General features: G+C 70.6%; 78 protein-coding genes and 1 pseudogene (1 of these 79 running past the window's edge). 70 read left to right on the top strand and 9 right to left on the bottom strand.

All coding sequences use genetic code 11. The features are described from left to right. The 14 genes and pseudogenes from ACZ6IM_RS08375 to ACZ6IM_RS08310 form a co-directional block, all read left to right on the top strand. Positions 1-349, top strand: the 3' portion of a protein-coding gene (locus tag ACZ6IM_RS08375) for a hypothetical protein (protein ID WP_469555142.1). It extends 134 nt beyond the left edge of the window; 349 of the gene's 483 nt are visible here — the last part of the coding sequence; its start codon lies beyond the left edge, outside the window; it ends in the stop codon at positions 347-349. Next, the gene (locus ACZ6IM_RS08370) at positions 346-537 is read left to right on the top strand and encodes a hypothetical protein (RefSeq protein ID WP_469555139.1); all 192 of its coding nucleotides are present in this window, start codon (positions 346-348) and stop codon (positions 535-537) included. Before ACZ6IM_RS08375 ends, ACZ6IM_RS08370 begins: the two co-directional genes overlap by 4 nt. After that, on the top strand, positions 534-1,379 hold the full coding sequence (locus ACZ6IM_RS08365) for a hypothetical protein (protein WP_469555136.1): 846 nt from the start codon (positions 534-536) through the stop codon (positions 1,377-1,379). The genes ACZ6IM_RS08370 and ACZ6IM_RS08365 overlap by 4 nt, the downstream gene beginning before the upstream one ends. Before the next feature lie 3 nt (positions 1,380-1,382). Next, positions 1,383-2,360 carry a recombination directionality factor gene (locus ACZ6IM_RS08360; RefSeq protein WP_469555133.1) on the top strand — a complete coding sequence of 326 codons (978 nt, stop codon included), beginning with the start codon at positions 1,383-1,385 and terminating at the stop codon, positions 2,358-2,360. A gap of 190 nt (positions 2,361-2,550) precedes the next feature. Next, entirely contained in the window at positions 2,551-2,919 is a 369-nt protein-coding gene (locus ACZ6IM_RS08355) for an HNH endonuclease signature motif containing protein (protein ID WP_469555130.1), read from the top strand. Then, positions 2,916-3,674 (top strand): exonuclease domain-containing protein, encoded by a 759-nt coding sequence (locus ACZ6IM_RS08350; RefSeq protein ID WP_469555126.1) that lies wholly within the window; start codon positions 2,916-2,918, stop codon positions 3,672-3,674. Before ACZ6IM_RS08355 ends, ACZ6IM_RS08350 begins: the two co-directional genes overlap by 4 nt. Then, complete coding sequence (locus tag ACZ6IM_RS08345) at positions 3,674-4,024, top strand: hypothetical protein (RefSeq protein ID WP_469555123.1); 351 nt, start codon at positions 3,674-3,676, stop codon at positions 4,022-4,024. The genes ACZ6IM_RS08350 and ACZ6IM_RS08345 overlap by 1 nt, the downstream gene beginning before the upstream one ends. After that, positions 4,021-4,236, top strand: coding sequence for a hypothetical protein (locus tag ACZ6IM_RS08340; RefSeq protein WP_469555120.1), 216 nt, complete (start codon positions 4,021-4,023; stop codon positions 4,234-4,236). The genes ACZ6IM_RS08345 and ACZ6IM_RS08340 overlap by 4 nt, the downstream gene beginning before the upstream one ends. Next, positions 4,233-4,613 carry a hypothetical protein gene (locus ACZ6IM_RS08335; protein WP_469555117.1) on the top strand — a complete coding sequence of 127 codons (381 nt, stop codon included), beginning with the start codon at positions 4,233-4,235 and terminating at the stop codon, positions 4,611-4,613. The genes ACZ6IM_RS08340 and ACZ6IM_RS08335 overlap by 4 nt, the downstream gene beginning before the upstream one ends. A 5-nt stretch (positions 4,614-4,618) precedes the next feature. Further along, a complete protein-coding gene (locus ACZ6IM_RS08330) occupies positions 4,619-6,076 on the top strand; it encodes a DNA cytosine methyltransferase (RefSeq protein ID WP_469555272.1) in 1,458 nt (485 codons plus the stop codon). Continuing rightward, complete coding sequence (locus ACZ6IM_RS08325; protein WP_469555115.1) at positions 6,073-6,960, top strand: hypothetical protein; 888 nt, start codon at positions 6,073-6,075, stop codon at positions 6,958-6,960. The genes ACZ6IM_RS08330 and ACZ6IM_RS08325 overlap by 4 nt, the downstream gene beginning before the upstream one ends. Next, positions 6,957-7,220, top strand: a pseudogene (locus tag ACZ6IM_RS08320) (WhiB family transcriptional regulator); the annotation flags it as partial. The gene ACZ6IM_RS08325 and the pseudogene ACZ6IM_RS08320, both read left to right, overlap by 4 nt. 517 nt (positions 7,221-7,737) lie before the next feature. Beyond that, positions 7,738-7,944: a hypothetical protein gene (locus tag ACZ6IM_RS08315; RefSeq protein WP_469555112.1), complete on the top strand. Its 207-nt coding sequence runs from the start codon at positions 7,738-7,740 to the stop codon at positions 7,942-7,944. Next, on the top strand, positions 7,941-8,129 hold the full coding sequence (locus tag ACZ6IM_RS08310; RefSeq protein ID WP_469555109.1) for a hypothetical protein: 189 nt from the start codon (positions 7,941-7,943) through the stop codon (positions 8,127-8,129). The genes ACZ6IM_RS08315 and ACZ6IM_RS08310 overlap by 4 nt, the downstream gene beginning before the upstream one ends. Positions 8,130-8,193: 64 nt before the next feature. On the opposite strand, the gene ACZ6IM_RS08305 is transcribed toward ACZ6IM_RS08310, so the two are convergent. Continuing rightward, a complete protein-coding gene (locus tag ACZ6IM_RS08305; protein ID WP_469555107.1) occupies positions 8,194-8,406 on the bottom strand; it encodes a hypothetical protein in 213 nt (70 codons plus the stop codon). 185 nt (positions 8,407-8,591) lie between these two features. Between ACZ6IM_RS08305 and ACZ6IM_RS08300 the strand changes: the two genes are divergently transcribed. The 19 genes from ACZ6IM_RS08300 (at position 8,592) to ACZ6IM_RS08210 (ending at position 16,539) form a co-directional block, all read left to right on the top strand. Further along, a complete protein-coding gene (locus ACZ6IM_RS08300) occupies positions 8,592-9,398 on the top strand; it encodes a helix-turn-helix domain-containing protein (RefSeq protein ID WP_469555104.1) in 807 nt (268 codons plus the stop codon). Next, the gene (locus tag ACZ6IM_RS08295) at positions 9,395-10,141 is read left to right on the top strand and encodes a zinc finger domain-containing protein (RefSeq protein WP_469555101.1); all 747 of its coding nucleotides are present in this window, start codon (positions 9,395-9,397) and stop codon (positions 10,139-10,141) included. The genes ACZ6IM_RS08300 and ACZ6IM_RS08295 overlap by 4 nt, the downstream gene beginning before the upstream one ends. Further along, complete coding sequence (locus tag ACZ6IM_RS08290) at positions 10,138-10,995, top strand: DNA adenine methylase (protein WP_469555098.1); 858 nt, start codon at positions 10,138-10,140, stop codon at positions 10,993-10,995. The genes ACZ6IM_RS08295 and ACZ6IM_RS08290 overlap by 4 nt, the downstream gene beginning before the upstream one ends. Next, the gene (locus ACZ6IM_RS08285) at positions 10,992-11,369 is read left to right on the top strand and encodes a hypothetical protein (protein WP_469555097.1); all 378 of its coding nucleotides are present in this window, start codon (positions 10,992-10,994) and stop codon (positions 11,367-11,369) included. The genes ACZ6IM_RS08290 and ACZ6IM_RS08285 overlap by 4 nt, the downstream gene beginning before the upstream one ends. Next, on the top strand, positions 11,366-11,659 hold the full coding sequence (locus ACZ6IM_RS08280) for a hypothetical protein (RefSeq protein WP_469555095.1): 294 nt from the start codon (positions 11,366-11,368) through the stop codon (positions 11,657-11,659). Before ACZ6IM_RS08285 ends, ACZ6IM_RS08280 begins: the two co-directional genes overlap by 4 nt. After that, positions 11,656-12,168: an HNH endonuclease signature motif containing protein gene (locus ACZ6IM_RS08275; protein ID WP_469555093.1), complete on the top strand. Its 513-nt coding sequence runs from the start codon at positions 11,656-11,658 to the stop codon at positions 12,166-12,168. The genes ACZ6IM_RS08280 and ACZ6IM_RS08275 overlap by 4 nt, the downstream gene beginning before the upstream one ends. Then, positions 12,165-12,488: a hypothetical protein gene (locus ACZ6IM_RS08270; protein ID WP_469555091.1), complete on the top strand. Its 324-nt coding sequence runs from the start codon at positions 12,165-12,167 to the stop codon at positions 12,486-12,488. The genes ACZ6IM_RS08275 and ACZ6IM_RS08270 overlap by 4 nt, the downstream gene beginning before the upstream one ends. Continuing rightward, positions 12,485-12,832 carry a zinc finger domain-containing protein gene (locus tag ACZ6IM_RS08265; protein WP_469555089.1) on the top strand — a complete coding sequence of 116 codons (348 nt, stop codon included), beginning with the start codon at positions 12,485-12,487 and terminating at the stop codon, positions 12,830-12,832. The genes ACZ6IM_RS08270 and ACZ6IM_RS08265 overlap by 4 nt, the downstream gene beginning before the upstream one ends. Then, positions 12,829-13,290, top strand: a complete 462-nt coding sequence (locus ACZ6IM_RS08260; protein WP_469555088.1) for a DUF4326 domain-containing protein — start codon at positions 12,829-12,831, stop codon at positions 13,288-13,290. The genes ACZ6IM_RS08265 and ACZ6IM_RS08260 overlap by 4 nt, the downstream gene beginning before the upstream one ends. Further along, complete coding sequence (locus ACZ6IM_RS08255; RefSeq protein ID WP_469555085.1) at positions 13,287-13,502, top strand: hypothetical protein; 216 nt, start codon at positions 13,287-13,289, stop codon at positions 13,500-13,502. Before ACZ6IM_RS08260 ends, ACZ6IM_RS08255 begins: the two co-directional genes overlap by 4 nt. A 73-nt stretch (positions 13,503-13,575) precedes the next feature. Then, positions 13,576-14,328, top strand: a complete 753-nt coding sequence (locus ACZ6IM_RS08250) for a hypothetical protein (RefSeq protein ID WP_469555082.1) — start codon at positions 13,576-13,578, stop codon at positions 14,326-14,328. Further along, positions 14,321-14,569, top strand: coding sequence for a hypothetical protein (locus ACZ6IM_RS08245; protein ID WP_469555080.1), 249 nt, complete (start codon positions 14,321-14,323; stop codon positions 14,567-14,569). The genes ACZ6IM_RS08250 and ACZ6IM_RS08245 overlap by 8 nt, the downstream gene beginning before the upstream one ends. Further along, entirely contained in the window at positions 14,566-14,787 is a 222-nt protein-coding gene (locus ACZ6IM_RS08240; protein ID WP_469555078.1) for a hypothetical protein, read from the top strand. The genes ACZ6IM_RS08245 and ACZ6IM_RS08240 overlap by 4 nt, the downstream gene beginning before the upstream one ends. Then, positions 14,784-15,011: a hypothetical protein gene (locus tag ACZ6IM_RS08235; RefSeq protein WP_469555076.1), complete on the top strand. Its 228-nt coding sequence runs from the start codon at positions 14,784-14,786 to the stop codon at positions 15,009-15,011. The genes ACZ6IM_RS08240 and ACZ6IM_RS08235 overlap by 4 nt, the downstream gene beginning before the upstream one ends. Beyond that, positions 15,008-15,490, top strand: a complete 483-nt coding sequence (locus ACZ6IM_RS08230; RefSeq protein ID WP_469555073.1) for a hypothetical protein — start codon at positions 15,008-15,010, stop codon at positions 15,488-15,490. The genes ACZ6IM_RS08235 and ACZ6IM_RS08230 overlap by 4 nt, the downstream gene beginning before the upstream one ends. Further along, positions 15,487-15,702, top strand: coding sequence for a hypothetical protein (locus tag ACZ6IM_RS08225; protein WP_469555071.1), 216 nt, complete (start codon positions 15,487-15,489; stop codon positions 15,700-15,702). Before ACZ6IM_RS08230 ends, ACZ6IM_RS08225 begins: the two co-directional genes overlap by 4 nt. Beyond that, the gene (locus ACZ6IM_RS08220; RefSeq protein ID WP_469555070.1) at positions 15,699-15,869 is read left to right on the top strand and encodes a hypothetical protein; all 171 of its coding nucleotides are present in this window, start codon (positions 15,699-15,701) and stop codon (positions 15,867-15,869) included. The genes ACZ6IM_RS08225 and ACZ6IM_RS08220 overlap by 4 nt, the downstream gene beginning before the upstream one ends. Next, positions 15,866-16,354 (top strand): hypothetical protein, encoded by a 489-nt coding sequence (locus tag ACZ6IM_RS08215; protein ID WP_469555067.1) that lies wholly within the window; start codon positions 15,866-15,868, stop codon positions 16,352-16,354. The genes ACZ6IM_RS08220 and ACZ6IM_RS08215 overlap by 4 nt, the downstream gene beginning before the upstream one ends. Then, positions 16,351-16,539 carry a hypothetical protein gene (locus tag ACZ6IM_RS08210; protein WP_469555064.1) on the top strand — a complete coding sequence of 63 codons (189 nt, stop codon included), beginning with the start codon at positions 16,351-16,353 and terminating at the stop codon, positions 16,537-16,539. Before ACZ6IM_RS08215 ends, ACZ6IM_RS08210 begins: the two co-directional genes overlap by 4 nt. Before the next feature lie 246 nt (positions 16,540-16,785). On the opposite strand, the gene ACZ6IM_RS08205 is transcribed toward ACZ6IM_RS08210, so the two are convergent. The 3 genes from ACZ6IM_RS08205 to ACZ6IM_RS08195 form a co-directional block, all read right to left on the bottom strand. Next, positions 16,786-17,001, bottom strand: a complete 216-nt coding sequence (locus ACZ6IM_RS08205) for a hypothetical protein (protein WP_469555062.1) — start codon at positions 16,999-17,001, stop codon at positions 16,786-16,788. A gap of 175 nt (positions 17,002-17,176) precedes the next feature. Further along, entirely contained in the window at positions 17,177-17,626 is a 450-nt protein-coding gene (locus ACZ6IM_RS08200) for a hypothetical protein (protein ID WP_469555060.1), read from the bottom strand. A gap of 10 nt (positions 17,627-17,636) precedes the next feature. Further along, positions 17,637-17,954, bottom strand: a complete 318-nt coding sequence (locus ACZ6IM_RS08195) for a hypothetical protein (protein ID WP_469555058.1) — start codon at positions 17,952-17,954, stop codon at positions 17,637-17,639. A 358-nt stretch (positions 17,955-18,312) separates the two neighbouring features. On the opposite strand from ACZ6IM_RS08195, the gene ACZ6IM_RS08190 reads away from it, so the two are divergent. The 5 genes from ACZ6IM_RS08190 (at position 18,313) to ACZ6IM_RS08170 (ending at position 23,594) form a co-directional block, all read left to right on the top strand. Then, positions 18,313-18,516 (top strand): hypothetical protein, encoded by a 204-nt coding sequence (locus tag ACZ6IM_RS08190; RefSeq protein ID WP_469555056.1) that lies wholly within the window; start codon positions 18,313-18,315, stop codon positions 18,514-18,516. Between the two features lie 20 nt (positions 18,517-18,536). Next, entirely contained in the window at positions 18,537-19,514 is a 978-nt protein-coding gene (locus ACZ6IM_RS08185; protein WP_469555054.1) for a hypothetical protein, read from the top strand. A gap of 122 nt (positions 19,515-19,636) precedes the next feature. Beyond that, positions 19,637-21,043 carry a hypothetical protein gene (locus tag ACZ6IM_RS08180; RefSeq protein WP_469555052.1) on the top strand — a complete coding sequence of 469 codons (1,407 nt, stop codon included), beginning with the start codon at positions 19,637-19,639 and terminating at the stop codon, positions 21,041-21,043. Positions 21,044-21,063: 20 nt separating this feature from the next. After that, the gene (locus ACZ6IM_RS08175; protein ID WP_469555051.1) at positions 21,064-23,148 is read left to right on the top strand and encodes a hypothetical protein; all 2,085 of its coding nucleotides are present in this window, start codon (positions 21,064-21,066) and stop codon (positions 23,146-23,148) included. A gap of 2 nt (positions 23,149-23,150) precedes the next feature. Continuing rightward, the gene (locus ACZ6IM_RS08170) at positions 23,151-23,594 is read left to right on the top strand and encodes a hypothetical protein (protein WP_469555049.1); all 444 of its coding nucleotides are present in this window, start codon (positions 23,151-23,153) and stop codon (positions 23,592-23,594) included. Between the two features lie 90 nt (positions 23,595-23,684). Here the strand turns inward: ACZ6IM_RS08170 and ACZ6IM_RS08165 are convergent, their stop codons facing one another. Beyond that, positions 23,685-23,918 (bottom strand): hypothetical protein, encoded by a 234-nt coding sequence (locus tag ACZ6IM_RS08165; protein ID WP_469555047.1) that lies wholly within the window; start codon positions 23,916-23,918, stop codon positions 23,685-23,687. A gap of 81 nt (positions 23,919-23,999) precedes the next feature. Between ACZ6IM_RS08165 and ACZ6IM_RS08160 the strand changes: the two genes are divergently transcribed. Beyond that, a complete protein-coding gene (locus tag ACZ6IM_RS08160; RefSeq protein WP_469555044.1) occupies positions 24,000-24,683 on the top strand; it encodes a hypothetical protein in 684 nt (227 codons plus the stop codon). Between the two features lie 155 nt (positions 24,684-24,838). On the opposite strand, the gene ACZ6IM_RS08155 is transcribed toward ACZ6IM_RS08160, so the two are convergent. The 3 genes from ACZ6IM_RS08155 to ACZ6IM_RS08145 are packed head-to-tail and all read right to left on the bottom strand — an operon-like array spanning position 24,839 to position 25,382. Beyond that, entirely contained in the window at positions 24,839-25,015 is a 177-nt protein-coding gene (locus ACZ6IM_RS08155; RefSeq protein WP_469555042.1) for a hypothetical protein, read from the bottom strand. Continuing rightward, positions 25,012-25,188, bottom strand: a complete 177-nt coding sequence (locus ACZ6IM_RS08150; RefSeq protein ID WP_469555039.1) for a hypothetical protein — start codon at positions 25,186-25,188, stop codon at positions 25,012-25,014. Before ACZ6IM_RS08150 ends, ACZ6IM_RS08155 begins: the two co-directional genes overlap by 4 nt. Next, positions 25,185-25,382 (bottom strand): hypothetical protein, encoded by a 198-nt coding sequence (locus tag ACZ6IM_RS08145; RefSeq protein WP_469555037.1) that lies wholly within the window; start codon positions 25,380-25,382, stop codon positions 25,185-25,187. The genes ACZ6IM_RS08150 and ACZ6IM_RS08145 overlap by 4 nt, the downstream gene beginning before the upstream one ends. A gap of 107 nt (positions 25,383-25,489) precedes the next feature. Here ACZ6IM_RS08145 and ACZ6IM_RS08140 point away from each other — a divergent pair, with 107 nt between their 5' ends. The 30 genes from ACZ6IM_RS08140 to ACZ6IM_RS07995 all read left to right on the top strand — a co-directional run bounded on the left by ACZ6IM_RS08140 (position 25,490) and on the right by ACZ6IM_RS07995 (position 49,411). Beyond that, positions 25,490-25,828, top strand: a complete 339-nt coding sequence (locus ACZ6IM_RS08140; RefSeq protein WP_469555034.1) for a hypothetical protein — start codon at positions 25,490-25,492, stop codon at positions 25,826-25,828. A 72-nt stretch (positions 25,829-25,900) separates the two neighbouring features. Further along, a complete protein-coding gene (locus ACZ6IM_RS08135) occupies positions 25,901-26,311 on the top strand; it encodes an HNH endonuclease (RefSeq protein WP_469555031.1) in 411 nt (136 codons plus the stop codon). Then, positions 26,260-26,397, top strand: coding sequence for a hypothetical protein (locus tag ACZ6IM_RS08130; protein WP_469555280.1), 138 nt, complete (start codon positions 26,260-26,262; stop codon positions 26,395-26,397). Before ACZ6IM_RS08135 ends, ACZ6IM_RS08130 begins: the two co-directional genes overlap by 52 nt. Before the next feature lie 18 nt (positions 26,398-26,415). Continuing rightward, on the top strand, positions 26,416-26,592 hold the full coding sequence (locus ACZ6IM_RS08125; protein WP_469555028.1) for a hypothetical protein: 177 nt from the start codon (positions 26,416-26,418) through the stop codon (positions 26,590-26,592). A 44-nt stretch (positions 26,593-26,636) separates the two neighbouring features. Next, a complete protein-coding gene (locus ACZ6IM_RS08120) occupies positions 26,637-26,858 on the top strand; it encodes a hypothetical protein (RefSeq protein ID WP_469555026.1) in 222 nt (73 codons plus the stop codon). Between the two features lie 146 nt (positions 26,859-27,004). Next, a complete protein-coding gene (locus tag ACZ6IM_RS08115) occupies positions 27,005-27,529 on the top strand; it encodes an endonuclease VII domain-containing protein (RefSeq protein ID WP_469555023.1) in 525 nt (174 codons plus the stop codon). Between the two features lie 149 nt (positions 27,530-27,678). Beyond that, positions 27,679-28,203, top strand: coding sequence for a hypothetical protein (locus tag ACZ6IM_RS08110; protein WP_469555020.1), 525 nt, complete (start codon positions 27,679-27,681; stop codon positions 28,201-28,203). After that, the gene (locus tag ACZ6IM_RS08105; RefSeq protein ID WP_469555018.1) at positions 28,200-29,510 is read left to right on the top strand and encodes a phage terminase large subunit; all 1,311 of its coding nucleotides are present in this window, start codon (positions 28,200-28,202) and stop codon (positions 29,508-29,510) included. Before ACZ6IM_RS08110 ends, ACZ6IM_RS08105 begins: the two co-directional genes overlap by 4 nt. A gap of 262 nt (positions 29,511-29,772) precedes the next feature. Continuing rightward, the gene (locus ACZ6IM_RS08100; protein WP_469555015.1) at positions 29,773-31,242 is read left to right on the top strand and encodes a phage portal protein; all 1,470 of its coding nucleotides are present in this window, start codon (positions 29,773-29,775) and stop codon (positions 31,240-31,242) included. Continuing rightward, entirely contained in the window at positions 31,242-32,207 is a 966-nt protein-coding gene (locus tag ACZ6IM_RS08095) for a head maturation protease, ClpP-related (RefSeq protein WP_469555012.1), read from the top strand. The genes ACZ6IM_RS08100 and ACZ6IM_RS08095 overlap by 1 nt, the downstream gene beginning before the upstream one ends. Positions 32,208-32,218: 11 nt before the next feature. Next, positions 32,219-33,580, top strand: a complete 1,362-nt coding sequence (locus ACZ6IM_RS08090) for a phage major capsid protein (RefSeq protein WP_469555010.1) — start codon at positions 32,219-32,221, stop codon at positions 33,578-33,580. A gap of 45 nt (positions 33,581-33,625) precedes the next feature. Next, entirely contained in the window at positions 33,626-34,141 is a 516-nt protein-coding gene (locus ACZ6IM_RS08085) for a hypothetical protein (protein WP_469555008.1), read from the top strand. A 140-nt stretch (positions 34,142-34,281) separates the two neighbouring features. Next, the gene (locus ACZ6IM_RS08080) at positions 34,282-34,554 is read left to right on the top strand and encodes a hypothetical protein (RefSeq protein ID WP_469555006.1); all 273 of its coding nucleotides are present in this window, start codon (positions 34,282-34,284) and stop codon (positions 34,552-34,554) included. A gap of 36 nt (positions 34,555-34,590) precedes the next feature. Continuing rightward, complete coding sequence (locus tag ACZ6IM_RS08075) at positions 34,591-35,646, top strand: hypothetical protein (protein ID WP_469555003.1); 1,056 nt, start codon at positions 34,591-34,593, stop codon at positions 35,644-35,646. After that, positions 35,646-36,047, top strand: a complete 402-nt coding sequence (locus ACZ6IM_RS08070; RefSeq protein WP_469555000.1) for a hypothetical protein — start codon at positions 35,646-35,648, stop codon at positions 36,045-36,047. The genes ACZ6IM_RS08075 and ACZ6IM_RS08070 overlap by 1 nt, the downstream gene beginning before the upstream one ends. Position 36,048: 1 nt before the next feature. Further along, on the top strand, positions 36,049-36,507 hold the full coding sequence (locus tag ACZ6IM_RS08065; RefSeq protein ID WP_469554999.1) for a hypothetical protein: 459 nt from the start codon (positions 36,049-36,051) through the stop codon (positions 36,505-36,507). Positions 36,508-36,509: 2 nt separating this feature from the next. Continuing rightward, positions 36,510-37,259, top strand: a complete 750-nt coding sequence (locus ACZ6IM_RS08060) for a hypothetical protein (RefSeq protein WP_469554996.1) — start codon at positions 36,510-36,512, stop codon at positions 37,257-37,259. Next, positions 37,259-37,693 carry a hypothetical protein gene (locus tag ACZ6IM_RS08055; RefSeq protein ID WP_469554993.1) on the top strand — a complete coding sequence of 145 codons (435 nt, stop codon included), beginning with the start codon at positions 37,259-37,261 and terminating at the stop codon, positions 37,691-37,693. The genes ACZ6IM_RS08060 and ACZ6IM_RS08055 overlap by 1 nt, the downstream gene beginning before the upstream one ends. Before the next feature lie 79 nt (positions 37,694-37,772). Further along, positions 37,773-38,435: an endonuclease VII domain-containing protein gene (locus ACZ6IM_RS08050; RefSeq protein ID WP_469554990.1), complete on the top strand. Its 663-nt coding sequence runs from the start codon at positions 37,773-37,775 to the stop codon at positions 38,433-38,435. Positions 38,436-38,480: 45 nt separating this feature from the next. Continuing rightward, complete coding sequence (locus tag ACZ6IM_RS08045; protein WP_469554987.1) at positions 38,481-38,894, top strand: hypothetical protein; 414 nt, start codon at positions 38,481-38,483, stop codon at positions 38,892-38,894. A 9-nt stretch (positions 38,895-38,903) separates the two neighbouring features. Continuing rightward, a complete protein-coding gene (locus tag ACZ6IM_RS08040) occupies positions 38,904-39,302 on the top strand; it encodes a hypothetical protein (protein ID WP_469554984.1) in 399 nt (132 codons plus the stop codon). Next, complete coding sequence (locus ACZ6IM_RS08035) at positions 39,299-39,427, top strand: hypothetical protein (RefSeq protein ID WP_469554982.1); 129 nt, start codon at positions 39,299-39,301, stop codon at positions 39,425-39,427. Before ACZ6IM_RS08040 ends, ACZ6IM_RS08035 begins: the two co-directional genes overlap by 4 nt. Beyond that, entirely contained in the window at positions 39,420-42,644 is a 3,225-nt protein-coding gene (locus ACZ6IM_RS08030) for a hypothetical protein (RefSeq protein WP_469554979.1), read from the top strand. Before ACZ6IM_RS08035 ends, ACZ6IM_RS08030 begins: the two co-directional genes overlap by 8 nt. Next, positions 42,644-46,537 carry a hypothetical protein gene (locus ACZ6IM_RS08025; RefSeq protein ID WP_469554977.1) on the top strand — a complete coding sequence of 1,298 codons (3,894 nt, stop codon included), beginning with the start codon at positions 42,644-42,646 and terminating at the stop codon, positions 46,535-46,537. The genes ACZ6IM_RS08030 and ACZ6IM_RS08025 overlap by 1 nt, the downstream gene beginning before the upstream one ends. Before the next feature lie 9 nt (positions 46,538-46,546). Continuing rightward, positions 46,547-47,059, top strand: a complete 513-nt coding sequence (locus ACZ6IM_RS08020; protein ID WP_469554974.1) for a hypothetical protein — start codon at positions 46,547-46,549, stop codon at positions 47,057-47,059. 10 nt (positions 47,060-47,069) lie between these two features. Further along, the gene (locus tag ACZ6IM_RS08015; protein WP_469554971.1) at positions 47,070-47,315 is read left to right on the top strand and encodes a hypothetical protein; all 246 of its coding nucleotides are present in this window, start codon (positions 47,070-47,072) and stop codon (positions 47,313-47,315) included. A gap of 3 nt (positions 47,316-47,318) precedes the next feature. After that, a complete protein-coding gene (locus tag ACZ6IM_RS08010) occupies positions 47,319-48,152 on the top strand; it encodes an N-acetylmuramoyl-L-alanine amidase (RefSeq protein ID WP_469554969.1) in 834 nt (277 codons plus the stop codon). A 3-nt stretch (positions 48,153-48,155) separates the two neighbouring features. Next, positions 48,156-48,422: a hypothetical protein gene (locus ACZ6IM_RS08005; RefSeq protein WP_469554967.1), complete on the top strand. Its 267-nt coding sequence runs from the start codon at positions 48,156-48,158 to the stop codon at positions 48,420-48,422. 12 nt (positions 48,423-48,434) lie between these two features. Next, the gene (locus ACZ6IM_RS08000) at positions 48,435-48,731 is read left to right on the top strand and encodes a hypothetical protein (protein WP_469554964.1); all 297 of its coding nucleotides are present in this window, start codon (positions 48,435-48,437) and stop codon (positions 48,729-48,731) included. Next, positions 48,728-49,411, top strand: a complete 684-nt coding sequence (locus ACZ6IM_RS07995) for a collagen-like protein (protein WP_469554961.1) — start codon at positions 48,728-48,730, stop codon at positions 49,409-49,411. Before ACZ6IM_RS08000 ends, ACZ6IM_RS07995 begins: the two co-directional genes overlap by 4 nt. Positions 49,412-49,417: 6 nt before the next feature. On the opposite strand, the gene ACZ6IM_RS07990 is transcribed toward ACZ6IM_RS07995, so the two are convergent. Continuing rightward, positions 49,418-50,218, bottom strand: a complete 801-nt coding sequence (locus tag ACZ6IM_RS07990; protein ID WP_469554958.1) for a GntR family transcriptional regulator — start codon at positions 50,216-50,218, stop codon at positions 49,418-49,420. 99 nt (positions 50,219-50,317) lie between these two features. Here ACZ6IM_RS07990 and ACZ6IM_RS07985 point away from each other — a divergent pair, with 99 nt between their 5' ends. Next, positions 50,318-50,659, top strand: a complete 342-nt coding sequence (locus tag ACZ6IM_RS07985; RefSeq protein WP_469554956.1) for a hypothetical protein — start codon at positions 50,318-50,320, stop codon at positions 50,657-50,659. The last annotated feature ends 187 nt before the right edge of the window (positions 50,660-50,846 follow it).

Below are 50,846 nucleotides of genomic sequence, written 5' to 3'. Positions count from 1 at the left end.
GCAGTTCGTGGCGTGGCTGCTGAAGAAGGCCCGCGACTACCCGACCGACCCGGCTCGCCAGGAGAACGCGGCGGACGCGATCGCCAGCCTCGCGTCGAAGGTCCAGCGGGGCGCGGTCCGCCCCAACAACCTCCGCACCGACTTCTTCCAGCCCGGCCACACCTACGCCCGCGAGCACCACGCGGCCACCATCCGGTTCCTCGTCAAGCTTGTCGACCAGTCCCCGGACGGCACCTACACGGTCGCGTTCGGCTGGCGCGTCGAGGACGGCGACGTCACCTGGTCCCCGTTCGACTCGGACGACTTCACCGGCTGGGTCGCCGTCACCGAGGGCGGTGAGACGTCGTGACCGCTCTGCAGCCCGAGGTCGCCGCCCTCGTCACCCGACAGCGCAACACGGCCATCGAGGCCCTCCGCCAGTCCCTCCCGTTGCTGGACCCGGACCGGCACGCCCTCGACCTCGACGCCGACCAGGCGTTCGCCCGCCTCGCCGCCGACCACCCCGAGCACTGCCAAGCCCAGGACGGAGCCCAGTGACCAACCCCAAGCACGCCCACGACACCGCGCGGGGACGCTACTACAGCGACCCCGCCGGGGGCCCCGACCTCGTCTCCGTCACCAACGTCATCGACACCGCCGTCAACAAGACGCAGGCCCTCGTCCCGTGGGGCGTCAAGGTCACCCTGGAGTACGCCCTCGACCGCTGGCCGCTCCTCACCGACCGTGTGGCCGACGACCGGACCGCGCTCACGAAGGAACTCAAGGCCGTCCACCGCGACGTCCGCGAGCAGGCCGCCGACCTCGGCGACCGCGTCCACACCGCCGCCGAAGCCCGCGTCCTCGGCGCCCCCGTCGCCGACGACCCGATCGTCAACCCCTACGTCGCCCAACTCGACACCTGGCTCGCCTCGTGGGGCGTCGACCTCGCCGAGCACATCGAGGCCACCGAGATCACGTGCCTGCACCGCCGACTCGGCTACGCCGGCACCGCCGACCTCATGGTGTGGCTGCCGACCGGGCCCGACGGCCGGCTGGAGCTGTGGCTGATCGACTACAAGTCCTCCGCCACCCGCTCCGCCCGGTCGGTGTACCCGGAGAACACCCTCCAGTTGGCCGCGCTCCGCTACTGCGAGTCGGTCCTCCTTCCCGACGACACCGAGCAGCCGATGCCCCGCATCGAACGCACCGGCGTCCTCAACCTCCGCGCCGCCAGCCACGCCTTGGTCCCGATGCCCGCCGACCGGACCGCGCACCGCGCGTTCCGCGGCGCCCTGGAGACCACCCGCTGGCTGCACGCCGCCCCGTCCACCTACCCCGCGCTGTTCGCCCCGGGCCACGAGCCCGCTCCGCGACGCCGCGCCGCACGAAAGGCCGCCTGAACCATGGGGTCCCGACTCCGGAACATCCAAGCCCGCGCCGCCGAGCACGGCCGGCTCCGTACCGGCTACACGCAGGGCAACCGTCCGATGCGCTCGTCAACGTGGGTGATCACCTCCCACAGCGAGGAGCACGTCGCCACCGCCGCGAAGCTGTGGGGCGGCGAGCCCGAGCAGTGGAACCCGCTCAACTCGACGATCTCCCAGTGGCGGGTCATCACGAAGGCGTCGTCGATCGAGGCACTGATCACCCCCGGCGACCCGCTGAACCAGTACAACGAGATGTGGTCCAAGGGCGGATGCCAGCGCCGATGCGACGGCGAGACCGAACTGCTCTCCCGCCAGTCCTGCCTGTGCGCCCGGCAGTTCGGTGACGACTGGCACCTCCAGCCGAAGGGCCGCGTCTGCTCCACCACTTCCCGCCTGAACGTAATGCTGCCGGACCTGTCCGGGATGGGCATGTGGCGGGCCGAGACCCACTCCTTCTACGCCGCGCAGGAGTGGGGCGGCATGGTCGACATGGTCCTCGCCGGGACCGACGGCCGTGGCTTCGTCCCGGTGAACCTGCGGATCGAACCCCGCCAGCGGGTTGCGGACGGGCAGACGAAGAAGTTCCCCGTCGTCGTAGTCGAGCTGCGCGGGGTGACGCCGCGGCAGGCCCTCGCCGGACCAATGAACGCGGCGACCGCCCTTGACTCGGGCGCCACGGGGCAGGCGCGCGCGGCGATCGAGGCGCCCCGTCCGGACTACCTCGCTGACGCGGAGGCTGCGCTCACGGTCGACGACGTGCAGGACGTGTACCGCGCCGCGCACGCCGCCGGCCACCTCACTGACGACCTGGTTGCCGCGCTGAAGAAGCGCGCGGACGAGGTGAAGGCGGACGCCGGGCGCGACCCGGAGCCCGACGAGGACGGCGTGTACCCGGCCGAGGTCGTCGAGGAGACGGCCCCGGCCTGGCCCGCGGTCGCTCAGCCGCCCGCGTGACACATCCACGACTGACCGGGGAGCGACTGCCCAAATCAGCCGCTCCCCGGGTCCGCGAAGAATCTCACAGGAAGCAAGCCCGATGACAGCAACCCGCGAGGACAGGAACCGAGAGCGGTTCTGGTCAAAGGTCACCAAGACCGAGACGTGTTGGATCTGGACTGCCGGAGTCCATAGGAGTGGGTACGGCGTGTTCAGCGCCAACCTCAAGCAGGTCTACGCCCACCGGTACTCCTACGAACTCCACAAGGGCCCTATTCCGGAGGGACTGGTCCTCGACCACCTGTGCCACGGGTGGGACGACGCGTGTGTGTCTGTGGAGAACTGCCGTCACCGTCGATGCGTTCGGCCCGACCACCTCGAAGCAGTCGCCCAAGGCGAGAACACCCGCCGGGGCAACACGCTCGCCGCGGCGAACATCGCGAAGACGCACTGCCCGGCCGGCCATCGCTATGACCAGCCGAACACCTACGTGACGCCTGAGGGATGGCGGGTATGCCGCGCATGCAGTCGCGCCAAGGGACGGAAGAGGTCCGCGACCAAGGTGGGCGCCCGATGAGCGCCGGGCAGACCAGCCAGCAGGCGCCGCCCTGGTACTTGGGCCGCCTCGCCGGGTTCGACATCGAGAGCACGGGCGTCAGCCCGGAGCGGGACCGGATCGTCACCGCCTGCGTCGTCCAGTGCGGCGCCGGGCAGCCCGTCGCCTCGGCCACGTGGATGGCCGACCCCGGCGTGGAGATCCCGGAGGGCGCCGCCGCGGTCCACGGCATCACCACCGAGCGGGCTCGGAAGGAAGGTCGTCCGGCCGCCGACGTGATCGAGGAGATCGTCACCGCGCTGACCGCGGTGGTCCTGTCCGGAATCCCGGTTGTTGCGATGAACGCGAGCTACGACCTCACGATGCTCGACCGGGAGGCCCGCCGCCACGGCGTGCAGCCCCTCGCCGAGACCGTCGGCCCGGATCTGCGGGTCGTGGACCCGTTCGTCCTGGACAAGCACGTCGACCAGTACCGGCGCGGGAAGCGGACGCTGACCGACCTGTGCCGCCACTACCAGGTCCCGCTCGACGGCGCGCACGACGCCGCCGCGGACGCCCTTGCGGCGTGCCGGGTGGCGTGGCGGATCGCCTCCACCCACGGCGAGGTCGGTACCGCGTCGATCGACGAGCTGCACGCCCTCCAGATCGGGTGGGCGCGCGAGCAGGCGGAGTCCCTCGCGGACTACTTCCGCAACACCCCCGGCAAGGAGCAGTACGCGGACGGCGTCCGCGGCGACTGGCCACTCATCCCGCACCCCCGATCGGAGTCCCGCTGATGTTCGTCCGCCGCTCGAAGCACGACGCTCTGCGCTCCCTCTACCAGCACGAGGCCAAGAAGCGCGCCGAGGCCGAGCAGCTCGCCGCCCAGCGCGAGACCGCCATCCACCGCATGCAGTCCCTCGTCCAGCACCACCGCGACGAGCACCCCGACACCCCGATCCAGTACCAGCCCGCCGCGGGTGACGCCCGACTGCGGCAGCAACTGGCCCTGTCGGAGCGGGCCCGCCGCGCCCTCGACACGGACCGCTCCGAGCTGATCGCCGCCAACGTCCAGCTCACCCGCGAAGCGCAGCAACTCCGCGACCAACTGGCCGCCGCCCGGGCGGTCGAGGGGAGTGCGGCGTGAAGCTCACCTACCGCGCCGTCGTCTCCCACTTCGGCCGCCACCGCGCCCACCGCGCGACCGCCCGCACCAGCTTCCCGCACCCCGAGTTCGGAGCGGTCGTCACCCAAGCCTTCCGACCGTGCCGGCCCTGCGGCGACGACGTCCCCGTCGTCCTCCACGCCGGCGCCCACACCTGCTCGAACGGACACATCACCATCTGGGGGGACCAGTGACCAGCAAGAACAAGGCGAAGGGCTCCGCCTGGGAGCGGGCCATCGTCGAACACCTCCGCGTCGCGGGCTGGCCGTTCGCCGAACGCCGCCTTGCCGGATCCCGGAAGGACCGCGGGGACATCGCCGGTGTCGTCGGCGTCGTCATCGAGGCGAAGAACACCGCGACGCGGCGGCTGCCCGAGTGGATCGCGGAGGCCGAGGTCGAGCGGCAGAACGACGGCGCCTGGCTCGGCGTGGTCTGGCACAAGCGGACCGGGAAGGGCTCGGCCGCCGACGGCTACGTCACCATGACCGGCGCCCAGTTCACCGAGCTGCTGGCCCGGGCCCTCGACATCCAGACCGTCATCCCCGTCGACGACAAGGCGGTGACCCGGTGATCACCATGACCGATCTGTTCTGCGGAGCCGGCGGCTCCTCCACTGGTGCCATCCAGATCCCCGGCGTCGAGGTTCTGATGGCGGCCAATCACTCCCGGCACGCCATCGACACCCACCAGGCCAACCACCCGGACACCCGCCACGACTGCGCCGACATCTCCCAGGTCGTCCCGACCCGCTACCCGAAGACGGACATCCTGTGGGCGTCGCCGGAGTGCACGAATCACTCCAACGCGAAGGGAGTGAAGCGGGACCACGGCGAGTGGAACGACGGCCTGTTCGCCCCGGACGGTACCGACGAGACCGCCATCCGTTCCCGGGCCACCATGTGGGACGTCCCTCGGTTCGCCGAGGCCCACCAGTACCCGATCATCATCGTCGAGAACGTCGTCGAATCCCGCTGGTGGGGCCCCCAGAGCAACCGCGGCGCCGTCTACGACGCCTGGCTGTTCACCATGAAGGCGTGGGGCTACGAGCACCGCGCCGTCTACCTGAACTCCATGCACGCGCAGGCCCTCGGCCGCGGCGCGGCGCAAAACCGGGACCGTAAGTACGACGTGTTCTGGCTCAAGGGCACCCGTGCCCCGGACTTCGACAAGTGGCTCCGCCCCGCCGCGCTCTGCCCAGACCACGGCCTGGTCCGCGCCATCCAGGGCTGGAAGACGACGAAGCTGTGCAACCCGCTGAAGCCGTGGGGGAAGTACGGCGCCCGCAACCAGTACGTGTGGCGCTGCCCGCGCGTCGAATGCCGCAACGCCGTCGTCGAACCGACGGTTCGAGCCGCACACGAGATCGTCGACTGGACGCTGCCCGCGGTCGCCATCCGGGACCGCAAGGAGGCGGGCCTGGACCCGCTGGCCCCAGCGACCATGCGCCGGATCCGTGCCGGGTTCGAGCAGTTCGCCCGCCCCTACCTGGTGCCGGTCGAGGGCCGGGAGGGCAAGAGCCCGCTGTCCATCGACGGACCAATGCGGACGTGCTCGACACGGAACGAGACCGGGCTGGCCGTGCCGCCGTACATGGTGGAACTGCGCGGGGGCTCGTCGTCACACCGCGCGATCACGGAGCCGACGGCGACGGTGTGCGCGGGCGGCAACCACCTGTACCTCGCGGCACCAGACATGGTGCTGCCGTACTACAGCACCTCGATCGCACGGCCGGCGAGTGAGCCGCTGCCGACGGTGACCACAGTCGAAGGCGCTGCGGCGCTGCACGGGGGCCGCGCGGAGTCCGCGGAGGACATGCGGTTCCGGATGCTGGAGCCGCACGAGTACCAGGCCGCCATGGAGTTCCCGCCGGAGTACATCCTGACCCCGCGCGACAAGCGGACCAAGGTCAAGATGCTTGGCAACGCCGTCACGCCGAACGCAGCACGGGACCTGGTCGCGATGGCCGTAGAGGCCCTCACCGGCGAGGACATCGCCCTGCACCCCGGGGCGCCCGCGGTGGAGGTGGCGGCATGACCGGCTACCGGCCCGTCCCGCGTGAGGAGATCGCCGCGCTGCTTCGCTCCGGCGAGCTCACGGAGACGGCCATCGCCGAGCAGACCGGCGTGAGCCGCCCCACCGTCGCCAACATCCGCAAGACGTTGGGGCTGCCCGCGCCGCGGCTCGGCCACGAACCGCGGTACGCCACGGTCGAGGACGCCTTCCGCGACCACGCCGTCCCCGCTGCTGGCGGGCACGTCGAGTGGACCGGGGTCCGTACCGGCTCCGACGCGCCGATGGTCCGCTACCGCCGCGACAGCGTCTCCGCCTACCGCGTGGCCTTCCGGCTGCACCACGGCCGCGACCCGCAGGGCGTCGTCTACCCGACGTGCGGCCAGCCCACCTGTGTCGCCGGAGAACACCTCGCCGACACCCCCATGCGGCAGGCCACCGCGCGTGCCGCCCGGCCGCCGCGGAAGTCGGGCCCGCCGGGAGTACCCCGCTCGGAGATCATCGCCCTACTCCGGGAGGGCCACTCCAACCGATACATCGGCCGCACCCTGCGCACCAACCCGCTGCGCGTCGCCCGCATCCGGGCCGAGTTGGGGCTCCCCGCGATCGTGCAGACCGCCCTCCCGCTGGAAGAAGCCTGGCGGGCCCGCACCCGCCCCGCGGACGGCGGCCACCTGGAGTGGACCGGCACCCGCCGGGAGGGCCTGCCCGTCCTCACGCACGCCGGCGAGGCGTACACCGCCTACCGCGTTGCGTTCGGCCTGGTCCACGACCGGGAGCCCGAAGGCCGGATCCGGCCCGGCTGCGGCTTCCCCCGATGCGTCGCCCCCGCCCACCTGGAAGACCGGGTCATCCGGCAAACCCTCACCACCCAGCTCGAAGCGATCTTCTCAGGAGCAGCAGCATGAACACGTACACCGGCGGGACCGCGCGCGCCGAGGACTGGCGCGACAACTCGGCGTGCCTCACCGAGGACCCCGAGCTGTTCTTCCCGAACGGCAGCGAGGGCGGCGCGAAGCACGTCATCTTCGAGGCGAAGGCCGTCTGCGCCCGCTGCCCCGTCGCCTCCGACTGCCTCACCTTCGCCCTCAACGAGGGCATCAACTACGGCATCTACGGCGGCCTCGACGACCACGAACGCCGCAGGCTCCGCCGCCGCGCCGCCCGCCAGATCACCGCGGCGGACATCGACGAAGTCCGCAAGCCCGCCACCCTGGAAGAGGCCGTCGAACGGCACACGATCATCCACGACGGGCACCTCGAATGGACCGGCCCGAAACAGCTGTACTTCGCGGACGTCTACTACACGCCACGCCGGGCGGCGTTCCTCGTCGGCCACGGCCGGCCCGCGTCGGGGCACATCCACCCGACGTGCGCGGTGGCGGCGTGCGTGGACCCGGCGCACCTGGAGGACGGCCGGATCCGGGACGCCCGGAAGCGCGCGGAACAACGGGCCGTCGAGCAGCGGGAAGCGGCGGCGCGGGCGGCCGGACGCCAGCAGCAGGCCGCGGCATGACCGGCGGCGGGCTCGTCTGCGACATCCCCGCCGAGCATGACGGGCCCGTCCGCCCCTACCCCTGCGGACCCCGCTGCACCACCCACTCGCCGTGGCGGGAGAAGGGCCTCCCCGAACCCGCACCCGGACTCACGCCCGCACCGCGGGCCACACCGAAGGACACCACCTCGTGAAGACCACCAGCACCAAACCCGGCGCCCGGATCGCCGGCCGCGTCATCGCCCTCGGACTCGAACTCCCACCCATCGCCTACGTCGTCGCCTCCGGCACCGTCCCCACCTGGGCCCGGATCTGGATCGGCGGATGGCTGGCCCTCTGGCTGCTGTCCACCGTCGTCTCCGCCGCCAAGCAGCAGACCACCGAGACGCCACGGTGACCGCCCGCTCCTGGCGGCCCGACGGGCCCGGCAGCTTCCAGGCCCCGGCCGGCGTCCGCGCGGTGACCGACCGCACTGGCCGGCGCTGGACGAAGCGCGGCGCCCGCTGGACCGCAACCGGTTCGCACTTCATCCGCTGGCGGGAGCTGATCGCCGACCACGGGCCCGTCACGGAAGCCGACTGACCGCACGACGAAGCCCCGCACCACACGGTGCGGGGCCCGGAGAAGAGAGGAGGAGGGTATGCGATCAGAAGATGTCGCCGTCAGCGGGTTCGTCGCTGAGGTGCTTGAGCCGGCGCTCGATGGCCTGCTTCTTCCGCCACGCGGCGACGCGGGCGTGTGCATGCCGGCGCAGGTCGTCGGCCCGCGACGTGCCCTCCGCCTCGCACAGCTCCCCGTATGCAGCCCAGGTCGCGTCGTCGATACGGACCATGCGGCCGGGGGTTCCCTTCGTCGTCATGTCGACAGGGTAGCTGACCTCTCACCCGCAACACACCCCCACCGGCGATCCTGTATGCCGAATGTATTGCGGGTGACTATACACCCTGGGGTAGAATCGCAGTCAGGTAAGGCGCTCGAACAACCGCCCTGATCAGGGGCGTTACTCGGCATGCCCTGACCAGCACGAACACGAAATGAGATCCCGTGAGCTTCAAGGTCACCAACTGGGTGTGGGCCCGGTCTGAGTCCCGCAACGGGGCACGGCTCGTCATGCTCGCGCTGGCTGACCGCGCCGACGACAACGGCTACTGCTGGCCGTCCATCGATGACCTCTCCGAGCGCACGAAGCTCAGCCCCCGCGCCGTACAGAAGGCCATCGCCGTACTCGCCGAACTCGGGGAGTTGGACGTCGAAAACGGCGGCGGCCGACACCGCTCGAACCGCTACCGCATCGTCCCGAAACCCCGCACATCTGACGGGGTTACTGACCAGGAACCCCGTCAGAACGACGGGGTATCGGCTGAAGAAACCCCGCACTTTGCGCCCGAAACCCCGAACTTTGAAGCAGAAACCCCGAACTTTGAGACCGGAAACCCCGTCCAAAGTTCACCCGAACCTGTCATAGAACCAACAGAGAACCGTCAGGAGAACCTCCCCGCACGCCGCACCAACCGCGGCCCCGCCGACGAACTCCTCGACGAGTGGTGGGAGCAGTACGGCCGACGCACCGCCCAGGCGAAGCGCACCATCCGCCAGGCCATCACCGACGCCCTCACCAACGGCATCGACCCCACCGAGCTGCGCGCCGCCCTAGCCCGCCTCGGTGAAAACAGCAAGCCCGTCACCGGCGGCACCCTCCAGTTCGCCTTCGCCGAACTCCGCAAGCCCCAGCCGACCAACGTCATCGCCCTCCCCGGCCAGCCCGGCGTCCCCCTCACCGGAACCGACGCCAAGGTCGCCGGATGGATGGCCATCTCCCAACAGCTCCGCCAGAAAGGAGACTCCGCGTGAACGCCGAAGAGGCCGCCGAACTCCTCGCGCACTGCTCCGGCTTCGACAACCGGCAGCCCTCCGTCGCAGCCGCCCAATCCTGGGCAGCCGCCCTCAACGACATGCCGTTCGACCAGGACGCCCGCGACGCCGTCGCCGCCTTCTACACAACCCCGCCGCAGAACCCCAACGAGCGGCTGTGGATCCTCCCGCACCACGTCCGCACGCTCCGCACCAAGCTCCGTAACGCCCGCCTGCAGAACTTCCAGTACGAGCCGATGCCCAACGAGACGACCGCTGAGTACCTCGCCCGCTACCGCAGCCAGGTCCGCGCCATCGCCTCCGGCCGCGTCGCCGCCCCGACTGGCCGGCCCGCTCTCGAAGGCGGCCCCAGCAAGCAGTTCATGCGCGAGCTGGAGGCCCGCGGCTGGCAGGGCAACCGCGAGGTGCCCGACGACGAGCCGGTCGCCGAGCTGATCGACACCGTCCGCCGAACCGGACCCCTCGGCATCGCCTGCCCCATGTGCACCGCCGAGATCGGCTTCCCCTGCAAGTCCAGCTACGCCACGAAGAAGCACCCCCTCGGCAAGCCCCTCGCGAAACCCCACACCGCCCGCCTCCGGGCCGCGGCCGGCGAGCCGCAGCAGACCCCCGAACAGCGCGCCGCCGAGGAAGAGCGCGTCCGCGCCGCCTCAGCCCGGTTCCTCGCCCGCCAGGACGAGGACATCCCCGACGCCGACATCATCGAGGAGACCGCGTCGTGAAGAGCCCCGTCCCCTACTTCGGGTCGAAGCAGACCATCGCCCCCTGGATCGCCTCCCTGCTGCCCGACTGCGGCCACTACGTCGAGCCCTACTGCGGCAGCCTCTCCGTCCTCCTCGCCAAGCGGCCTTCCCCGATGGAGACCGTCAACGACCTCGACGGTGAACTGATGCTGTTCTGGCGGATCCTCCGCGACCGCCCCGACGACCTGATCCGCGCCTGTGCCCTCACCCCACACGGCCGCGCCGAGATGCTCGCCGCCCACGAGCCCGCCACTGATGAACTGGAGCAGGCCCGCCGGGTCTGGGTCCGCCTCTCCCAGTCCCTCGGCGGGCAGCTCCGCAAGAACGGCTGGCGGCACTACGTCAACCCCGGCGCCAAGGGCAACTTCGGGATGCCGTCCTACCTGGACGGCTACGTCGACCGCATGGCCGCGGTCGCCGAGCGGCTGCACGCGGTGTCGCTGGAGTCGATGCCCGCGCTGGACCTGATCGCCAAGTACGGGCGGCACACCGAGGTGCTGCTGTACGTCGATCCGCCGTACCTCGGCACGACCCGCGAGGCAACGACCCGGTACCGGCACGAGATGAAGACCGAGGAGCAGCACCGCGAACTAGCGGCCGCGCTCACCGGCTGCCGGGCGACGGTCGTTCTGTCCGGTTACGACAGCCCGCTGTACGCCGAGCTGTTCGAGGGCTGGGACCGGTACGAGCAGGCGTCGATGACGGGCAACGCCAAGGCCGACAAGGCCCGCACCGAAGTCCTCTGGGCCAACCGCCCGATCGGCGACCAACTCGACCTCTTCGCCCTGCCCGCCGGCGCGCCCGCCCGCCACACCCAGGAGACCGCGTCATGACCGTGTCGCTCTGCAAGCACAGCTTCCCCGTCCAGCCCCCACACGGCAGCCTCGCCAACCCCGGCGACTGCGCCCGCTGCGGTACGACGTGGGCCGACGTCCAGCGCGAGCTGGACCGGCAGGAGATCCTCCTCCGCCTCGGCACCGCCCACACCGGCCCCTGCACCTGGTGCCACCAGACCCGCGTCGTCTTCCGCTACGTCCGCGAGGAACAGCCCTGGGAACAGGAGACCCCGCCCGTCCTCTGGCTCTGCGTCCGCGACTGGAGCTACGCCCGCGAACGCGAAGAGACCACCGGCTTCATCGACTTCAACGACCTCTTCGACCGCGGCACCGACGAGCAACTGGAAGCCGGACTGCGGGGTGCCCTGTGACCACCGTCAGCCTCCCGACGCCCATCGTCGTCACCCGCCACCAGTGCCCCTACTGCCGCCGCACATGGTCCAAGAAGACCGCCGCCACAGCCCACATCGGCCGCTGCTGGAAGAACCCCGACACCCGCGCCTGCAAAACCTGCTGGCACCTCGAACCCGCCGAGGACGGTCCCTACCCCGAACACCCCGGCTGGCCACAGGAATGCCTCGCCCGCCACGACATCAGCAACGGGCTCCGCTCCAACTGCCCCAGCTGGCAGAAGCCCACCCCCTTGGAGGCCGGCCAATGACCGTGCAGCCCGCCCTCGACGGCACCGCGTGGGACGACGAGCAGTACCGCGCAGACGTTCGGAAGCGCATCAAGGACAACAGCACCACCGACCCGAACACCGGCTGCTGGCTCTGGGACAGGGCCCTCGATCGCGACGGATACGGCGTCATGCAGGCCACCCGCCGAGACAGCGCCCACCGCGTCGCCTACCTCGCCTACGTCGGCCCCATACCCGACGGACGAGTTCTCGACCACACCTGCCACTCGACCGACCGCACCTGCCCCGGCGGCAACGACTGCCTCCACCGGCGGTGCGTGAACCCCGCCCACCTGGAGCCAGTCACGCCCGGGGAGAACACCCAGCGCGGCACCAGCCCCAGCGCCCTGAACGCCCGCAAGACCCACTGCCACCGCGGCCACGAGTTCACCCCCGAGAACACCTACGTCTGGTCGGGCGGCCGGTCCTGCCGCGCGTGCCAGCGCCTCGCCGTCGCTGCGTACAAGATCCGGAAGAGGAGCCAGGGATGAGCACCACCAACTGGGAAGCCCCCGCCCTCGACGGAATGCCAGCGCCGGAACCGTGTGACGACTTCGAGACGTGGGTCGACCGCGTCCGCCCCGCCTTCGCCGCCGCAGCAGCCTCCGGCCGCGAGTTCGCCTCCTGGCACATCAAGGTCGCCAAGAAACTCCCCGAGCCCCCGAACCCGAAGGCGATGTGGGGCCAGCTGTTGCACCGCCTCCACGACGAGGGCCTGATCGAGCCCGCCTCCTGGACCACCACCCGCGACGGATCCGGAGTCCGAACCTGGCGCGGCACCCGCGCCGCACGACGAGGGAGGGCCGCATGAACACCCCCACCAACAGCAGCCGACCCACCGCCCGCCCGCTGGGTGCCCCGCGCCCCGCCAGCCTCCGCACCACAGCAGCGCACCCCGCCCGGACGGCCCGCTGCCCTCACTGCCACGCACACCCCGGCCAGCCCTGCACCACCCGCACCGGACACCGACTCCCGCAGCCGCACCCCGCCCGACTCAGTGCCCACGCCCAAGCCACGGCCTGCTGCCCCGCCTGCCAAGTCGAACCCGGCACCCCCTGCCACGACCACGGCCGGGCCCGCCCCACCGTCCACGCCCGCCGCTACCAAGAAGCCGAGGACGCGGCCCGACTCAAAGCCCAGGAGGACGTCCGATGAGCACGCCCGTCCGCATCCAGCGCCGCCGAACGGAGGGCTGGACCCTCGCCGGAGCAGCCCACCCACTCCGCGGCGGCATGATCGTCGACCGCAGCAGCCGCTACGGCAACCCCTGCAAAGTCAGCCTCATGCAGGAGATGGGCTACGACGACCCCCACGCCGCCGCAGCCGCCAACTACCGCACCTGGCTCGCCGGGAACCGCTCCGACGCCCCCACCAACGAAGGCGACCAGCAGCGCGAACGCATCCTCGCCGGACTCGAACGGCTCCGCGGCAAAGACCTCGCCTGCCCCTGCCCCCTCGACCGGGCATGCCACGCCGACTACCTGCTGCGCCTCGCCAACATGCCCGCCCCCGACCTCGCCGCCTGGGTCAGCCAGGTCCGCGCCCGTGTCGATCGGCAGCGCGTCCGCGACGGCGAACCGCCCATGTACGCCACCCAGGAGGCCCCGCGGTGACGCCCTACGAGAAGTTGCTCGCCGAGGCCCTGCCGACCGGCACCTTCGGCCACGCCCAACCCACCAGCACGGCGCAGCAGCGCGCACCCCGACCGTGGACCGCCGAGGAGCAGGCGCAGCACCGCGCCGAGCTCGAAGCCGCCCTCACCACCAGCAAGTCGCGCGGGCCCCGCCGGCACCTCACCGCCGTACCCGACCAGACCGCCGCATGAACGCCGCAGCCCGGCGTGCTGCTGACACGCCGGGCCTGGCCCTGATCATCCCACCCCGACCCTTGGAGACCCGATGACCGACCAGACCACCGCTCCGACCGTCACGCCGGACCCTGACCGGGACGGCGTCATCCTGCACTTGCCGGAGATCACCTACCTGGACACGCAGGCGTGGGCCGTCGACGTCGGCCTGACGGCGGAAGGTCTCGCCGCGCTGCGGACGCTGCTGGGTGCCGCCCCGCCTGTGCCGCTGCCGCCCGTCGTTCAGTCTCCGATCCGTGAGCAGCTCCTGAACGCGATCGACTTCTCGTTCTGCCAGTCCCTGGGCTACGGCACGCCGGAGGGGCTGCTGGCCGCCTACGAGGCCAGCCGGACACAGACCGTGGACCAGACCGCGCTCCGCGAGACGCTGCGCCGTGTACTCGCCGAGGCCGACGGCTTCAGCTACGACAGCCTGGAGCCGCACGACTACCAGAGGCACGTGGACGACGTCCTCGCCGCCGTGCTGCCCGCGACCACCAACCACGACACCGACACGAGCGCCGATCGGCTTGAGCGCGTCCGCGAGTGGGTGACGAGCGACGTGGTCACCGCGCGCAACGAGTTCGGCAACGGCTACCGGGAGGCGCAGCGCGACATCCGCGACCTGCTCAACGGAAGTCGTATGGCCGACGAGACGGCAGCCACCGAGGCACAGGCCGCCGCGTGGGGCGTCTGCCAGGACTGTGGCGCTGCTGCCGGACCGGACTGCGACTGTCCGCCGTTCGCCGAACAGCAGGCCGAGCCCGCCGCCGGGGCGCGGCAGGACGGGGCCGACCGTGGCTGACTACACCAGCGAGACCGTCACCCGCACCATCCGCCGCTGGATCGTCCCGGCCGCCGAACCTTGGGGCGCAGCCTCGGACGAGATCGGGAAGGCGTGGACAGCCGCACAGGTCGCCTACCGGGAGGCGCACCAGGTCCCGGTAGGGACCGCACTCCCTGCCGACGTCCTGCGCTTCCACGTCCGCGACGAGGAGATCGTCATCGAGTTCACCACCGAGCGGCAGGACGGGGCGCGACCGTGACCGCCTACGTGATCGGCTACGAGGTCTACTGCGACGGCCCCGACGAGCACACCGACTGCCCCGAGTCCGCCGCCGTCGCCAACAGCTTCGCGTCGCGGACGGCGCGCGCGGTGCGCGCCGATGGGCGGGAGCAGGGCTGGACGGCCCGGCATGGTGGCGGCCGGCTCATCGACCTGTGCCCGAGCTGCACCGCCAAGCGGCAGGGCGGGGCGCAGTGACCGACCTTGCCGCACTCGTGCTCCTGGTGGCCGCGCTGACCGCGTGGATGTGCGGCCACCAGGGCGCCGCCTCCTGGCCCCACCGCAGGGTGCAGGCGCCCGTCTCCCGGCCTCAACCCCCGCCCCGCGACTCTCGCGACGCCACACCCCGAACTCGGCCCGCACGCGCCCGCACAGCCGTTTGGGCCTACACCCAGCCGATCACCTACGAGGAGCAGACGTGAAAGCCACCATCATCCTGCTGATGGGGTCCCGCGCCCTCACTGAGCCCGGCGTCGTCGCCGGAACCCTCGCGGACATCGCGTTCAACATCGCCGACGGCCCCGTCATCGTCCGACATGGCGCCTGCCCCGGCGCCAACTCCGCCGACCAGAACGCCTCCGACTGGATCAACAGCATTGGCAACCGGCACGGCATCCTCGAAGACCCCATGCCCGCCGACTGGGACAACTGCGCACCCAACTGCCCGACCACTCCCGGGCACCGGCGGATCAAACGGCCAGGCGACACAGCCCACCCCGGCCTACTGCCCGACTACTGCCCGGGAGCCGGACCCCGCCGTAACGTCGCCATGGTCGCCAAGCAGCCCCGCCCCGACTACGCGCTCGCCTTCCCTGAGCCCGGCCAGCCCAACTACGGCACCCGCAACTGCATCAGGCTTGCGCGCGCCGCAGGGATCAACATCCGCGAGGTGACCCCGTGATCCCCTGGCTGATCCTCACCGCGATCCTTGCCGCACCCGCCGGCTGGATCGTCGGGCATCGCACCGCCCGCATCCGCATCATCCCCATCGGCGCGATCCTCGCCCAAGACCAGACCGCGCTCGCCGCCGAGGAGGTCGACCGGTTCTGGCAGATCGTCAACCACCTCGACCTCGACCTCGACCAGCCCGACGACCCCAGGAGCAGCACGTGACCGACCCGTCGTCGAGCCCCCGGCCGGAGCGCGCGCCCCGGCCGGGCGTCACCTGGCAGACCGAGCTGGTGCGCGTCGAGCAGCTGGTCGACGACGAGACGCCCGACCCCCGACCGAACCGAGCCACGCGCCGCGCCCTCAAGCGCGCAGCACGGAGGAACCGATGACCGACCTGCCCGCCTCCACCGCCCCGGCCGCCGCCGCTCACCCGCTCGTCAAGGGCCGCTGCCCCGCCTGTCGAGGCGCCAGCCTCTTCCTCGGCTCTGGTGGCTACGTCACCTGCTCCCGCCTCGACTGCCCCAACCCGACGGCCGCCGACGACCTCCTGCACGGGGAGCAGCCCTCGCCCGCCCCGGCAGCGACCCAAGCGACCGGGCCCGGCGAGCACTGCGGCCACCTCATGCCCGCCTGGGTCGCTGGCCCCCGCAGCGAGTGCACCCTCCGCCCCGGCCACCAGGGCAGCCACGCCGACGACCGCGGCGCCCGCTGGTGGTACGACCCCACCGGCGACAGCAGCGGCCCGTGCACCTGCGGTGGCCGGTTCCCCCTCCAGCACCTCCACGCCGACCAGCACCAGCAGACCGGGAACCACACCGGTCCTTCACGCGTCGTTCACACCGCAAGCACCACGCCACCCACGGAGAACCCATGACCAACCTCGCCGAACGCAGCACCAGCAAGTACGACACGCAGAAGGCCGCCGCCAAGGCGCTCCTCGAATCGATTGCCAAGGCCGTTAACGACGTCGAGGCCGCCAACCTCGACTACGACTCGCGGATCTCACGCCTCGCCGAACTGGCCCGCGCCTACGCCCTCGTTGTCCACGGCAAGGAGTAGCTCCGGCTTGACGGCCGTGGCATCCTGAACCCCAGCCCGCTCGTCTGCCCGCGGGAAACCCGGGCACCCGAGAACAGTCGGATCGCACAGCCGAGCGGGCACCGTCTGCCGGGAACAGGTCGGGTCCGGGCAACCGCATCCCTCCCGCACCACGCCGCGCCCCACCGGGGACCAACGCCGCAGCGGGGCAGAGACCCCCGGAGACACGCGCCCCGCCTGCCCCCAGCAGGTGGGGCGCACCTCTGCTCAGTGCGTCCACACGTCCGGCCCGCCACCGCGCCACTCGATCAACGCGCTGCGCACCACATCCATCTCGTCGAACTCCTGAAGGCCAGCCTCCTGCAAGAACGCCGCCACATCCCGGACGCTGTACGCCAGGCCGAGAATCTGTCCGTCGACCCGCACGCGCCGGCCACCCTGTTCGTCGGGCGGGTACACGATCACGGGGCGGTCGGTGGCCATACCCCCACCCTCCGACCCAGCCGGGCGGCGCGCACCACGGGGTACGCCGACCGGCTTGACACCCTCCGCATGATGGGATCACCGGACGGTCGCACTGCTCTGCCGACGCGTCCGGGTTGCTGCACACGAGAGCCCCCGTCGTCCAGGTCGACGGGGGCTCCCAGCGTTGTGGGGGTTACGGCGCCTCAGGCTGCCAGCGGGCTACCCAATCAGGGAACAGGCCGCTGGCTGCGATCACCGAGCGGCGCGCCTCATGCGCCACCTCGGCCGCCTCTACGGCAGGGAGGCCGTCGGTGAGTGCGTCGTCCCGGACCTGCCGCCACACCTTCCACGAAGCTGACTGCACCCTCCCCCGCAGTCGCTGCGCCTCGGCCCGCCTGATCACTGCATCCGTCTGCGGGGTCCGGTACCCAGGTGTACCGAAGTCGTTGTGCTTCGGTCCCTCGGTCGCCAGCGCGCGCATCTCGGCGAGGTACGCGGCACGCCGACCGGAGTGCCAATCGTCCTCACGGCGCGTGACGAACGGCCACCACGGCTTGCCAAGGTGTGCGCGACAGCGGTGCTCGGGGTCGTAGGACGATCCGACGTAGAGCAGCGCCCCCTCCGCGTCGTACAGGCGGTACACAGCAGCGCGCCTACCGGTCGCTGCGGCGGTCGGGCTGGGTGTGTGCGTCATCGGGAGCCGCCTTCTTCTTGTCGAGGTCGGTGCGCTCCCCTTGGCGAAGGGTCCGGCTGCGGAAGTACCGCTCCACGGCCGCCCACTCGAAGATCCGCGTGCGGCCCCGTTCGAAGACCGGCGCAGGCCAGTCCTCGTCGTCGGTAGCCAACTGACGGATGCGCGCAGGGCCGACCTTCTTCAGGCCTGCCGCTTCCAGGAGAGCTGGCATCTCAGGGATCGTCACCAACTTCGGCACCTCCGGCGCGCGCTCGCCCTCGTTCGGGGAGCTGGGCATGGCCCCATCCTCTCAACTTATTTGCGTTGACGCAAATAAGTGCTACGGTCGTTCCTGCACCAACAGAAGCGCCCCGGCCAGAGTTCGCACCTCCGGTCGGGGCCAGTCCACCCCTGACATCACCAGGAGAGACCGTGACCGATCGTAACGGCCAGCCGCAACAACAGCCCAGCCCCTTCACCCTGCCCCGCCCGGCGGCCGCCCAATGAGCGCCGAGCACGAGCGGACGAAGCCACCCCTCCCCGTGCGCCCACCCCGCCCCCACCCCCAACACTGACCGCCCCACCCCCGCAGACCGCTGCCGCGCGGTACGACCATCCCCCCGTCCCGCGCGGCAGCACCCCGAGAGGAGCCCGACATGGGCCGCACCCCCGCACGGCGCGCCCGGGGCTACTCGCCCCTCACCGCCACCCTCCGCACCCCACTCGCCCGCTACGGATTCACCGCCCTCGCCCTCCTCGCCCTCGCCACCGCACAGACCGGCCCGTTCCTCATCACCACCGCCCTCGCCGCATACGCCTGGCGCAACCACACACCCCGCCGCCCGCGTCGCCGACGCTGACCCCGCACGGAGACGACACCGTGAAGACACTGACCCGAGGCCAGAAGATCGTCCTCGCCGCCGCCGCCCTGCCGATGATCGCCGTCGGTATCGGAGGCGGCATCGGCACCTACGTCAACATCGTCTCCGTCTTCCACCGCAGAGGAACCGCAGCCGGAGTCGTCGCCGCCGGCGAAGGCGCCGTGTTCGTCCTCGCCCTCGTCTTCGTCGGCCTCACCATGCTCGGCCAGGCCGCGCCCCTCGCAGTCCGCGCCGGCCTGTGGCTGCTCCCCGCCACCACCTCCGCCGTCGGTGTCGTCGTCGCGCCGACCGGCCGCGAGGCCGTCGTCTTCGCGATCACCCCGATGGCGATGACCGTAGCGGCGGAAGGACTCGGCCTCCTCGCCCGGCGGATCGTCGTGCACCGCACCGGCGTCGACGTCGAGGCGCAGCGTCGCAACGCCGCGATCCTCACCCGGATCGCCTACCACCGGGCGCGCGCCGAGCACCACCCCTGGAAGCTGGTCCGCCGCTACTCCGAGCTTGCGGCGTGGCGGCTCATGGCCCGCCTCGGCCACCACGACGCCAACCTCGGTAGCGCCCTCACCGACGTTCAGAACACCCGCATCATCGACGGCGCCAACACGGCGCTCGCCACCATGTTCCGTAGCGGCCCCGAACTCCCGGCCGCCACACCCCGCCCCGCCGTAGCGTCTCCGGCCGCCACGGCGAAACCGGTCCGCCACACCGTCACGGCGAAGGCCGCCACGCCACCCCCGGCTGACGACACGACCACACCGGCCGACGCTCCCGAGCAGTCGGTGCCCTGCTACGAGCCCGGCACCCCGCACTACGTCGTCCGGTCCCTGTGGCTGCGCCTCGGCCACCGGCCCACCGAGAGCGCCGTCGTCGAAGCCCTCGGCGACGCCAGCCTCCCGAACTCCCGCGCCCAGGCCGGGAAGATCCGCCGCCAGGTCGAAGCCGAGAACCCCGCCCTGCCCGGCCCCCGCGCCGCCTGACCTGACTGCGATTGCAGTCCGACTGCGGTCGCACCCGATCCGCCCCCTGACCAGCAGCAACCCCCCGCCCTGCACGACTCGGACTGCAGTCAGAGTCACAGTCACAGTGAGGAGCCCCGCCCGTGGCCCGCACCAAGACCCCACCCGCCGCCGACACCACCACGACCCCCGAGTCCCCGCCCGACCAGCCCCAAGCCCAGGCCCGGCCCTCGCCGGTCCTCGCCTGGCCGTCCGAGTGGCCCGTCCCCGAACTCCCTGCCGAGCCCCGCCGCCGCACCCGCGGCCTCCCCATGGGCCCGGTCCTCGCCGGCGCGGGCAACGGCACGACGCTCGTCACGACCGCCGCGTACTCCGCGGGCGGTCCCGCGGCCGCCACGGTGGCCGGGGTGGTCGTGGCAGCGGGCGTCACCGCGGCGGTGCTGCGTCGTCGTGCGGCGGTCCGTCGTGGCGTGGCGGCCCGAGCGGGTGGCGCCACCACGGGCGGGCGGTCGCGTAGCGGTAGCGGCCTGCGTAGCGGCTCTGGCGGAGGCGGGTCCCGTGCCGGTAGCGGGGGTGGGCGTAGCGCCGCGGGTGGCCGTAGCGGTGCAGGTAGCGCCCTGCGTAGCGGTGCCGGGCGTAGCGGCACCCGTCTGTCGTCCGGCGGCGGCCGTAGCGGTGGCGGGGGCCGGGGGCGTAGCGGGAAGCAGAGCGGCGGCAGCCGACTGCTCCGCAACCTGGCAGCCCGCCACACCCCGCACCACAGCCCCGGTAGCGGCAGCCGACAGGAGCAGCGCGCCACCGACAAGACCGCGAAGCACCGCAAGCACGCCACCCCCAGCACGGGCAAGAGCCACGCGCTCCGTGCCGCCGCCGCCCGCGCGACCCGCGCCGCGTGGAACACGACCCGGCCGCACGCCGCCCGCGCCGCGAAGGCCATCGGCCGCGCCGCCAAGAAGACCGGTACGACCCTCCTCGACGGCGCCCGCGCCGGACTCGTCGGGATCGCCGCCGCTCTGTGGCAGCGGAAACTGCGCGTCTTCCGCCCGGCCGTCCGCGCCATGTGGCGGCGCATCAAGAGCAAGCGCGCCGCAGCACGAGCAGCAGAAGACCCCAACACGAACACCACGCCCGTCGCCGACACCGTGCGACGCCCCACCCACCCCAACCCGACCAACCCTGGAGGACCCATGTCCGGTGGAGGACACCACTTCGTCGCCCCCGCGATGGAGGCCGCCCGAGCCGCATCCCACTACCAGCCGACCGGCATGCTCCAAGTTGGCGCCGACTTCGCCGGACTGGAAGAGGCGCTGCGTCTGTACGCCGAGGCTATGAAGATCACCGTCGAGAACGCCGACGCCACCCAGCCCCTCCACCCCAACATCGTCGAGCTGATGCGGCAGATCCACGGCCTCCAGCTCAAGGCCGCCGAACTCGCCGCCGAACTCCAGCCCGCCTTCCGACAGCTGCACGACGTCGACATTGCCCGCCTGGAGAACCCCCGCAAGGGCGCCGCAGGCGAGCGCATGTGGGACGTCTCCGCCAACCTCTGACCCCGATCAGGAGCACCGTCGTGAAACTCGACTGGGACGCCAAGCACGGCCCCGTCACCGGCCCCATCAACACGGGCCTCGCCACCCTCGCCGTCGGCTACGGCGGCCACACCGCAGGCATGCCCTGGGAGTGGGCCGCCCTCACCGCCGGAGCCGGGCTCATCGGCACGCACATCGCGGGCCGCCGCCACAAGGTCACTACGGCGACGCTCGCGCTGCGCGCGGCCGGGTGGCTGGCGGCGGGCGGCTGGTGCTCGTGGGCGATCGCCGAGGGCCCGTGGTCGCAGACCGCGCTCGGCGCGCTCCTCGCCGGCGTGCTCGGTCTGGGGGCGGCGATGGCGGGGGCGCACCACGTCGAGGAGAAGGCGGAAGCCGAGCGGGTCGAGCAGGAGGCTGCCGCGCGCCGCGCGACGCTGGACGGGAAGCGGCAGAAGATCGCGGACGAGTGGGAGGACCGCATTGTCCGCGTCTGCCACGGCACCGTCGTCACGATCGTCGGCGTCGAGGTGTGGGAGTCCGGCGGCGGGTTCAGCCTCGACGGCGAGTGCGGCGCGGGCGGCACCCGCTGGAAGGACATCGCCGTCTGCAAGGAGCAGCTCGCCGCAGACGCCCGCCTTCCCGAAGGCTGCGGCGTCGAAGTAGAGGCCGGTGCGCACCGCGGCGCCGTCCTCATCCACGTGTCCACCGTCAACCACCTCGTCGACGACGTGCCCTACCCGACCGACTACTCCCCGCTCACCGTGAACCAGCCCGCGCCGATCGGCGTCCGCCGGGACGGGCAGCCGGAAGGGCCGGTGAACCGGCAGGCGTCGATGCTCCTCGTCGGGCAGCGCGAGTCCGGTAAGACGAACCTGATGAACGTCATGATCGCCAACCAGTGCCGGATGGTCGACTCCCTCACCTTCGTGATCGACCTCAACGGCGGTGGTCTCGCCTTGAAGTGGCTGCGTGCCTGGCACGCAGCGGGCAGGACCGGTCGGCCGCCGATTGACTGGGTGGCCGACACCCCGGAGAAGGCGCGCGCCATGGCGGCGGCGCTGGTGCGGATTGCGAAGGCGCGGAAGGTTGGCTATCAGGACCGGGAGATCGCCGCGAACGACGACAAGCTGCCCGTCGATGCGGAGGTGCCGGAGATCAGGGTGTTCAACGACGAGGGCGCCGAGATCTTCTCCACCCGCTCCCGACGTGACGAAGTCCTTCGTGGTATCGCCGACGACCTGATCCAGACGCTGGAGATTGCCCGCGCCGCCGCGGTCAACGAGACCACGTCCGGGCTCCGCGCCACCCAGGACGTACTGTCCGACCCGCAGATCCTGAAGCAGTCCACCTTTAAGGCCGGGCTGCGCGTGTCGGACGACGCGGAGCTGAACTACTTCTTCGGCTACAACCACAACGCCAGCGCCGAGGACGCCCCCTACCCCGGGTGCGCGCTCGTCAAGAATGGTACGGGCCAGGTCCACCCGCTGAAGATCTTCCGGCTGCAGCCCGCGCAGATCCTCGACATCGTCAAGGCCACCGCCGACCGGCACCCGGAACTCGACGAACTGTCCCGACGCGCGGCGGGGGAGGCATACGAGCAGCGGTGGATGAACACCGACCACCTGTTCGGAGGCCCCATGCCCGCACCGGCGGCCGTCGAACCCGAGCCCGTGGCCCCGCCCAAGGGCCGCGGAGTGACCGCGGACTGGGGGAAGACCCCGGCCGGCGGCGAGGCGCAGACCGCGATCGACCAGGCGGACGAGGCGCGGCGGAAGCTGCACGAGGCGATGAACGAGTCCGGCACCCGCGACGGGGACCTCGACACGCAGTTCATGGACATCCTCGCCGGCGGCGGCGTCACCTGGCAGCCACCCACCCCGGGCCAGCCCGCGGTCGAGGACGGCGACAAGGACCCGCGGCAGGAGCTGGTGTTCGAGATCGTCGCGAAGGCGGGCCCGAACGGGATCGGGCCGGAGGCGATCCGGGACGCGATCCGACGCCTGCACCCCACCGTCGACGTGCCTCACGCGGCGACGATCGGCCGCTGGCTGACCGCTGACCCGCGCGTGCACCGGCCCCGCTTTGGCCGGTACGCCGTCCGTCCCACCGACACCCGAGGAGAGTGATCATGTCCGCGCTGCCCGAGCGGTACCAGCGCTACGCCGAGCCCGGGCCGCGCCCCGTCCACGGCGAGGTCCAACTGCGCGAGGAGCGGGACCCGATCGTGTGGGTGCCGAACGCCTATGGGGAGATGGTGCCGATGCGCCGCTCCCAGGCGCCCGTCCTGCCGACCGCGACCCCGCCACGGGACCTGACCCCGCAACCTGTCCTCGACCCGCTCGCGCAGCGCATGGCCGCCGCCGGAGTCGGTGCGGGCGCCGCGGGCGCCGGGGTCGGCTGGGGGATCGGGCAGGCCGCAGCCGGCGTCGCGTCGATCGGCGGGAGCACGGCGGTGGTGGCGATGCTGGTGCTGTGGCTGCTGGCGCGGGCGTCGCGGCCGTCGGTGCACGTCCGGCAGACCGTCCACAACCACGCGAAGTGGTGGGGGAAGAACACGACGAACGTCGGTTGACAGCCCTGCGATAGTGAGAGAGCACCTGGGTTTCGAGCGCCGAGTTGCACCCCCAGAAGCCCCCGCCACCCCCCCCGGCGGGGGCTTCGCCTATCCCTCGACCGGCTCCCGCAACGGTGCTGGGGTGGGTGCGGCGCGGGCCATCCATCGGCCGTCGGACAGCAGGGTCGGCATCATGATCGGCATCATGCCCACGTTGACGAGCTTCGCCAGGCCCTCCACGCACTCGTCCCGCGTGTCGGCCTGCACTCCGTACCTGATCGGCATGAGCCCCAGTGTGCCGCCCGCCACGGACAGCCGGTACCCGATCGCCCGGATCAGCATCACGGATCGGTGACAGCGCCTTCACGTCGCCTCCACAACAGCGCATCATGCACCCCAACAGGCCAGACCCTTGGGGGACCCGTGAACCAGCCGCCGAACTACCCGCCGCCACCGCCCGGGTGGGCACCCCCACCTCCTCCGAGGAAGAGGCGGACCGGACTCATCTGGCTCGCCGTCGCCGCAGTCGCAGCCTTCGCCGTCGGTGGCGGCGCCGCAGTGCTCACCAAGGACGACGGCCCGGACCGCACGGAGAGCGCTTCGACCGCCGAGCCGACCACCAGCAGCCCGTCTGCCACAGAAGCTGAAGTGTCCGACGAGTGCCGCGCCTGGGTGAAGGCCGAACTGATGGACGGTCGGGAAGCCATCGACGCAGCGACCGGCTACGGGGCGTGCGGTGACCTGACGAGCGAGCAGTGGGACGCGGTGACCGAGGACGTCACGAAGGAGATCACCGACGACCCCAGTGCCCTGCACCAGGCGACGTCGACGGAGGCGGAGCGCTTCCAGGAATGCGTGGGGCGCACCGGCACGGCCAGCGAGAAGAAGGCCGTCAAGCACGTCACCAAGGTCACCGGAGCCGACGAGCACAACAGGATCGCCGATCTCGCCGACGTGTACACCGACTACAGCGGCGGCCTGATGGGTGGCCATGCGGGCGATGGCCGGCTCATCGCGTCGGCGTTCACGTCCTGCTACAAGTCGTCGAACGGGTTGGTGACGGTGTACGACAAGGACGGCGAGTTGCTGGCCACCGAGCGGTACTGATGTTCCCCCGTTCGGGGGTATTGGCAGGCGTCCGGGCGCGGGCGTAGCGTCGCGTGGAGCGGCGGTCGTGTGGGAAGTGAGCTGCGAGCTTCGACCGGCACGACCGCCGCGCCCGCACTGGCAGGCCCCGCACCGGACTCCGGGCGGGGCCATCGTCATGCCGTGGGCGTGTCGTCGATCGATGGTGGCTGGTCAGCGAGCGGGCATCCGTCCTTGTGCCACGTCTGTAGGGTGCTCCCGTCCGGTCGGCCGATGATGACGCGCTGGTCGTGCTCGCCGGGGAACGCGAGGCAGGCCGGGCACAGCTCCTCCCAGTGCCGGCCATCGGTCATGTCGTGGGCTCCTCGTCCGGGCGCGGCGGGGTCGCGTCCACCGGCAGCCCCGGGAAGGGAAGGCCGACAGGCAGGACGCGCTCCCTTGGTTCCAACGGCTGTTGCTCGGTCATGAGGGCGAAGTGCTCGGCGTCCAGGTACAGCGTGTCGACAGTGGTCGGCTGCTCGCTCATGCGGTCGTCTCCTCGCTGCTCACCGGACGCTCCGGCAGCTCGGCGCCGGGGCGTTGGACGTACCACTCCCACAACTCCCGGGTCACTGCGGAGCGGTCGGCGCCGACCCTCTTGGCGGCGGTGTCGAGGTCGTTCCAGAGCTGGTCGTCGACGCCTCTGATCCCTCGGAGCTTCTCCTTGTGCTGGTTGGCCATGAGGAGAGTCTGACAGGTGGTTGACCACCCGTCCAGCCTGTGTCATATTGGAGGTGGTTAACCACCCGTGAACAGGGCGGGAGGTAGCCCGAACCGAGGGGGACCCGATGATCGCCACCAACCGCACCCGCCGCCAGACCCTCCAGGCCCGCGCCCGCACCACCCGCGCCGCCGCCAAGATCCGCCGTCAGGGCGCCGCCACCCTCGCCACCCACTGCATCGCCGCCGGCCTCGCCCCCACCGAAGCCCGCGCCGTCGCCGGGTCCCTCCGCAAGAACGCCGCCAAGGCCGGCGTCGCCGGCCAGACCGGCACCAGCTACCGCAAGGGCCGCGCCCGCGCCTGCACCCGCTACACCCCCGCCGAGGTCGCCGCGATCGCCGTCATCTACCGCCCCCGCAAGCTCGCCTACAAGGCCTGCGCCGCCAAGCTCGCGCTCGCCGCCTGAGAGGTCACGTTGCTCACTCCACTCAGCGTCCTGGACCGCCTCGCGGCTCGCTCCGTTGAGACGCCATGCCCGGTGCCAGACCTCGCGCTCCCGTGCTGGGTATGGGAGGGTCGGCCCAACCGAGGCGGCTACGGGGTTCTCAACGTCAAGCACAGCGACGGCCGATGGAAGCCCGTTCTCAACCACCGTGCCGCCTACTTGATCCTGGTCGGTCCGATCCCGGACGGTCTCGAACCGGACCATCTTTGCCGCGTCCGCCTCTGCTGGAACCCGTGGCACCTCGACCCCGTGACCCGCCTCGTCAACGTTCGGCGGGGAATCGCTCCGAGCATCTCGGGAACCTGGTTGCGCGCCAAGACACACTGCCCGCAGGGACACCCCTACGACGAGGCCAACACCAGCCGCAGGAACGGCCGCAGGCACTGCCGCAAGTGCAACCGCGACCGTGCTCGCCGCAACCGCCAGCGCCACGAGAGGCCGTAGCCCAGGCCACCGTCACCGTCCTCTACCCCGTCGACTGCCCCGCCGTCGCCCGCGTCCAGCTCCTCGCCGACGCCCTCGCCGCCTGACCCGATCGGAGAACCCTCATGGCCCACACCGTGCGCTGCGCCCACGACGACTGCGACGAGTACTCCTGCCGCGCCCCCTTCCGCCCCGAGCCGCCCGATCTGCAAGCCATCGCTCATCGAGCGGCCCTCGCCGCCGAAGGGTGGGGTGATGTCGAGGGCCGGGACTACTGTCCCGAACACAACCCCGCTGCTTGACCTCCGTCCTACGCTCAACCCACCGCCACCGAAAGGAACCCGCCGTGCTCGCTACGCCTGAGCGTCTCCGAGGGGACGGGGGCCGGACCGAGATACTGGTCTGGCACAAGCCGGTCGGCCGCGTCGTCGAAGAGTTCCAGCCGATCGCCTGCTCGGACGCGGAGGGCATCGTGATGCCGTGGCCGAAGCAGGACGTGCCACTGGACCTCAACAAGGCGGGCGAACGCTGGTGTCCCGACTGCCTCACTGCCGTCCGCCGCCCCTGACCCCCACGCGCGTCGAAGGCCCGGCTCTGGCTGTACTGCGGAGCCGGGCCTCAACTGCGGTGTGACGTGGGATAATTGAGACTACAGACCCCGGCGACGGCGGTAACCGTCCCGGGGCATGGCCAACCTGATGAGAGCAGGCTGACTTGAGCGAGACTATCGCGCTGCCCGACATGGCGGAACCAGACCGCGAGTGCACCCGGTGCAAGGTCGTGAAGCCAGCGACCGCATTCCATCGTGTGGGGAAACGGGGCGGGCCCGTGAAGCGCAGAGGGCAGTGCAACGAATGCAGGGCTGTTACGCGCGGCAGCCGTCAGGGGGAGCAGAAGACTCCGAGGGAGAACCGGCGCAGGTACCCCCAGCGCCCCAGCACGCCGGAGGAGAAGCGGCGCTACAAGCTACGACAGTACGGCCTCACGGAGGAGCTGTATGAAGCAATGTCGGAGGCGCAGCAGAACGTCTGCGCCATCTGCGGTGCTCCCCCGAAGAGGCGGCGGCTCGTGGTTGACCACTGCCACAAGTCCGGGCGCGTGCGTGCGCTCCTCTGTGATCCCTGCAACCTGAAGCTGGGAGGTTACGAGGCCATGCGCGACGGAGGCGCCGAGATGTACCTGGCGAGGTACGGCGAGGGCAACCCCATCCTGGAGTACGACACCACGCTCGACGCCTGACCTCTTCACTCAACTGAAGGCCCGTCCCACGCCCTGGGACGGGCCTTCGTCCTGCGCGCCACCCGCAAGGGCCGCCACCCCGGTTGCACGCATCGTTACCATCAAAGCACGCCAACCAGTAACACGACCACCAGCGAGAGGGGGCGACGGTGGCCAACGACGAGCAGCCCGAGCCCGACACCTATGAACACCTCGACCGCCCCCGCAACGGCAACGGCAAGTACGTCCGCAGCATGGACAACGTCCGCCGTGACGCCGAAGCCGCCGCCTACTGGGCCGAACACCGCTGCACCTACCAGGAGATCGCCGACCGCTTCGGCTACTACGACCGCGGCCAGGCATGGCGCGGCATCCAATCCGCCAAGCGCGACGTGGCGTTGCCCGCGGTCACGAAGCTCCGGCAGGTCGAGTCCGAGGAACTGGACGCCCTGTACCTGATGGCCATGGAGATCATCGAACGGAACCACGTCATGGTCTCCCACGGCCGCGTCGTCTGCGGCGACGACGGCACACCCCTCCTCGACGACGGCCCCCGCCTCCAGGCCATCCAGACCGCGCTCCGCATCCGCGACCAGTACCAGAACTTGCACGGACTCAAGCAGCCCGCGAAGGTCGAGCACTCCGGCGGCGTGAAGTTCGAGATCGTGGGCGTCGACCCGACGGACCTGGTGTGACCACGGTCGTCCGGTACGAGCCCCGCGGCGGCGCCAAGACCCTGCTCTCCGCCCGTGACCAGGAGATCACCATCGCCGGACCCGCGGGCACCGGCAAGAGCCTGGCCATGCTGCAGAAAGCCTTCTACACCTCGCTGATGGTTCCGAACTGCCGCTCCCTGATCGTCCGCCAGACCCACGCCTCGCTGACCGGGTCGACGTTGGTGACGTTCGAGCAGCAGGTCGCGCCCGCCGCGCTCGCCGAGGGCGTCGTGAAGTGGTTCGGCGGCAGCCCGCGGAAGCCAGCCGCCTACCAGTTCGCGAACGGGTCCGAGATCCTGGTGGGTGGCCTGGACCGGCCGGAGAAGTTCCTCAGCACGGAGTTCTCCCGGATCTACGTGGACGAGGCCACGCAGATCAGCCTCAAGGCCCTGGAGACGCTGATCACCCGGCTACGGGGGAACGCGGCCACGTACCGGCAGATCATCCTCGCGTGCAACCCGGACCACCCGAAGCACTGGATCAAGCAGCGCTGCGACGACGGCACCATGCGGATGATCCTCTCCCTGCACCGCGACAACCCCCTCTACGTCAGCCTCGACGGCACGCTCACCGAGCGCGGCGTGGACTACATGGCCAAGCTCGACGCGCTCACCGGCGTCCGCCGGCTCCGCTACCGCGACGGGATCTGGGCCGCCGCCGAGGGCCTCGTCTACGAGGGCTGGCAGGACGCCGCCCACGTCACCGACCCGTTCGACATCCCCGCCGAGTGGACCCGGTGGGTCACCGTCGACTTCGGGTTCACCAACCCCTTCGTCGCGCAGCTGTGGTGCGAGGACCCCGACGGGCGCCTGTACCTGGTCCGCGAGTGGGTGCGCACCCGGATGCTCGTCGAGGACCACGCCACCGTCATCCGGGACCGGCTCCTCGCCGGGCACCCTCGGCCGCGCGCCATCATCACCGACCACGACGCCGAGGACCGGGCCACGCTGGAGCGGAAGCTGGGCATGGGCACGCAGGCCGCGCACAAGACCGTGTCCGACGGCATTCAGGCGTTCGGCGCCCGGCTGAAGGAGCAGGGCGACGGCCGGCCCCGTCTGTTCGTCTTCCGTGATGCGCTACTGGAGCGGGATCCGGAGATGGACGCGGCCGCGGCGCCGATCGGGTTGGCCGAGGAGGTGCTCGGTTACGTGTGGGCGGTGAAGCCGGGCAACGCGGGCGGGTTGAAGGAGGAGCCGGTGAAGCTCAACGACCACTCGATGGACGCGGCCCGGTACATGGTCGCGGCCCGGGATCTGGGTGGGCGTCCTCGGGTGCGGTGGCTGTGAGATTGTCGTGAACCTACAGGCCGCCACCGAGGGAGCGAGGACGTCATGGGGAAGCTGAAGGCTCAGATCAGGGCGCATGTGCGCAGGTGGGCGCAGTCTGTGAATAGAAGTATGCCCGTGCTGCTTGACATGACTGGGATCATTCTGTTGTCGGGTGCCGCCATGGTGTGGCACTTGATCGCTGGTCTCGTCGCAGCAGGCATCGGCTGCTTCGTCCTCAACTGGCGGATCTACGGCAGCGGGTGACGCAAGGGAGGGGTAGGTGGCCAGAACCCTCCTCGGCGCGCTCTCCAACGCAGCGCGCACGGCCACCGCCAACACCCCCGTCCCCTTCGCCTCCCGCGCACAGACCAGCCGCGTCTGGGGGCAACGCCGGGACGCCGAAGCCCAGATGCGCGCGATGTCCGCGGTGGGCACGCTGTTCGCGATCGTCGACCGCACGTCGAACGCGACCGCCCTCGTCGACTGGAAGCTGTGGCGCAAGGCCAAGTCCGGCCGGGACGAAGACCGCGTCGAGGTCACCTCCCACGCCGCCCTCGACCTGTGGAACAAGCCCAACCCGTTCATGCCCAGGCAGGAGTTCGTCGAGGCGCAGCAGCAGCACTTCGACCTCACCGGCGAAGCCTGGTGGGTCATCGCCCGCCGACCAGGCCTGAGCCTCCCGCTGGAGATGTGGCCCGTCCGTCCCGACCGCATCAGCCCCGTTCCCAACCAGGAACGATTCCTCAAGGGCTACGTCTACACCAGCCCAGACGGGGAGCAGATCCCCCTCGAACTCGACGAGGTCATCCAACTCCGCCGGCCCTGCCCGTGGGACCCGTACCGCGGTCTCAGCCCGGTGCTGTCGATCCTGCCGGACCTGGACACCAGCCGGTACGCCGCCGAGTGGAGTCGGGCGTTCTTCATCAACAGCGCGCAGCCCGGCGGGATCATCGAGGTTCCCAACAGCCTTGGCGACGCTGAGTTCGACGAGCTGCGGGAACGGTGGAACGAGCAGCACCGCGGCGTCGGCAACGCGCACCGGGTGGCGATCCTGGAGCACGGCAAGTGGGTCGACCGCACCATCAGCCAGCGGGACATGCAGTTCGTTGAGCTGCGCGGTGCGACTGCAGACCGCGTGCGTGAGGCCTACGGCATCAGCAAGTCCGCGATCGGCGACTTCGAGGACATCAACCGGGCGAGCGCGCTCGCCGCGAAGGCGTGGTTCGCGGAGCAGCAAACCATTCCGCGCCTGGAGCGCATCAAGGCTGCTCTGAACCACGAACTCCTCCCCATGTTCGGCGCGACCGCGCAGGGCCTGGAGTTCGACTACTGCGACCCCGTACCCCCCGACCCGGAGACCGAAGCGACGACGCTGACCGCCCGCGCGGAGGCGGCGGCGGCGCTGCGCACGGCGGGCTGGGAGCCGGCCGGGATCCTCTCGGCGGTGGGCCTGCCGGACATTCCGTACTCGGGCGCCCCGGCGGCGGCCCCGTCGGGCTGGGCGGAGGCCACGGCCGCGCTCACCGGCGGCGAGTTCGAGAACGCGCAGCGATGGCAGGCCGTCGCGGTCATCGACGACAACACGTGCGAGCCGTGCCGGGACAACGACGGCCAGCTCTACCGGAACCGGGCCGCCGCCTACCGGGACTACCCAGGCGGCTCTGGCTACGTGCACTGCACGGGCGCGGAGTTCGGCAACGAGTGCAGGTGCAGGGTCGTCAAGCGCGGCCGGAAGGGAGAAGGGTCCTGATGACGTTCATCGACCTGCCGGACCGGATCCCCGGTTTCCGCGCGCAGGCCCGACAGCCGCAGTCCTGGTATCGCATCACGAACCAGACCGCCGACGAGGCGGAGGTGATGCTGTACGACGAGGTCGGCGGGTGGCTCGGCGCGACCGCCGACGAGTTCATCAACGACCTGCGCGGCATCACCGCCTCGAACATCCTCCTCCGGGTCAACAGTCCTGGTGGGCAGGTCTACGAGGGGATCGCGATCGCCAACGCGCTGCGCTCCCACCCGGCCAGCGTCACCGTCCAGGTGGACGGCATCGCCGCGTCGATCGCATCCGTGATCGCCATGGCGGGTGATCGGGTTCGGATGATGCCGAACGCGATGATCATGGTTCACGATGCGAGCGGCCTCACGGTCGGGAACGCGGCCGATCACCGGGACACGGCCGATCTCCTCGACAAGATCAGCGGGAACATTGCGGACGCCTACGCAGCGCGCGCAGGCGGCACGCGAGACGAGTGGCGGCAGGTCATGGTCGCGGAGACCTGGTACACCGCCGAAGAGGCTGTGGCCGCTGGGCTGGCCGACGAGGTCGTGCCCACGCCGAAGCGCGACGGCGAGCCGGAGATGCGGCAGCAGTTCGACCTCGCCGCCTACGGCTACCACGGCCCCCGCGCCGAGCAGCCCGAGGGCGTCGAGCTGGAGCGGGAGTCGCACACGCTGCACGAGGACATCCGCTCGCTGATCGGCGAGGAGATCGCCGCACAGCTCGCGGCCGCGGTGGCCCCGGCCGAGCCGGTCGCGGAGACCACGCCCGTCGAACCCGCGCCCGCCCCGGCCGAGCCGGAGCCCGAGGCGCCCGCCGCCGAAGACCCGTGGGCGGCGATGACCTCCCACCTCACCCAGGACGAGCCCGACGCGTGGTCGGTGCTGGTCTCCACCCTCACCACCACGGCGTCGTCCAGCGCGGCGACGGAAGCCTGAAGGAGGCACCAGTGGCAACACCCACCATCCCGCGCAACGCCGACGAACTGGCGGAGATGCTCGCGGACCCGGCCAAGGCCAAGGACGTCGTCGCGTCGCCCGAGGACCTGAAGAACTTCATCACCGCCTACGCCGAGAAGCAGCAGGGCGACGGCACCGACGTGCAGCGGCAGGTCGACGAGGCCGTGCAGGCCGGGTTCGCGAACTTCCTCCGCGAGAACGGCGAGGAGATCAAGCGGCCCGACCTCCGCGCCAAGACCCCCGACCCGTACTCCAACGTCGACGCCACCGTGCAGGGCCGCGGCCTGTACAACCGGAACGCCGAGGGAGCCAAGTACGACGGCCAGTACAACTCGGCCGGCGAGCTGTTCCGCAGCATCGCCCGCCGCAACGAGCTGTCCGCGGAGGACTCCACGAAGCTGGCGTCGCTGAAGAACTACAGCAGCGACATCCCGTCCGACGGCGGCTACCTCATCCCCGAGACGCTGCGCTCCGAACTGCTGCGCGTCTCCCTGGAGACCTCCGTCGTGCGGCCCCGCGCCCGCGTCATCCCGATGGAGACGCTCCGCGTCCCCTTCCCGGCGATCGACTCCACCAGCAACGTCAACAGCGTGTACGGCGGCATCGTCGGCTACTGGACCGAGGAGGGCGGCCAGCTCACCGAGTCGTCCGCGAAGTTCTCCCGGATCGTCCTGGAGGCCCGCAAGCTCACCGGCTTCGCGAAGGTCCCCTCCGAACTGATGCAGGACAGCCTCGTCAGCTTCGACGCGTTCATCGGCCAGATGTTCCCCGAGGCCCTGAGCTTCTTCGAGGACACCGCTTTCCTCACCGGGGACGGCGTCGGCAAGCCCCTCGGCGTCCTCAACGGCAACGCCGCGATCAGCGTGCCGCGCACCACGTCGTCGCAGATCCAGTTCGCCGACGTCGTCAACATGTACGCGCGGATGCTCCCCCAGTCCCTCTCCCGCGCCGTGTGGCTGGCCTCCCCGTCCGCGATCCCGCAGCTCGCACAGCTCGCCATGACCCGCGGCACCGACGGCATCGCCTCCCCGCCGATGTGGCTGTCCGGCGGCCAGGCCATCGACAACCTGCCGATGAGCATCCTCGGCCGACCCGTCGTCATCACCGAGAAGGTCCCCGCGCTCGGCGCAGCCGGCGACCTGGCGCTGGTCGACTTCGGGTTCTACCTGATCGGTGACCGGCAGGCGATGCAGGCCCGTCAGTCCGAGGAGCGGTACTTCGAGACCGACGAGGTCGCGTTCCGGATTATCGAGCGGATCGACGGCCGCCCGTGGCTGCAGTCCGCGATCACCCCCGCCAACGGCGGTTCCACCCTCTCCCCGATCGTCAAGCTCAAGGCCGAGACGTCCTGACCCTGGCCAGGAACTCTCCATCCCCTCCAGAAAGGACAACAGCTCATGGCCATGGAAGCACTCGGGCGCCTCGTCGACGTCTGCGTCGGCGCAGCCCCGGTCGACCTCTCCACCGCGGCCGTTACCGGCAAGCGCGTCTCCCTGAAGGGGGCGGCCGGTCTGACGATCGTCGTCTTCAAGGGCGCGGGCACCGCCGGTGACGACCCGACGCTGACGCTGAAGCAGCACACCGCGAACACGGGCGGTACCACCAGCAACCTGGCGGTGATCGACCACTACTACCTGAAGGACGCCACCGCGCTGGCGGGCACCGAGGCGTGGACCCGCGTCTCGCAGGCGGCGGCGGCCACGATCACCGACCCGGGTGGCGCCGGAACCAGCGCGGAGCACCAGCAGATCATCGTGATCGAGGTCGACGCCGCGCAGCTGTCCGACGGCTACACCCACGTCTCCCTGGACGTGGCCGACGTCGGCACCAACGCGCAGCTCGGCGCCGTCCTGTACCTGCGCCGCGACCTCCTGGTCGAGCGCGCGCCGTCCGCGCTGGCGGCGTCGCTGTGACGTGGGTCTGCCTGGACTGCACGGCCGCATACGCGGTGGGGGTGCCTCGGTGCCCCCACTGCGGGTCGGAGCGGCACGCCGATCAGGGGTCGGCGGCGGCGCTCGGCATCCACGCTGGCAGGCCCGTCGAGGAGGAGTACATGCCGAAGATCACCCGCCTTGGCGGGCCGAGCGTCGCGGGCGAGGAGCCCGCACCGGTGGAGGGCGGTGAGCAGCCATCAGCTGGGAGCAGTGGCGAGACATTGTCCGAGAAGCCGTCGACCTCGCCCGTGACGAGCGAGACCGGCCCCCGGAAGCGTGTCCGGAAGACGGGGAGCCGCTCCGGACAGGACCGGACGGCGGGCTCTTCTGCCCGTTCGACGGGTGGCGGCCAGGCGGACGACGAGTCGGAGACCGGCTCCGCTGACGCCTGACCTGACCCGACCAGCACACGAGAGGAGGTGAGAGAGATGGAACCCGTCTACGCGACCCGCGAGGACGTGCAGCGCGCCCTCGACGTACAGCCGTCCGCAGCCAGCGCATGGCAGATCGACCGCGCCCTACAGTCCGCAAGCCGCGACGTCGACAGCCTGTGCCACCGCCGCTTCTACCCGTGGCAGGGCGAGCGCCGGTTCGACTGGCCCGGGTCGCAGTACCGGCCGTCGTGGCGGATCTGGCTCGATGACCACGGCCTGATCTCTCTCACCTCCATCACCTCCGGAGGCACCGCGATCGACCCGGCGGACGTGGTCCTGTACCCGCAGGCCGGGCCGCCATACACCCGGATCGAGACCAGCCTCGGTAGCAACGCGACGTGGGGCGGCGGGGACACCCACCAGCAGGACGTCACCATCACCGGCCTGTGGGGCTACACCCTCGACGAGCGCACCGACGGCGCCCTGGCTGGCGCGGTCGCCACGACGACGGCCACCACGCTTACCGTGGACGGCCCGACGGCGGCCACCGTGGGCGTCGGCAGCGTCCTCCGCATCGACGAGGAGCGGCTCCTCGTCACCGGCCGCACTATGGCCGACACCGGGCAGACCCTCGCCGCCGACATCGCCGTGCAGAAGAACGCCACCACGATCACCGTCGCCGACGCGTCCGGGTTCGCGGTCGACGAGACGATCCTCATCGACGGCGAACGCGCGCGGATCATCGACATCGCGGGCAGCACGCTGGTCGTTGAGCGGGCCGTGGACGGCAGTACCCTCGCCGCGCACACCGCGGGCGCCGCCCTGTACGCGCCGCGGACCCTCTCGGTCGCGCGCGGCGCGCTTGGCACCACCGCCGGCACGCACACCGACGGCGCGCCGGTCTACCGGTGGGAGCCGCCCGGCCTCGTCAAGGACTTGACCATCGCCAACGCCATCAACCGGCCGCTGCAGGAGCAGGCCGGCTACGCCCGCACCAGCAAGACCAGCTCCGGCGCCAAGTCGGTGTCGGTGGAGACGCTGTCGCTGGAGTCGCTGCGGACGCAGACCTACGACGCGCACGGGCGTAAAGCCCGACACAGGGGGGTCTGATGCCCGGCTTCCAGGTACGCGTCAACTCCCACGCCTCCGGCCCGTGGGCGTCCGGCCGAGCCGGGCGTGCCCTGCACGACTACTCGGACGACGTCGAGTACCAGGTCGCGATCGAGGGCGAGCGGATGGTGCATGCCCGGCTGCGGCAGGTGCTGCGGCATCCGACTGGCTACTACCAGTCGAAGATCTCCGTGGACCGGACCAGCGGCGGCCGGTACCAGGTCCACGACCAGCGGATGATCTACGGGCCGTGGCTCGAAGGCACCGGCAGCAGGAACTCGCCGGTGACCCGCTTCCCGGGCTACGCCACGTTCCGCCGTACCAAGCCGATGTTGGACCGCAAGGCCCCGCAGATCGCCCGCGAACTCCTCGCCCGCTACCGGTCGAGGGGGCTGATCTGACATGGCCCTCAACGCCGCTACGGTCCTCGACGCAGCTCAGAGCCACGCCCTGGCGTCCGGCTACTTCGCCGCGGTCAACGGTCACGAGCCCAAGAGCCCGCCCCCCAGTGGCCTCACGTGCGCCGTGTGGGTCGAGCAGATCGGCCCTGCACGCGGCGGCTCCGGCCTCGGCAAGACGTCGGCGCGCCTCGGCCTGTTCGTCCGCCTGTACGCGCCGATCAACGGCGACGTGCCCGACAGCATCGACCCCAACCTGATGGACGCCCTCGACTGGCTGATGGCCGCCTACAGCGGTGACTTCACCCTCGACGGCCTCGTCCGCCACGTCGACCTCCTCGGCGCCTACGGCGACCCCCTGTCCGCCCGCGCCGGCTACCTCCAGGAGTCCGGCGCGGAGTACCGCTGCATGACGATCACTCTCCCGCTCATCGTTGACGATCTCTGGAACCAGGAGGCGTAGCCGTGAAACAAGCTGGTCTCGGGGATGCGTTGTTCATCTCCGGCTACGACCTCTCCGGCGACATTCAGGCCGTCGGCAACGTGGGCGGCGGGCCGTCCCCGTTGGACTTCACGTCGATCACGAAGTCCGCCTACGAACGCAAGGGTGGTCGCCTCGACGGACGCCTCCAGGTCACGAGCTTCTTCAACCCGGGCCCGGCGGCCGACGCGGCGCACAAGGTGCTGTCTGCGCTGCCCCGCACGGACGTGACCGCCACCTACTGCCGCGGCACTGTCCTCGGCGCCCCGTCGGCGAACCTCGTCGCGAAGCAGATCGGCTACGACGGCACCCGCGGCGACGACGGCAGCCTCACCTTCGCGGTCGAAGCCCAGTCCAACACGTACACGCTGGAGTGGGGCCGGCTGTTGACCGCGGGGAAGCGGACGGACACCACGGCCACGAGCGGTGCGAGCGTCGACTTCGGTACCGGGTCCACGTCCTTCGGTCTCCAGGCGTACCTGCACCTGGTCGCGTTCACCGGCACGTCCGTGACGGTGAAGGTCCAGTCGTCGTCGGACAACGGGGTCGGCGACACGTGGGCAGACGTCGCCGGCGGGAGCTTCGCGGCGGCCACGGCGGTGGGCGCGCAGCGGATCCAGACGGCGCGGAACGCGACGATCGAGCGCTACCTGCGGGTCGTCACGACCGGCACCTTCACCAGCGCGGTGTTCGCCGTGTCGGTGATCCGAAACGATGTGGCGGTGACCTACTGATGCGGCCCGTGAACCGGATCGCCCCGGCCATGCCGGTGCAGGCGTACCAGACGTACCAGATCAGCAGCCCCCGCGACACGAGCATCGCCGCCGCGTGCGAGCAGGTCGGGTGCCCGCAGTGGCGGCAGGGCTGGGACTCCGTCATCGACGAGCGGACCGAACTCGGCACCGCGCAGGCCGCCTACATCCGGACGCAGTCGCGGCGGACCTTCCGCGAGATGAAGACCGAGGCCGGGCTGACGGTGTTCCGTTTCGAGTCCGGCCAGAGGTGCTTCGCGAACCACAAGACCCGGCCGGAGATCTACCTCGTCCGCGACGGGGACTGGCGCGGCAACCCCACCGGCCGACGGCGTGAGCACTCGCGCGCGGCCGACTGGGTTGAGGACTTCGGCGAGAACCAGATCAGGCTCGTCGACCAGCAGCAGAAGGGATAACGCGGGAAGCGCTGCACGTCACACGGTAATTAAGGCAGGAGGTGAGAGAAGTGGCTAAGGAAAGCAATAGAATTGGAGCATGGCGACCAATTCGAGACGGTGCACAAAGTGCGCCGTCGACAAGCCCTTGTCTGCATTCTCCAAGGCACCTCGCGGCAAGTACGGCCGCAAGGCTTCCTGTAAAGCATGTGACGCCGCTCGTCACGCAGCAGCGCACCCGCCCCGCCCTAGAAGGCGTCCAGACGAGGAAGCCGAGCGAGCGCGGTACGAAGCTCGTTGGGCCCAGCCCAAGAAGTGCAACGGGTGCGGTGAAATCAAGGCTCGCTCCGAGTTCTACAAGGCTCGCGACGGCAAGTACGGACCGCTGGTCAAGTCCACCTGTAAAGCCTGCGATTCCGAACGGGCGCGGCAGTGGTTCGCCGACAACTCAGAGCGGTCGAATGAGAACCGTCGGCGATGGAGCCTCCAGAACACCTACGGCATTTCCGTCACCGAATACAATGCCCTTCTGCGAAAGCAGGGAGGCGTGTGTGCGGTATGCGGAAGGGGTGAACCGAACGCGCACGGACGTACTGGTAAGCAGTTCCGTCTCGCTGTCGACCACTGCCACGATTCAGGGGCCGTTCGCGGACTCCTCTGCCAGAAATGCAACCGGGCGATCGGCCTTCTCGGCGACGATCCGGTACTCATGCGCAAGGCCATCAGCTACCTGCTCCGGCATCGCGCACAACCAGTCGAGTAACGGAGGGCAGGCGCTGCCCTCCTCATACACAGGAGGGTAGTTGCTATGGCCAAAGAGTCCGGATTGGGATGGTCTGTCTGCTCGGTCGACGACGCGAGCGGCACCCCCCGAGACATCAAGAACGACATCACCAACGTCCAGTTCGCCACCCCGCGCGGCGTGCAGGACGTCACCGGCCTCGACAAGAGTGCCTACGAGCGGATCCTGCTCCTCGCGGACTTCTCGGTGACCCTGAACGGCGTCTTCAACGACGCCTCCAACATGGGCCACGACGTGTTCAAGACCGTGCCCTCCACCAGCGTGGCGCGGACCACGACGCTCACCGTGTCCGGGCAGTCCCTCGTCAACGAGTGCCTCTACACCGACTACCCCCTCACCCGCGCCGACTCCGGTGAGCTCACGTACTCGGTGCCCGGCGTCCTCTGCGACGGCAACGTCCCGACCTGGACCACGGCGTAAGGGGGCGGCATGGGATACCGACCGAAGCGGAAGATCTTCGCACTGAACTTCGCGGGCACGGAGTGGGACGGCCTGGAGGCCAGCGTCCGGGGCCTGACCGTCGGCGAGGAACTCGAACTCAACGACACCGAGTTCACCCCCGACACCGTCGTCCGAGCCCTCGTCCAGCGTCTCGTCTCCTGGAATGTCGAGGACGACCAGGGCCAGCCGGTCCCGACCACGTTCGAAGGCGTGTGCACGCAGGACGGCGGCATGGTCCTCGCCATCCTCAACGCCCTCCGACAGGCGAACAGCGGGGTCTCCGACCCTTTGCCGAGCGGCTCGCCCTCTGGCGGGCCGTCCCCGGAGGCGTCCATCCCGATGGCACCCCTGTCACCGAGCCCGGAGAGCTCCGCCGTGCCCGCTTGATCCTGCGGCTCTGCCGCGAATTCCACTGCCTGCCGTCCGCCCTCATGGACGAGCCGGCCGACCTGCTGCGCCTGCTCATGATCGAGCAGCTTGGTACTCCGGAGGGAGGGGAGCCTGATGGCTGACGACGTAACGATCACCGTGCACGTTCGGGACCTGTCGGGCCCCGGCTTCCAGTCCGTGTCTCGGAACATCAACCAGCTGCAGCGGCAGGCGAACGCTGTCGGCGGGTCGCTGCGGATTGTCGGCGGCACCCTCGACGACGTTGCCGGGTCAGCGACCAACGCGGGCAGCGCACTCGGTGGCAGCGGTGGCCTGCGGGCGCAGCTGATCGGCGTGGGCGTGGCCGCCGGCGCAACCCTGCTGCCGACGCTGGGGGCGCTGGCGCCGATGCTGTCCGGCCTGGCGGTCGTCGGCGGTGGCGCGGCGCTGGCGATGGACGACCTGAAGAAGAAGGCGAAGGAGCTGAAGCCCGCCTTCGAGGACTGGAAGAAGGCGGCGGAGCGGGCGGTCGCCCCGCACACCGAGCGCGCGGTGAAGTCCCTGAAGTCCGCGATGAAGGACTTGCAGCCGTCGCTGGTGTTGGGTGCGGAGACGTTCGGGACGATCGCGGAGCGGGCGTCGAAGTTCGCGGCGTCGGACGCGTTCCAGTCGGCGTTCCAGCGGAACGCGCAGATGGGTGTCGTCTTCGTCGAGCAGCTCGCCGAGTCGGTGGGCACGTTCACGCAGGCGTTTCTGGAGTTCGGCACCAAGTCGAAGCCCGCGCTGGACGCCTGGCAGGAGCTGCTCGGCGGCCTGCTCGACACGGGCTTGCCGGGCATGTTCGACGGGCTGGAGCAGGGCATCGGCGGCGCCTCCGACATGCTCTCCGGGTTCGCGGACTTCCTGAACAACGGGCTACTCCCGGCCCTCGGCAAGATCTCCGGGAGCTTTGCTGAAGCGTTCGGGCCGCTGATCGGCGCGCTCTTCTCCGCGACAGGCGACGCCCTCCTCGGCTTCGCGGAACTGTTCGAGGGCGCCATGACCGGGCTGGAGCCTTTCGCCCGGATCGCCGCCGATGCGTTGACCGCCGTGAACGACGTGATGATGATCGGCGCGCAGGTTGCCGGCACCCTCGCGGAGTCCCTCGGCGGCGCCCTCTTCGGGGCGCTGATGTCCGTGATGGGCATCGACACCAGCAGCCTGTCCGACATGACCGGGGGTTTCACCAAGCTGTCCGACTGGGTGAGCGAGAACGAAGGCCGAATCCGCGGCGCGTTCTACGACGTCGCCGACGGCATCACCGCCATGGTCACTGTCGGCGTCAGCATGCTCCCCGAACTCTATGCGGCTTTCCGGCTGGTCACGGAGGGGATCCTCACCGGGATCGACACCATCGTCTCCGGGCTGGCGACCGCGTTCGGCGACCTGCCGATCATCGGCGACCAGTTCAAGGGCATGAACACCAAGTTCGACGAGTTCGCCGAAGGCGTCCGCACCGGCATGGACAAGGCCGGCGGCGGCATCAACGCGTTCGTCGACGAGGCGATCCCGCGCCTGAACCGCAGCAGGCTCACGATGAACATGTCCGAGGCGGAGCAGAACCTCGCCTCGATCAAGGAGAAGCTGGAAGACCCGGCGCTGACGAAGGAGCGGCGCGCGGAGCTGAAGGCGGAGAAGAAGCAGGCCGAGCAGGCAGTCCGCGACGCAAAGGCCGCCCTCAAGTCGTTCGATGGACAGTCGGCGACGGGCATCTTCAAGGGCAACGGCGCACCGTTCTTCGGCGTGCTGGGCGGCATCCGCGCGGCGAGGATCCCGACGAAGACCGGGGCCATCAAGGCCAACCGCAGCCCGTTCGACGCCGTGATCGGCGGGATCGCCGGGTCGGTCGTCGGCAGCGCCTACATCAACGTCTACTCCCGGCAGGTCGACAGTGGGGCGGCGAAGCCCTTCCGGTCGGCCGGCGGCCCGGTGCAGCGCCGCGCGGACGGCGGCGCGCTGCAGCACTTCCCCAGCGGCGGCCTGGTCGAGGGCCCCGGCGGGCCGCGTAGCGATTCGATCCTCGCCACGTTCGGGTCCGGGGCCACGGCGATGGTGTCGGACACCGAGTACGTCGTGCAGTCGTCCGCGGTGAAGAAGTACGGCCTGCCCGTCCTGGAAGCGCTGAACCGGGGCACGTTGAAGCTGGCCAAGGGCGGTCAGACGAAGGCTCAGAAGCAGGCGAAGGCGCAGGCCGAGGCCCGTGGCGGGGCGCGCGACGACTTGACGGTGTCCCACTTCGGGTGGATGGCGGGCTGGCGGACCAGCAAGTTCGGGAACGCGCTCGGCAACCCCGACTCGATCTCGTCGCTGGTGTCGGCGCTGAGCCAGTGGCGGTCGATCATCCAGAAGGCCACCAGCGGGAAGACCGAGTCCAAGCTGCTGAAGCAGCTGGACTCCACCGGCAAGAAGCTCATGACCTACGAGCGGCAGCTGACCAAGGCGTCGACGTCGCTGCAGAAGTCGAAGGAGCGGCTGGACGAGCTGCGACAGGCTGCGTCGCAGCTGAGGGACTCCATCAAGAACGGTGTCCTGTCCGCGTCGTCCATCACCCGGAACCGGCAGGACGGGCCCGTCACCCTCCAGTCGATCATGTCGGGGCTGATCGGGAGCCGAGACAAGAGCACCGCGTTCGCGTCCGCACTGAAGCAGTTGAAGGACAAGAACGTCAGCTCCGACCTGATCCAGCAGATCGCCGAGGCCGGGATCGAGGGCGGCGGCCTGGAGACCGCGTCCGCGCTGCTGAAGGCGGGACCCAAGGACATCGCGATGATGAACCTGATGCAGCGGCAGATCCTGCAGCAGGCGGGTCTCGCCGGGAGCATCACGTCGGACGCCGTGTACGGCTCCCAGATCAAGGGCCAGGAGGCCCTGGTCAAGGCGTGGGAGAACACCGTCAACATCCTCGGCGACCGGATGAAGGACCTCACGAAGGCCATGGAGAAGGCCATCGAGAAGGGTTTCGGGATGAAGGCCAGCGGCGGCATCGTCGGCGGCTCGGCCGCGACCGGGGGCGCGCGGGGGTCATGGACGATGGTCGGCGAACACGAGCCGGAGCTGGTGCGGCTCCCCTTCGGGTCGCGCGTGTACTCCGGGCCGGACACCCGCCGCATGCAGCAGCAGGCATGGGCGTCGATGCTCAACACCCCCCAGCGTGGCGGCACGCAACAGGCGGCGGCGCCGGCCTCTGTCGCGGATGGCCGACCGCTGGTGCTGAAGGTCGCCATCGCGGAGCGGGAGTTCGGGGAGATCTGGGTGGACGTGGGCCGCAAGCAGGTGCAGACGCGGGGCGGGCTGCGCGCGACGCTGGGAGGGCTCGACTGATGGCGTACCCCGATGACCTCCTGCCGCTGCGCGTGGACCTGTCGCTGGACGGCAGCACGTGGACGGACGTCTCCTCGGACGTCCGCTACGAGGACAAGATCCGTATCACGCGGGGCCGGTCGGACTGGGGACGGCAGACGGACCCGGGCCGCTGCTCGTTCTCGCTGTCGAACACGGACGGCAAGTACTCGCCGCAGAACCCACGGTCGCCGTACTTCGGGCAGATCGGCCGCAACACCCCGGTCCGCGTCAGCGTGAACATGGGCAGCGTGGCGCTGGCGCTCCCGGGCGGCGCAGGCGACGCCGCATCCACCCCGGACGTGGCAGCCCTGGACATCACCGGCGACATCGACATCCGCGTCGACGCCACCCTCGCGAACTGGTGCCTCCCCGACTACCCGTCCACCGGGGAGACGACCTACCCGCAGACCAACCTCATCGGCAAAGACGACTCCGGCCAGCGGTCGTGGGTCCTCTCGACGCGCCGCAGCCGCCCCTACCTGGAGTGGTCCAACAACGGGTCGTTCATCACCAACGGCGCCTTGGCCACCGCAGACCTGCCGCTGACCACGTCCGGCCGGATCGCGGTCCGTGTCACGGTCGACGTCAACAACGGGGCGGGCGGCCACACCGTCGCGTTCTACACGGCACCGACGATGGCCGGGCCGTGGACACAGCTCGGCGACACGATCACGGGCAGCGGCACCACCAGCATCTTCGCGGGCACCGCGCCGCTGCGGATCGGCGACGCGAAGTGGCTCGACAACAACTGGCCCATCGGCCGCATCCACGCGGCGGAAGTCCGCTCCGGGATCGGCGGCACACTCGTCGCCAGCCCGGACTTCACCGCGCAGCCCGTGGGCACCAGCAGCTTCGCCGACAGCGCGGGCCGCACCTGGACCATCACCGGCAACGCGGAGATCACCAACCGCAAGACGAGGTTCGTCGGCGAGGTCGCCTCGTGGACGCCCCGATGGGACACCGGCGGCAAGGACGTCACCACCCAGGTCGAGGCGGCCGGCGTCCTGCGCAGACTCGGCGTCGGCAGCATCCCCACGAAGAGTCCCATGTTCAGGGAGTTCACCAGCCCGGGCCGGGTGGAGACAGGGATCCACGCGTACTGGCCGATGGAGGACGGCGCCGACGCGACGAAGCTGGGGTCCGCGGTGTCCGGGCATCCGCCGATGACGTACACGGACGGGGTGACTCTCGCCGCGTATGACGGCTGGGTGGCTTCGGGGCCGGTGCCGACGCTGACGAGTGGCCGGATGCGGGTGATGGTGCCCTCCTATCTGCGGTCCGGGAACGCCAGCCAGCTCGGGCTGTTCTGCCGTATTCCGGAGGCGGGCACGATCTCTGAGCAGCGGATCGTGTCCTGGTCGACGACCGCGACGGCGGAGATCTGGTCGATCGTCGTCAACACCTCCGGCGCCGTGGCGGTCCGCGTGTGGGACGAGGACGGCACCAAGGTCCACGACAGCGGATTCGGGTCGCAGGACATCCGGGGCCGCGAGGTGTACCTCGTCATGGAGGTCATCCAGGACCTCGGCAACTCCTTCTACGACCTGCTGATCGTCGACATCGCCCGGTCCCTGCCGACCTCCGTGGCCGCCAACACCTCGTCCGTCTCCGAGATCACGGCCACGGTCGTCGGCTACCAGCCCGGCATCATCACCCAGGTCCGCATGGGCGAGGACGCGGGCATGAACGGGAGCGCGCTCGGCCACCTCGTCATCGGCCGGTCGACGACCGCCTTCAACGCGAGCGCGGGCACGCTGGTCGGCTGGAACGCCGAGGAAGCCCCCAGCCGCGTGTCGCGGATCGGGATCGAGGAATCCGTCCACGCCTACGCGACCGGCCCGGGTGACGAGCAGTGCGGCCCCCAGCCGTCCGGCACCGCCCTCGACGTGATGCGCGCGGCCGGAGACGTCGACGAGGGCATCCTCGCCGAGCAGCGCGACATCCTCGGCATCCGGTACGTGACCCGGGCCAGCATGTACAACCAGCCCCCCACGTTGGTGCTCGACTACACCGGGGACGACGGATTGGTCACCCCGCTGCAGCCGGTCGACGACGACCAGGCCGTCACCAACGACGTCACCGTCAGCCGCACGTCAGGCTCGTCGGCCCGGCTGACGCAGGACACCGGCCCGCTGTCCACGCAGCCACCCCCGGCCGGGGTCGGCCTGTACGACACCTCGGCCACCCTGAACCTCCTGGACGACGACCAGCCAGTGGAGCACGCCGGGTGGCGCCTCCACCTCGGCACGTGGGATGAGACCAGGTTTCCGCAGGTCACCGTGAACTTGGCGGCGGCCCCGCACATGATCGAGGACGCGGCGGCGGTCGACACTGGCTCCCGTCTCCAGGTGACGAACCCGCCGGTGTGGCTGCCGCCGGACGTGATCGACCTGCTCGTGCAGGGCTACTCGGAGCAGCTCGACCAGTTCGAGTGGACGATCACCTACAACTGCACGCCCGCGAGACCGTTCAACGTCGCCTGGACCGGCAGCGCCACCACCGCATTCAGCCCGGTCGAGTTCGCGTGGCTGGACACCGACGGCTCTCAGCTCGCCGAAGCCCTCGACACCACCGAGACCAGCGTGGACGTCTTCACGACGGCCGGGTACCGGTGGACGCCGGACGTCGCCGACATGCCTTTCGACTGGCGGGTGGGCGGCGAGGTCATGACCGTCACCGCGCCCGGCGACCTCGTCACCGCCAACCCGTTCTTCACCAGCGACCTGGCAGGCTGGACCGGGACGGGCGCCACCATCACCCGCGTCACCGACACCGTCCACCCCCACCCGCGCGCGGTCGCCTCGATGCGCGTCACACCCGCAGGCGGAGTCGGCGCGGTCGACGCCCGGTCGGCGGTGTCCGCGGTGGGCACCATCAACCCCGGCGCCAGCTACACCTCGTCGGCGTGGGTGTATGCGCCGGGCGGCTGGTCCGACCTGCGGGCCATCACCGACTACCACGACGCTGCCGGCACGTACCTGTCCAGCGGATCCAGTACCGCGGTGGTCGTTGCGGCGGGCCCGTGGGCGTACCTGTCGACGACGAGCGTCGCCCCGGCGGGCGCGTCGCGGTTCGTCACCCGTGTCCGCTCCGGCAACACCCCGACCTCGGGGGACGTCTACTACGTGTGGGCGGCACGCACGACGCGCACGACGTCCTCGTGGCTGGCCGACGCGTTCGCGCGGACGGCGGCCTCGTCGTGGGGAACGGCGTACACGGGGCAGGCGTGGACGACCAGCGGCGGCACCGCAGCCGACTACAACGTCACCGCCGGGTACGGCGCGCACCGGCTGGCCACGGCCAACAGCGCGCGGCGGACGCTGGTGGACTGCCCGTACCCGGACTTCGACGTCTACGTATCGCTGACCACCAGCGCGACCGCGACAGGAGGTTCACTCTTCGGCGGCCCGGTCGGCCGGTACCTCAACACGGCGAACCACTACCAGGCCCGGATCACGTTCTCGACGGGCAACGCCCTCACGCTGGCCATCCTGAAGATGGTGGCCGGAGTGGAGACGAGCCTCGGCACCGCAACGATCGAACGCACCTACACGCCCGGCACCTACGTCCGGGTCCGATTCCAGGCGACCGGGAGCACGCTCCGCGCTAAGGCGTGGCTGGCGTCCGGCTTCGAACCCGCCGGATGGAACGTCACCGCCACCGACTCGGCGATCACCACGTCCACGTCCCTCGGCCTCCGGTCGATCTCCGCCTCCACGAACACCAACGTCAACCCCGAGGTGCGCTACGACGACCTCGACGTGATCGGCCCCCAGGCGTACACCGTCACCCGCTCCGTCAACGGCGTCACCAAGACCCACGCGGCGGGCACCAGCGTCGCCCTCGCCTACCCCGCCGTCATCCCACTCTAGGAGGCCGTCTTGTCCCAGTACCCCGTCCTGTACGCCGGGCGCCGGCTGACCTCCGGACTGCTGTCGTCGATGCTGCCCATCGAGGCGTACAAACGGTCCACGTTGACGCGGACGGCGACGACCGTGACGGCCGACGACCCGGACCTGCAACTCTCCCTGGAGGGCGGGGCGATCTACTTCGTCGAGTTCTTCGTCCACTACCAGGCCCCGGCCGCCGAGCTGATCAAGACCACGTGGAACGCCCCGGCGGACGCGATCGGCTTGCGCTCCGCGTGGGGTGTCGCCTCCGGTGTTGCAACCAGCGACCCGTCCGGTGACGGCCGCTGGGGGATCCATGCGTTCACGACCACCTGCACCTACGGCACCCGGAACAGCGCGTCCCAGACGATGCTCGTCGAGACCGGCCAGGTCGAGACCACGAGCGCGGGCACGGTCGCCTTCCAGTGGGCGCAAAACACGTCCGGCCTCGTCGGAGTGCAGGTCTGCTCCGGCTCATACGGCCGCGCCAAACGAATCGCCTAAGGAGACACCCGTGCAGGACTTTCCGAGATACCTGGTCCACTCCGAAGCCCCCGGTGAGCTGGGCTGGGACATCGAGTTGCGCCTGGAGCGCGGCTCGGCCGGTGGCCTGCCCGGCCTGCCGGAAGCGGACGACGTGGCCCGTGCCGTGGCCGCCGTCCTGGAATCGTCGGGCGCCCGGCTGGTCACCGCCTCCCTGGTCCGCGTCGACTCCACCCCCGTACCGGAACCGACCCCGGCACCTGAGCAGGAGGCATAGACCATGGCCACACCCATGACGCCCGCCACGTTCCTCAAGGCGCTGCGCGACGAGGGCCTGAAGGTCGTCGAGGTCGGCGACTGGCGCAACCACAACCGCAACCACAAGGGCGCCTGGGGCCCCGTCAACGGCGTGATGATCCACCACACCGTCACCAAGGGCACCGCCCGCACGGTCGAGATCTGCCGCGCCGGGCACAGCACGCTGCCCGGCCCGCTGTGCCACGGCGTCATCGCCAAGGACGGCACGATCTACCTCGTCGGGTACGGCCGCGCCAACCATGCCGGAAAGGGCGACGACGACGTACTTCGCGCGGTCATCGACGAGAAGCCGCTGCCGCCGGACAACGAGGCCAACACCGACGGCAACCCGCACTTCTACGGCTTCGAGTGCGAGAACCTCGGCGACGGCAAAGACCCCTGGCCGGCCGCGCAGCTGCTCGCGATCGAACGCGCGGCCGCCGCGATCTGCCGCCACCACGGCTGGTCCGAGCGCAGCGTGATCGGCCACCTGGAGTGGCAGCCCGGCAAGGTCGACCCGCGCGGCTTCACCATGGCGTCGATACGCGCCCGGATCAGCGACCGCCTCGACAACAAGACCCCCAGCAGCACCCCTGAGAAGGAGGCCCCCGTGGCTGATCTGACGAAGAACGACGTCCACAACGCCGTGTGGTTCACCGACGAGATCACGGCCCCGCCGTCCGCGCCGGACATCGAAGACAACCCCAACTGGCAGGCGCAGATGTACCTGCGGTCGACGTACAACGCAGTCGTCCGCACGGAACGGAAGGTCGACGCGCTGCTCGCAGCGGTTGCCGAGCTGAAGAAGGAGAGCTGACCCATGGCTGAGATCAACCTGCCCGCGGCTGACACGGTGGTGAAGACCGCCCGCACCTACGTCCTGGACCTTGTCGAGCGGGTCATCTGGACGTTCCTCGGCGCGGCCGGCGCCGTCGCTCTCGCCGCAGGCCCCGCCGACATGCTGTCCGTGTCGTTCTGGGAGGGCGTGGGCACCGCTGGGATGGCGGCCGTCGTGACCCTGGTCAAGGGCATAGCGGCCCGCCTCATCGGGCCGAAGAACAGCGCCAGCACGGCGTCGACCGTCTGATCGGAGCACAACATGGCGGATGAACCGACCCTCGGCGAGGTCGTGCGCAGGTTCGAGGATCGGTTCACCGACATCCGCGACGACATACAGCAACTGGGCCGCCGCATGGACGAGAAGGTCGACCAGCGGATCTACGACCTGCGACACGAGGCCCTTGCCGCGCGGGTCTCCACGCTGGAGACCTTGCGCGAGAAGGAGAGCGAGAAGCTGGTGGCCACCAGGAGATGGCTCATCGGAGCGGTGATCGTGCCGCTGGTCGGCATCCTGCTCCCCGTGGTCCTGCTGCTGACGCGGGGAGGCGGGTCGTGACGCGCGCACAGATCAGAGCCGAGGAACGGCGGTGGCGGCGCGGCGACTTCATGACGGTGGCCGCGGCCATCTTCGTCGGCGTCGTCTTCGCGTGGATCGTCATCGCAGTGCAGGACATGCGGGACGAGCTGCACGTGGCGAACAACGCCCGGGACGCACTCGCCCAGCAGGTGGAGCAGCTCGGCGGCGACCCGGTAGCGGGACCTCCGGGAAGCCGCGGGGAGCCGGGCGAGTCCGTTACCGGCCCGCCCGGCCCACCGGGACCGCAGGGTGACCCTGGCCCGCAGGGCCCGTCAGGTACGCCGGGGCAGCCGGGCGCAGCCGGTGACGACGGGACGGACGGCGCGGCTGGCCCCGAAGGGGAAGACGGCGCGGGCGGCGAGGCTGGAGCCTCGGGAGCGGACGGCACGGACGGCGTGCAGGGGCCCCAGGGTGAGCCCGGACCGGCTGGACCAGCAGGCCCCGCGGGCCCGGCCGGACCGCAGGGGGAGCAGGGACCACGCGGCGAGCAGGGCCCGGCCGGCCCGACCTGCCCGGCGGGTTACAGTCTCCAGCCGCCGTTCGGCGACCCGGACGCGCTCGTGTGCCGCCGAGACAGTGCACCTGGCGGAGGCGACTCACAGGAGCCGACAACCCCCCTCGCCCTCGCGCTGGATCCGACCCGCCGGCAATACCCGTAGCGACGGTCAGTCGTCCAACTCGATACGGAAGTCAACGATTGTGGTGTCACCGCGGCGCACGATCGGGTGCGCAACCTCGACGATCCGCCCGGTGTCGGAGATGTGCCGGCGCGTGTACCGCAGCACGGGCACGCCGCCGCCGATGCGAAGGGTGGCCGCCTCCAGCTCGGTCGGCATGCCCACCGTGAACGACTCCGTGATCGCTGTGACGCGGATGCCGAGGCTGCCGAGCTGAGCGCGAGTGCCGCCCGGCCAGGGCTCGTTGATCGGGTCGGCGACCGGGGTACCGGCGACGTCGGACCAGCGCACGTATGAGGTGCTCATCTGGGTGGCCTGGTCGTTGTCGTAGAAGATGAAGTGCCGGGCGAGGAGCCGCTCGCCCACTTCGCACTCGAAGAGGCTGGCCAGTTCGGTGTCGGCCTTCACCTTCTCGAACCGCTTATCGAGCCGGTACTCGGACCAGCCGATGCCCTGGTCTCGGGTGTACGGCGTGGACTTGGCGCCGGGCGTGGTCCGGTACCGGTCGGCGGCCATGCGGTGGATCGGCGGCCGAGGCCGAACGCGGGTGCCGGCGCGGGCTCGGGTCTCGATCAGCCCCTCTGTGGCCAGGAGCCGAAGCGCGTTCCGGATGGTGGTCTCGGATACGCCATATGACGCACACAAGGCGGGCAAGGTGGGGAGCTGGTCACCGGGGGCGAGCTGGCCGGAGGCGATGCGCTGCCGCAGCTCAGCGGCGATGCGCAGGTACTCGGGCTGTGCCACGGTGCTGCTCCCACGGTAGGTGATCGCGTCAATCTGAGTACACATACTCTCCCCTTCCCCTTGACCAGTGCCAACTTCGGCGACAATCTGAGTACAGATAAGCACTATCCGTACTCAGATAGCCACCGTCTGCGGGGTACAGTCATGCCCGAATCGGGCCACACGTGGCAGAAGGCATTCAAGGGCGAGCCCGTCGAGGCAGCGCACGTCCGCCTCTGGACCTGCGGTCGCGTGACACACCCCGACGCCCCGCTCATTGCTGACGAGCTGTTCGTGGCCGTCCTCGGCTCCGGCGCCCCCGTTGTCGAGATGACGCTGTCCACCGCGGGCACCCGCATCCGCATCACCGCGGAAGGGCCCGACCCGCTGCCCCTCGTCCACAGTCACGGTCCGGGCTGGTCGGTCCTCACCGGCTTGTGCCGTCGGGCCGGACTCACCGCCGACGAACGGGGCCTGTGGGGGCAACTGGAGGACCAGTCGAGATGACCGGCCTGCCCGCCGCCACCGCCTTGTCGTGGGCGCAGTACGCCGGTTGGGCCTGCGTCCTGTGTGGCGCTTCCCTTGCGACGACGGGCGGGGTGTCCGTCGGTCGCGCCGAGGGCCGCTCCGGCGTCCACGACCTCAGCGCCGAGGTGTTTGCCTGCCCGCCCCTGTCGGGTTGCGGGCCGTCGCG

The sequence above is a fragment of the Streptomyces sp. NPDC042336 genome (assembly GCF_055581985.1).
The sequence above is the reverse complement of the archived record's forward strand: the minus strand, read 5'-3'. Positions and strand labels throughout refer to the sequence as shown.

Bases quoted from the DNA above. Each gene is read 5' to 3' on its own strand.
- ACZ6IM_RS08360 (WP_469555133.1), top strand. From the start codon at position 1,383: ATGGGGTCCCGACTCCGGAACATCCAAGCCCGCGCCGCCGAGCACGGC.
- ACZ6IM_RS08350 (WP_469555126.1), top strand. From the start codon at position 2,916: ATGAGCGCCGGGCAGACCAGCCAGCAGGCGCCGCCCTGGTACTTGGGC.
- ACZ6IM_RS08345 (WP_469555123.1), top strand. From the start codon at position 3,674: ATGTTCGTCCGCCGCTCGAAGCACGACGCTCTGCGCTCCCTCTACCAG.
- ACZ6IM_RS08330 (WP_469555272.1), top strand. From the start codon at position 4,619: ATGACCGATCTGTTCTGCGGAGCCGGCGGCTCCTCCACTGGTGCCATC.
- ACZ6IM_RS08325 (WP_469555115.1), top strand. From the start codon at position 6,073: ATGACCGGCTACCGGCCCGTCCCGCGTGAGGAGATCGCCGCGCTGCTT.
- ACZ6IM_RS08305 (WP_469555107.1), bottom strand. From the start codon at position 8,406: ATGACGACGAAGGGAACCCCCGGCCGCATGGTCCGTATCGACGACGCG.
- ACZ6IM_RS08285 (WP_469555097.1), top strand. From the start codon at position 10,992: ATGACCGTGTCGCTCTGCAAGCACAGCTTCCCCGTCCAGCCCCCACAC.
- ACZ6IM_RS08275 (WP_469555093.1), top strand. From the start codon at position 11,656: ATGACCGTGCAGCCCGCCCTCGACGGCACCGCGTGGGACGACGAGCAG.
- ACZ6IM_RS08270 (WP_469555091.1), top strand. From the start codon at position 12,165: ATGAGCACCACCAACTGGGAAGCCCCCGCCCTCGACGGAATGCCAGCG.
- ACZ6IM_RS08265 (WP_469555089.1), top strand. From the start codon at position 12,485: ATGAACACCCCCACCAACAGCAGCCGACCCACCGCCCGCCCGCTGGGT.
- ACZ6IM_RS08260 (WP_469555088.1), top strand. From the start codon at position 12,829: ATGAGCACGCCCGTCCGCATCCAGCGCCGCCGAACGGAGGGCTGGACC.
- ACZ6IM_RS08250 (WP_469555082.1), top strand. From the start codon at position 13,576: ATGACCGACCAGACCACCGCTCCGACCGTCACGCCGGACCCTGACCGG.
- ACZ6IM_RS08215 (WP_469555067.1), top strand. From the start codon at position 15,866: ATGACCGACCTGCCCGCCTCCACCGCCCCGGCCGCCGCCGCTCACCCG.
- ACZ6IM_RS08210 (WP_469555064.1), top strand. From the start codon at position 16,351: ATGACCAACCTCGCCGAACGCAGCACCAGCAAGTACGACACGCAGAAG.
- ACZ6IM_RS08205 (WP_469555062.1), bottom strand. From the start codon at position 17,001: ATGGCCACCGACCGCCCCGTGATCGTGTACCCGCCCGACGAACAGGGT.
- ACZ6IM_RS08195 (WP_469555058.1), bottom strand. From the start codon at position 17,954: ATGCCCAGCTCCCCGAACGAGGGCGAGCGCGCGCCGGAGGTGCCGAAG.
- ACZ6IM_RS08190 (WP_469555056.1), top strand. From the start codon at position 18,313: ATGGGCCGCACCCCCGCACGGCGCGCCCGGGGCTACTCGCCCCTCACC.
- ACZ6IM_RS08170 (WP_469555049.1), top strand. From the start codon at position 23,151: ATGTCCGCGCTGCCCGAGCGGTACCAGCGCTACGCCGAGCCCGGGCCG.
- ACZ6IM_RS08165 (WP_469555047.1), bottom strand. From the start codon at position 23,918: ATGCTGATCCGGGCGATCGGGTACCGGCTGTCCGTGGCGGGCGGCACA.
- ACZ6IM_RS08155 (WP_469555042.1), bottom strand. From the start codon at position 25,015: ATGACCGATGGCCGGCACTGGGAGGAGCTGTGCCCGGCCTGCCTCGCG.
- ACZ6IM_RS08150 (WP_469555039.1), bottom strand. From the start codon at position 25,188: ATGAGCGAGCAGCCGACCACTGTCGACACGCTGTACCTGGACGCCGAG.
- ACZ6IM_RS08145 (WP_469555037.1), bottom strand. From the start codon at position 25,382: ATGGCCAACCAGCACAAGGAGAAGCTCCGAGGGATCAGAGGCGTCGAC.
- ACZ6IM_RS08140 (WP_469555034.1), top strand. From the start codon at position 25,490: ATGATCGCCACCAACCGCACCCGCCGCCAGACCCTCCAGGCCCGCGCC.
- ACZ6IM_RS08125 (WP_469555028.1), top strand. From the start codon at position 26,416: ATGGCCCACACCGTGCGCTGCGCCCACGACGACTGCGACGAGTACTCC.
- ACZ6IM_RS08095 (WP_469555012.1), top strand. From the start codon at position 31,242: ATGACGTTCATCGACCTGCCGGACCGGATCCCCGGTTTCCGCGCGCAG.
- ACZ6IM_RS08085 (WP_469555008.1), top strand. From the start codon at position 33,626: ATGGCCATGGAAGCACTCGGGCGCCTCGTCGACGTCTGCGTCGGCGCA.
- ACZ6IM_RS08080 (WP_469555006.1), top strand. From the start codon at position 34,282: ATGCCGAAGATCACCCGCCTTGGCGGGCCGAGCGTCGCGGGCGAGGAG.
- ACZ6IM_RS08075 (WP_469555003.1), top strand. From the start codon at position 34,591: ATGGAACCCGTCTACGCGACCCGCGAGGACGTGCAGCGCGCCCTCGAC.
- ACZ6IM_RS08070 (WP_469555000.1), top strand. From the start codon at position 35,646: ATGCCCGGCTTCCAGGTACGCGTCAACTCCCACGCCTCCGGCCCGTGG.
- ACZ6IM_RS08065 (WP_469554999.1), top strand. From the start codon at position 36,049: ATGGCCCTCAACGCCGCTACGGTCCTCGACGCAGCTCAGAGCCACGCC.
- ACZ6IM_RS08055 (WP_469554993.1), top strand. From the start codon at position 37,259: ATGCGGCCCGTGAACCGGATCGCCCCGGCCATGCCGGTGCAGGCGTAC.
- ACZ6IM_RS08050 (WP_469554990.1), top strand. From the start codon at position 37,773: ATGGCGACCAATTCGAGACGGTGCACAAAGTGCGCCGTCGACAAGCCC.
- ACZ6IM_RS08045 (WP_469554987.1), top strand. From the start codon at position 38,481: ATGGCCAAAGAGTCCGGATTGGGATGGTCTGTCTGCTCGGTCGACGAC.
- ACZ6IM_RS08040 (WP_469554984.1), top strand. From the start codon at position 38,904: ATGGGATACCGACCGAAGCGGAAGATCTTCGCACTGAACTTCGCGGGC.
- ACZ6IM_RS08030 (WP_469554979.1), top strand. From the start codon at position 39,420: ATGGCTGACGACGTAACGATCACCGTGCACGTTCGGGACCTGTCGGGC.
- ACZ6IM_RS08025 (WP_469554977.1), top strand. From the start codon at position 42,644: ATGGCGTACCCCGATGACCTCCTGCCGCTGCGCGTGGACCTGTCGCTG.
- ACZ6IM_RS08010 (WP_469554969.1), top strand. From the start codon at position 47,319: ATGGCCACACCCATGACGCCCGCCACGTTCCTCAAGGCGCTGCGCGAC.
- ACZ6IM_RS08005 (WP_469554967.1), top strand. From the start codon at position 48,156: ATGGCTGAGATCAACCTGCCCGCGGCTGACACGGTGGTGAAGACCGCC.
- ACZ6IM_RS08000 (WP_469554964.1), top strand. From the start codon at position 48,435: ATGGCGGATGAACCGACCCTCGGCGAGGTCGTGCGCAGGTTCGAGGAT.
- ACZ6IM_RS07990 (WP_469554958.1), bottom strand. From the start codon at position 50,218: ATGTGTACTCAGATTGACGCGATCACCTACCGTGGGAGCAGCACCGTG.
- ACZ6IM_RS07985 (WP_469554956.1), top strand. From the start codon at position 50,318: ATGCCCGAATCGGGCCACACGTGGCAGAAGGCATTCAAGGGCGAGCCC.